General features: G+C 71.3%; 62 protein-coding genes (2 of these 62 only partly in view). 38 read left to right on the forward strand and 24 right to left on the reverse strand.

Going from position 1 to position 53,079, the window contains the following annotated elements; translation table 11 throughout:
• A protein-coding gene (locus ACGF8B_RS17965) for a TetR/AcrR family transcriptional regulator (protein ID WP_392739402.1) crosses the window boundary here: on the reverse strand, window positions 1-319 show its 5' portion. 260 nt of this gene lie to the left of the window's left edge; only the first 319 of its 579 coding nucleotides appear in the window; its start codon is at window positions 317-319; its stop codon lies off the left edge, out of view.
• 90 nt (window positions 320-409) lie between these two features.
• On the opposite strand from ACGF8B_RS17965, the gene ACGF8B_RS17970 reads away from it, so the two are divergent.
• The 3 genes from ACGF8B_RS17970 (at window position 410) to ACGF8B_RS17980 (ending at window position 3,636) form a co-directional block, all read left to right on the forward strand.
• The gene (locus tag ACGF8B_RS17970) at window positions 410-856 is read left to right on the forward strand and encodes an anthrone oxygenase family protein (protein ID WP_392739404.1); all 447 of its coding nucleotides are present in this window, start codon (window positions 410-412) and stop codon (window positions 854-856) included.
• Between the two features lie 178 nt (window positions 857-1,034).
• Window positions 1,035-1,454 (forward strand): DUF4267 domain-containing protein, encoded by a 420-nt coding sequence (locus tag ACGF8B_RS17975; RefSeq protein ID WP_392739406.1) that lies wholly within the window; start codon window positions 1,035-1,037, stop codon window positions 1,452-1,454.
• Between the two features lie 331 nt (window positions 1,455-1,785).
• On the forward strand, window positions 1,786-3,636 hold the full coding sequence (locus ACGF8B_RS17980; RefSeq protein WP_392739408.1) for a bifunctional metallophosphatase/5'-nucleotidase: 1,851 nt from the start codon (window positions 1,786-1,788) through the stop codon (window positions 3,634-3,636).
• A 72-nt stretch (window positions 3,637-3,708) separates the two neighbouring features.
• Here the strand turns inward: ACGF8B_RS17980 and ACGF8B_RS17985 are convergent, their stop codons facing one another.
• Window positions 3,709-4,170 (reverse strand): ATP-binding protein, encoded by a 462-nt coding sequence (locus ACGF8B_RS17985; RefSeq protein ID WP_392739410.1) that lies wholly within the window; start codon window positions 4,168-4,170, stop codon window positions 3,709-3,711.
• Between the two features lie 239 nt (window positions 4,171-4,409).
• Here ACGF8B_RS17985 and ACGF8B_RS17990 point away from each other — a divergent pair, with 239 nt between their 5' ends.
• From ACGF8B_RS17990 to ACGF8B_RS18005, 4 genes are all read left to right on the forward strand, one after another.
• Complete coding sequence (locus ACGF8B_RS17990; RefSeq protein WP_392739412.1) at window positions 4,410-5,261, forward strand: helix-turn-helix domain-containing protein; 852 nt, start codon at window positions 4,410-4,412, stop codon at window positions 5,259-5,261.
• 13 nt (window positions 5,262-5,274) lie between these two features.
• Window positions 5,275-5,469 (forward strand): DUF397 domain-containing protein, encoded by a 195-nt coding sequence (locus tag ACGF8B_RS17995; RefSeq protein ID WP_266793323.1) that lies wholly within the window; start codon window positions 5,275-5,277, stop codon window positions 5,467-5,469.
• A 335-nt stretch (window positions 5,470-5,804) separates the two neighbouring features.
• On the forward strand, window positions 5,805-6,176 hold the full coding sequence (locus ACGF8B_RS18000) for a hypothetical protein (RefSeq protein ID WP_392739414.1): 372 nt from the start codon (window positions 5,805-5,807) through the stop codon (window positions 6,174-6,176).
• Entirely contained in the window at window positions 6,173-6,568 is a 396-nt protein-coding gene (locus ACGF8B_RS18005; RefSeq protein WP_392739416.1) for a GNAT family N-acetyltransferase, read from the forward strand. Before ACGF8B_RS18000 ends, ACGF8B_RS18005 begins: the two co-directional genes overlap by 4 nt.
• Here ACGF8B_RS18005 and ACGF8B_RS18010 read toward each other — a convergent pair whose 3' ends face one another.
• Window positions 6,569-6,763, reverse strand: coding sequence for a hypothetical protein (locus ACGF8B_RS18010; RefSeq protein ID WP_392739418.1), 195 nt, complete (start codon window positions 6,761-6,763; stop codon window positions 6,569-6,571).
• Between ACGF8B_RS18010 and ACGF8B_RS18015 the strand changes: the two genes are divergently transcribed.
• Window positions 6,750-7,364, forward strand: a complete 615-nt coding sequence (locus ACGF8B_RS18015) for a DUF5937 family protein (RefSeq protein WP_392739420.1) — start codon at window positions 6,750-6,752, stop codon at window positions 7,362-7,364. The genes ACGF8B_RS18010 and ACGF8B_RS18015 overlap by 14 nt on opposite strands.
• A gap of 198 nt (window positions 7,365-7,562) precedes the next feature.
• Window positions 7,563-8,456, forward strand: coding sequence for a phosphatidylinositol-specific phospholipase C (locus ACGF8B_RS18020; protein WP_392739422.1), 894 nt, complete (start codon window positions 7,563-7,565; stop codon window positions 8,454-8,456).
• A 36-nt stretch (window positions 8,457-8,492) separates the two neighbouring features.
• Here the strand turns inward: ACGF8B_RS18020 and ACGF8B_RS18025 are convergent, their stop codons facing one another.
• Window positions 8,493-10,418 carry a protein kinase gene (locus ACGF8B_RS18025; protein ID WP_392739424.1) on the reverse strand — a complete coding sequence of 642 codons (1,926 nt, stop codon included), beginning with the start codon at window positions 10,416-10,418 and terminating at the stop codon, window positions 8,493-8,495.
• 223 nt (window positions 10,419-10,641) lie between these two features.
• Here ACGF8B_RS18025 and ACGF8B_RS18030 point away from each other — a divergent pair, with 223 nt between their 5' ends.
• Both ACGF8B_RS18030 and ACGF8B_RS18035 read left to right on the forward strand, forming a co-directional pair.
• Entirely contained in the window at window positions 10,642-11,232 is a 591-nt protein-coding gene (locus tag ACGF8B_RS18030) for a TetR/AcrR family transcriptional regulator (protein ID WP_392739426.1), read from the forward strand.
• A gap of 73 nt (window positions 11,233-11,305) precedes the next feature.
• Window positions 11,306-11,752, forward strand: coding sequence for a helix-turn-helix domain-containing protein (locus ACGF8B_RS18035; RefSeq protein ID WP_392739428.1), 447 nt, complete (start codon window positions 11,306-11,308; stop codon window positions 11,750-11,752).
• Between the two features lie 184 nt (window positions 11,753-11,936).
• On the opposite strand, the gene ACGF8B_RS18040 is transcribed toward ACGF8B_RS18035, so the two are convergent.
• From ACGF8B_RS18040 to ACGF8B_RS18065, 6 genes are all read right to left on the reverse strand, one after another.
• Window positions 11,937-13,364, reverse strand: coding sequence for a sensor histidine kinase (locus tag ACGF8B_RS18040; RefSeq protein ID WP_392739430.1), 1,428 nt, complete (start codon window positions 13,362-13,364; stop codon window positions 11,937-11,939).
• Window positions 13,361-14,092 (reverse strand): response regulator transcription factor, encoded by a 732-nt coding sequence (locus ACGF8B_RS18045; protein WP_392739432.1) that lies wholly within the window; start codon window positions 14,090-14,092, stop codon window positions 13,361-13,363. Before ACGF8B_RS18045 ends, ACGF8B_RS18040 begins: the two co-directional genes overlap by 4 nt.
• Window positions 14,093-14,149: 57 nt before the next feature.
• Entirely contained in the window at window positions 14,150-14,317 is a 168-nt protein-coding gene (locus ACGF8B_RS18050) for a hypothetical protein (RefSeq protein ID WP_392739434.1), read from the reverse strand.
• 30 nt (window positions 14,318-14,347) lie between these two features.
• Window positions 14,348-15,499 carry a S1C family serine protease gene (locus ACGF8B_RS18055; protein WP_392739436.1) on the reverse strand — a complete coding sequence of 384 codons (1,152 nt, stop codon included), beginning with the start codon at window positions 15,497-15,499 and terminating at the stop codon, window positions 14,348-14,350.
• Window positions 15,500-15,735: 236 nt separating this feature from the next.
• Window positions 15,736-16,773: a LacI family DNA-binding transcriptional regulator gene (locus ACGF8B_RS18060; protein ID WP_124717301.1), complete on the reverse strand. Its 1,038-nt coding sequence runs from the start codon at window positions 16,771-16,773 to the stop codon at window positions 15,736-15,738.
• Window positions 16,774-16,797: 24 nt separating this feature from the next.
• Window positions 16,798-17,601: a response regulator transcription factor gene (locus ACGF8B_RS18065; protein WP_392739439.1), complete on the reverse strand. Its 804-nt coding sequence runs from the start codon at window positions 17,599-17,601 to the stop codon at window positions 16,798-16,800.
• Between the two features lie 275 nt (window positions 17,602-17,876).
• Here ACGF8B_RS18065 and ACGF8B_RS18070 point away from each other — a divergent pair, with 275 nt between their 5' ends.
• The 8 genes from ACGF8B_RS18070 to ACGF8B_RS18105 all read left to right on the forward strand — a co-directional run bounded on the left by ACGF8B_RS18070 (window position 17,877) and on the right by ACGF8B_RS18105 (window position 23,544).
• Entirely contained in the window at window positions 17,877-18,782 is a 906-nt protein-coding gene (locus tag ACGF8B_RS18070) for an alpha/beta hydrolase family protein (RefSeq protein ID WP_392739441.1), read from the forward strand.
• 41 nt (window positions 18,783-18,823) lie between these two features.
• Window positions 18,824-19,078: a MoaD/ThiS family protein gene (locus ACGF8B_RS18075; protein WP_124717298.1), complete on the forward strand. Its 255-nt coding sequence runs from the start codon at window positions 18,824-18,826 to the stop codon at window positions 19,076-19,078.
• A 10-nt stretch (window positions 19,079-19,088) separates the two neighbouring features.
• The gene (locus tag ACGF8B_RS18080; protein WP_392739443.1) at window positions 19,089-20,510 is read left to right on the forward strand and encodes a hypothetical protein; all 1,422 of its coding nucleotides are present in this window, start codon (window positions 19,089-19,091) and stop codon (window positions 20,508-20,510) included.
• Between the two features lie 132 nt (window positions 20,511-20,642).
• On the forward strand, window positions 20,643-21,332 hold the full coding sequence (locus ACGF8B_RS18085; protein ID WP_392739445.1) for a DUF2993 domain-containing protein: 690 nt from the start codon (window positions 20,643-20,645) through the stop codon (window positions 21,330-21,332).
• Window positions 21,333-21,689: 357 nt separating this feature from the next.
• A complete protein-coding gene (locus ACGF8B_RS18090) occupies window positions 21,690-21,797 on the forward strand; it encodes a putative leader peptide (RefSeq protein ID WP_350983699.1) in 108 nt (35 codons plus the stop codon).
• A 159-nt stretch (window positions 21,798-21,956) separates the two neighbouring features.
• Window positions 21,957-22,802, forward strand: a complete 846-nt coding sequence (locus ACGF8B_RS18095) for a sulfurtransferase (RefSeq protein ID WP_392739448.1) — start codon at window positions 21,957-21,959, stop codon at window positions 22,800-22,802.
• Between the two features lie 50 nt (window positions 22,803-22,852).
• The gene (locus ACGF8B_RS18100; RefSeq protein ID WP_018490348.1) at window positions 22,853-23,140 is read left to right on the forward strand and encodes a DUF1416 domain-containing protein; all 288 of its coding nucleotides are present in this window, start codon (window positions 22,853-22,855) and stop codon (window positions 23,138-23,140) included.
• A gap of 146 nt (window positions 23,141-23,286) precedes the next feature.
• The gene (locus tag ACGF8B_RS18105; protein WP_392739450.1) at window positions 23,287-23,544 is read left to right on the forward strand and encodes a DUF3099 domain-containing protein; all 258 of its coding nucleotides are present in this window, start codon (window positions 23,287-23,289) and stop codon (window positions 23,542-23,544) included.
• Between the two features lie 20 nt (window positions 23,545-23,564).
• On the opposite strand, the gene ACGF8B_RS18110 is transcribed toward ACGF8B_RS18105, so the two are convergent.
• On the reverse strand, window positions 23,565-23,927 hold the full coding sequence (locus ACGF8B_RS18110) for a DsrE family protein (protein ID WP_124717294.1): 363 nt from the start codon (window positions 23,925-23,927) through the stop codon (window positions 23,565-23,567).
• 106 nt (window positions 23,928-24,033) lie between these two features.
• Between ACGF8B_RS18110 and ACGF8B_RS18115 the strand changes: the two genes are divergently transcribed.
• The 6 genes from ACGF8B_RS18115 (at window position 24,034) to ACGF8B_RS18140 (ending at window position 29,133) form a co-directional block, all read left to right on the forward strand.
• A complete protein-coding gene (locus ACGF8B_RS18115) occupies window positions 24,034-24,978 on the forward strand; it encodes a hypothetical protein (RefSeq protein ID WP_392739453.1) in 945 nt (314 codons plus the stop codon).
• On the forward strand, window positions 24,975-25,796 hold the full coding sequence (locus tag ACGF8B_RS18120) for a hypothetical protein (protein ID WP_392739454.1): 822 nt from the start codon (window positions 24,975-24,977) through the stop codon (window positions 25,794-25,796). Before ACGF8B_RS18115 ends, ACGF8B_RS18120 begins: the two co-directional genes overlap by 4 nt.
• Window positions 25,793-26,653, forward strand: a complete 861-nt coding sequence (locus ACGF8B_RS18125; protein ID WP_392739456.1) for a hypothetical protein — start codon at window positions 25,793-25,795, stop codon at window positions 26,651-26,653. Before ACGF8B_RS18120 ends, ACGF8B_RS18125 begins: the two co-directional genes overlap by 4 nt.
• A 253-nt stretch (window positions 26,654-26,906) precedes the next feature.
• Entirely contained in the window at window positions 26,907-27,479 is a 573-nt protein-coding gene (locus ACGF8B_RS18130) for an FABP family protein (protein ID WP_266913961.1), read from the forward strand.
• A 95-nt stretch (window positions 27,480-27,574) separates the two neighbouring features.
• Window positions 27,575-28,117 (forward strand): Fur family transcriptional regulator, encoded by a 543-nt coding sequence (locus tag ACGF8B_RS18135; protein WP_392739458.1) that lies wholly within the window; start codon window positions 27,575-27,577, stop codon window positions 28,115-28,117.
• A gap of 50 nt (window positions 28,118-28,167) precedes the next feature.
• Window positions 28,168-29,133, forward strand: coding sequence for a YgfZ/GcvT domain-containing protein (locus ACGF8B_RS18140; RefSeq protein ID WP_392739460.1), 966 nt, complete (start codon window positions 28,168-28,170; stop codon window positions 29,131-29,133).
• Window positions 29,134-29,160: 27 nt separating this feature from the next.
• On the opposite strand, the gene dtd is transcribed toward ACGF8B_RS18140, so the two are convergent.
• Window positions 29,161-29,610: a D-aminoacyl-tRNA deacylase gene (gene dtd, locus ACGF8B_RS18145; RefSeq protein WP_392739462.1), complete on the reverse strand. Its 450-nt coding sequence runs from the start codon at window positions 29,608-29,610 to the stop codon at window positions 29,161-29,163.
• Between the two features lie 117 nt (window positions 29,611-29,727).
• On the opposite strand from dtd, the gene ACGF8B_RS18150 reads away from it, so the two are divergent.
• The 5 genes from ACGF8B_RS18150 (at window position 29,728) to ACGF8B_RS18170 (ending at window position 34,349) form a co-directional block, all read left to right on the forward strand.
• Complete coding sequence (locus tag ACGF8B_RS18150; RefSeq protein ID WP_392739464.1) at window positions 29,728-30,342, forward strand: ABC transporter substrate-binding protein; 615 nt, start codon at window positions 29,728-29,730, stop codon at window positions 30,340-30,342.
• 46 nt (window positions 30,343-30,388) lie between these two features.
• The gene (locus ACGF8B_RS18155; protein WP_392739466.1) at window positions 30,389-31,372 is read left to right on the forward strand and encodes an asparaginase; all 984 of its coding nucleotides are present in this window, start codon (window positions 30,389-30,391) and stop codon (window positions 31,370-31,372) included.
• A gap of 114 nt (window positions 31,373-31,486) precedes the next feature.
• The gene (locus ACGF8B_RS18160; RefSeq protein ID WP_392739468.1) at window positions 31,487-32,752 is read left to right on the forward strand and encodes a GNAT family N-acetyltransferase; all 1,266 of its coding nucleotides are present in this window, start codon (window positions 31,487-31,489) and stop codon (window positions 32,750-32,752) included.
• Between the two features lie 120 nt (window positions 32,753-32,872).
• A complete protein-coding gene (locus ACGF8B_RS18165; protein WP_392739470.1) occupies window positions 32,873-33,688 on the forward strand; it encodes a TetR/AcrR family transcriptional regulator in 816 nt (271 codons plus the stop codon).
• Window positions 33,689-33,713: 25 nt separating this feature from the next.
• A complete protein-coding gene (locus ACGF8B_RS18170) occupies window positions 33,714-34,349 on the forward strand; it encodes a TetR family transcriptional regulator (RefSeq protein ID WP_392739471.1) in 636 nt (211 codons plus the stop codon).
• A gap of 1 nt (window position 34,350) precedes the next feature.
• Here the strand turns inward: ACGF8B_RS18170 and ACGF8B_RS18175 are convergent, their stop codons facing one another.
• From ACGF8B_RS18175 to ACGF8B_RS18195, 5 genes are all read right to left on the reverse strand, one after another.
• Entirely contained in the window at window positions 34,351-34,875 is a 525-nt protein-coding gene (locus ACGF8B_RS18175) for a DUF2199 domain-containing protein (protein ID WP_392739473.1), read from the reverse strand.
• 73 nt (window positions 34,876-34,948) lie between these two features.
• Complete coding sequence (galE, locus tag ACGF8B_RS18180; RefSeq protein ID WP_392739475.1) at window positions 34,949-35,965, reverse strand: UDP-glucose 4-epimerase GalE; 1,017 nt, start codon at window positions 35,963-35,965, stop codon at window positions 34,949-34,951.
• Window positions 35,966-36,304: 339 nt separating this feature from the next.
• Window positions 36,305-37,240, reverse strand: a complete 936-nt coding sequence (locus ACGF8B_RS18185; RefSeq protein WP_392739476.1) for an oxidoreductase — start codon at window positions 37,238-37,240, stop codon at window positions 36,305-36,307.
• Window positions 37,241-37,437: 197 nt separating this feature from the next.
• Window positions 37,438-38,439: a HEAT repeat domain-containing protein gene (locus tag ACGF8B_RS18190; protein WP_392739478.1), complete on the reverse strand. Its 1,002-nt coding sequence runs from the start codon at window positions 38,437-38,439 to the stop codon at window positions 37,438-37,440.
• Window positions 38,440-38,442: 3 nt separating this feature from the next.
• Entirely contained in the window at window positions 38,443-39,114 is a 672-nt protein-coding gene (locus tag ACGF8B_RS18195; RefSeq protein ID WP_392739480.1) for a HEAT repeat domain-containing protein, read from the reverse strand.
• Window positions 39,115-39,335: 221 nt separating this feature from the next.
• On the opposite strand from ACGF8B_RS18195, the gene ACGF8B_RS18200 reads away from it, so the two are divergent.
• Window positions 39,336-40,112: an SDR family oxidoreductase gene (locus ACGF8B_RS18200; RefSeq protein ID WP_392739481.1), complete on the forward strand. Its 777-nt coding sequence runs from the start codon at window positions 39,336-39,338 to the stop codon at window positions 40,110-40,112.
• Window positions 40,113-40,210: 98 nt separating this feature from the next.
• Here ACGF8B_RS18200 and ACGF8B_RS18205 read toward each other — a convergent pair whose 3' ends face one another.
• The 3 genes from ACGF8B_RS18205 to ACGF8B_RS18215 form a co-directional block, all read right to left on the reverse strand.
• Window positions 40,211-41,104 carry a LysR family transcriptional regulator gene (locus ACGF8B_RS18205; RefSeq protein ID WP_392739483.1) on the reverse strand — a complete coding sequence of 298 codons (894 nt, stop codon included), beginning with the start codon at window positions 41,102-41,104 and terminating at the stop codon, window positions 40,211-40,213.
• Window positions 41,105-41,302: 198 nt separating this feature from the next.
• The gene (locus ACGF8B_RS18210; protein ID WP_392739485.1) at window positions 41,303-41,926 is read right to left on the reverse strand and encodes a histidine phosphatase family protein; all 624 of its coding nucleotides are present in this window, start codon (window positions 41,924-41,926) and stop codon (window positions 41,303-41,305) included.
• A 232-nt stretch (window positions 41,927-42,158) separates the two neighbouring features.
• Window positions 42,159-42,584 carry a hypothetical protein gene (locus ACGF8B_RS18215; RefSeq protein ID WP_392739487.1) on the reverse strand — a complete coding sequence of 142 codons (426 nt, stop codon included), beginning with the start codon at window positions 42,582-42,584 and terminating at the stop codon, window positions 42,159-42,161.
• 69 nt (window positions 42,585-42,653) lie between these two features.
• On the opposite strand from ACGF8B_RS18215, the gene ACGF8B_RS18220 reads away from it, so the two are divergent.
• The gene (locus ACGF8B_RS18220) at window positions 42,654-43,277 is read left to right on the forward strand and encodes a TetR/AcrR family transcriptional regulator (protein WP_392740114.1); all 624 of its coding nucleotides are present in this window, start codon (window positions 42,654-42,656) and stop codon (window positions 43,275-43,277) included.
• Between the two features lie 45 nt (window positions 43,278-43,322).
• Here the strand turns inward: ACGF8B_RS18220 and ACGF8B_RS18225 are convergent, their stop codons facing one another.
• Window positions 43,323-44,429: a MerR family transcriptional regulator gene (locus ACGF8B_RS18225; protein WP_392739489.1), complete on the reverse strand. Its 1,107-nt coding sequence runs from the start codon at window positions 44,427-44,429 to the stop codon at window positions 43,323-43,325.
• A 225-nt stretch (window positions 44,430-44,654) separates the two neighbouring features.
• Here ACGF8B_RS18225 and ACGF8B_RS18230 point away from each other — a divergent pair, with 225 nt between their 5' ends.
• The 4 genes from ACGF8B_RS18230 to ACGF8B_RS18245 all read left to right on the forward strand — a co-directional run bounded on the left by ACGF8B_RS18230 (window position 44,655) and on the right by ACGF8B_RS18245 (window position 47,459).
• A complete protein-coding gene (locus tag ACGF8B_RS18230; protein ID WP_392739491.1) occupies window positions 44,655-45,515 on the forward strand; it encodes an aminoglycoside phosphotransferase family protein in 861 nt (286 codons plus the stop codon).
• Between the two features lie 116 nt (window positions 45,516-45,631).
• Window positions 45,632-46,177, forward strand: coding sequence for a helix-turn-helix domain-containing protein (locus ACGF8B_RS18235; RefSeq protein WP_392739493.1), 546 nt, complete (start codon window positions 45,632-45,634; stop codon window positions 46,175-46,177).
• Window positions 46,178-46,204: 27 nt separating this feature from the next.
• Window positions 46,205-46,849: a hypothetical protein gene (locus ACGF8B_RS18240; protein WP_392739495.1), complete on the forward strand. Its 645-nt coding sequence runs from the start codon at window positions 46,205-46,207 to the stop codon at window positions 46,847-46,849.
• A gap of 262 nt (window positions 46,850-47,111) precedes the next feature.
• Window positions 47,112-47,459 carry a DUF2516 family protein gene (locus ACGF8B_RS18245; protein ID WP_259931466.1) on the forward strand — a complete coding sequence of 116 codons (348 nt, stop codon included), beginning with the start codon at window positions 47,112-47,114 and terminating at the stop codon, window positions 47,457-47,459.
• Here ACGF8B_RS18245 and ACGF8B_RS18250 read toward each other — a convergent pair.
• The 3 genes from ACGF8B_RS18250 to ACGF8B_RS18260 form a co-directional block, all read right to left on the reverse strand.
• Window positions 47,441-48,790 carry a PP2C family protein-serine/threonine phosphatase gene (locus ACGF8B_RS18250; protein WP_392739496.1) on the reverse strand — a complete coding sequence of 450 codons (1,350 nt, stop codon included), beginning with the start codon at window positions 48,788-48,790 and terminating at the stop codon, window positions 47,441-47,443. The genes ACGF8B_RS18245 and ACGF8B_RS18250 overlap by 19 nt on opposite strands.
• A gap of 482 nt (window positions 48,791-49,272) precedes the next feature.
• Window positions 49,273-50,346 (reverse strand): NlpC/P60 family protein, encoded by a 1,074-nt coding sequence (locus ACGF8B_RS18255; protein ID WP_392739498.1) that lies wholly within the window; start codon window positions 50,344-50,346, stop codon window positions 49,273-49,275.
• A gap of 236 nt (window positions 50,347-50,582) precedes the next feature.
• Window positions 50,583-51,359: a class I SAM-dependent methyltransferase gene (locus tag ACGF8B_RS18260; protein ID WP_392739500.1), complete on the reverse strand. Its 777-nt coding sequence runs from the start codon at window positions 51,357-51,359 to the stop codon at window positions 50,583-50,585.
• 180 nt (window positions 51,360-51,539) lie between these two features.
• On the opposite strand from ACGF8B_RS18260, the gene mshA reads away from it, so the two are divergent.
• Together mshA and ACGF8B_RS18270 are read left to right on the forward strand one after the other, a co-directional pair.
• Window positions 51,540-52,892, forward strand: coding sequence for a D-inositol-3-phosphate glycosyltransferase (gene mshA / locus ACGF8B_RS18265; protein WP_392739502.1), 1,353 nt, complete (start codon window positions 51,540-51,542; stop codon window positions 52,890-52,892).
• Window positions 52,885-53,079, forward strand: the beginning of a protein-coding gene (locus ACGF8B_RS18270; protein ID WP_392739504.1) for a YbjN domain-containing protein. Its footprint extends 372 nt past the window's final position; the window shows 195 of its 567 coding nt (coding positions 1-195); its start codon is at window positions 52,885-52,887; its stop codon lies off the right edge, out of view. The genes mshA and ACGF8B_RS18270 overlap by 8 nt, the downstream gene beginning before the upstream one ends.

The following is a 53,079-nucleotide window of genomic DNA, read 5'->3' on the forward strand; positions in this document are numbered from 1 at the left end:
CCGCCGGGTTGTGTGCGGCGAAGTCGAGGTAGGAGCTGGCGAGGGCGTGCACCCGGGCGCGCGGGCCGTCCGCGGCGGAGGTCGCGGCCCGCATCGCCACGGCCAGCTCGGTGGCGCCCTGGAGGGCGACGGCGCCGATGATCTCGCGTTTGCCGCGGAAGTGGCTGTAGAGGACGGGCTGGCTGTATTCGATGCGTTCGGCGAGCCGACGGGTGGTGACCGCGTCCCAGCCCTGCTGCTCGGCGAGTTCGCGGGCCGTCGCCACGATGAGGCGCTCGCGGACCGCCCGTTCGCGCTGCTTGCGTTCTTGTACCGACATGAGTCGATCCTAGCAGCGCTAGACATGAGAGCGGCAGTAGCGCTAGCGTTGCCTCGTCAGCTAGCTACGCTAGATTTCGGAAGGGCCGTCATGTTCCATGCGCTCCAGGTCGTCACCACCGTGGTCGTCGGCGTGATGGTGGGGGTGGAGTTCTCCGTCGCCTTCGTCATCAACCCGATCCTCAACGCCCTCCCGGAGGACAGCGGCCAACTCGGCCACGCCCACGGGGGCCGGATGCTCGGCGCCGTGATGCCGTTCTGGTACATCGGCTCGCTCGTCCTCGTCGGCATCTGGGCGGCCGCCGGGTGGCACCACCACGGAACCGGCCTCGTCGTCACCGCCGGCGGGCTGCTGCTCCTCAGCGTGGTCATGTCGGTTCTGCTGCTCGTCCCGATCAACAACCGGAACAGGACGTGGACCCCCGAGAACCGGCCCGAGGACTGGAAGGAGCAGATGAACCGCTGGGACCGCTACCACTACGTCCGCGTCGCCGTCATCGTCGCCGCCTTCGTTCTGCTGGTCACCGCCCTCACCTGAGCCCACGGGCCGGCCCTCCCGGTCCCGCGGGGAGGCGGCGGTGCGCGGTCGGCCACGTCGGTGTCCGTTCCGCCCCACCCGCACCGGTCCGTTCCATCCGGCACGTCATCGGCGCCCCGGGCCACGCCGGCCGCCGGCCCCTGCCCCGCACCGGGCTGAACGTCGAAGGAGAAGCACCATGTCGCTGAAGAACGTCAACACCGTCCTGGCCACCGCCTGCGCCCTGTTCGTCCTCTACCTGGGGCTGTCCTTCATCCTGATCCCCGAGACGTCCACTCCAGGCGTAGGCCTGCCGGACTGGCCCGACGGCGACGGCGGCGGCTTCCTCGTCATGAAGGGCATCCGCGAATTCGCGATGGGCCTGGTCATCGGCATCCTGCTGGTGACGGGCCACCGCCGCGCACTGGGCTGGGTCCTGCTGATGGAGGCCGTCGCCCCGTTCGGCGACATGATCAACGTCTTGGCCCACCACGGTTCCGTCGCTGCCGCGTTCGGCATCCACGGCCTGACCTCGGCACTGATCGCGACCACCGGCCTGCTGTTCCTCCGCGAGACCAGGAAGGCCCCCGCCCCGGCGCCCGCCGCGCAGCCCGCCTGACAGCTGCCCGCCCCGAAGGGGTCGCCCGGCCGCAAGGTCGGGCGACCCCTTCGTCCGTCGGCGGCCGCCGGAATGGCCGGACGGCGGCCCTGGATTCCGTTTCGTCGCCCATGGCGTACGGGCTTGCGCCCCATGTGCGTGCCGGGGCACCTCTGCCCGCATATGTGAGCCATGCGCATGACCTGTTCCGGTTTGAAGCCATTCCCACCGCATGGCAACCAGTTCGTAACCGCCGACACCTGTCGCGCTACGCGCGTTGACCCTAGGCTGCGCACGAAGTCTCCAGACTCGTCACCACTTTCGAACCTCCGCTGAACTCACAAGGGGACCGATGTCAGCGACACCGCAGAAGAACCGCGCATCCCGGCGGGTGCTCGCCGCCGCGGCCGGGCTCGCCACCGTCGGCGCGCTCGTCGCCGCGATGCCGGCCGGCGCCCAGGACCGCCACGGCCACGGACACGGACACGGGCACGGCCACCACAAGCCGGGCCGCACCGTCGACGTGCAACTGCTGTCCTTCAACGACCTGCACGGAAACCTGGAGCCGCCGGCCGGCTCGGCCGGCACGGTCACCGAGACGCAGGCCGACGGCACGACCAAGGCGATCCCGGCCGGCGGCGTCGAGTACCTCGCCTCCTCGCTGCGCACCGCGCGCAAGGGGCACCCGTACTCGATCACCGCGGCCGGCGGCGACATGGTGGGCGCGAGCCCGCTGCTGTCCGGTCTCTTCCACGACGAGCCGACCATCGAGGCGCTCAACAAGATCGACCTCGATGTCACGAGCGTCGGCAACCACGAGTTCGACGAGGGCGCCACCGAGCTGGCCCGCCTCCAGAACGGCGGCTGCCACCCGGTCGAGGGGTGCTACGAGAAGGGCAAGAAGTTCAAGGGGGCCGACTTCCCCTACCTCGCCGCCAATGTGACGAGTGAGAAGTCCGGCAAGCCGATCCTCAAGCCCTACACGGTGTGGAAGAAGAACGGCGTCAAGGTCGGCTTCATCGGAGTGACCCTGGAGGGCACGCCGAACATCGTCACGGCCAACGGCGTCAAGGGACTGAAGTTCCACGACGAGATCGAGACGATCAACAAGTACGCCAAGGAACTGGACCGCCAGGGCGTCAAGTCCATCGTCGCGCTGATCCACGAGGGCGGGGCCCCGGCCTCCACCTCGTACAACTACGACTGCGACAGCTCCGGCGCCGGTGACGGCATCTCCGGGCCGATCACCGACATCGCCAAGGGCATCACGCCCAAGGTCGACGCCCTGGTCACGGGCCACACCCACCAGGCGTACGTGTGCACGATCCCGGACCCGGCCGGCAACCCGCGCATGGTCACCTCGGCGTCCTCCTTCGGCAAGCTCTACACCGACACGACGCTCACGTACGACCGCCGCACCAAGGACATCGTCCGTACGTCGGTGAAGTCGGCCGGTGCCAAGAACCCGAAGTCGGCGAACCACGTCGTCAGCCGGGACCAGCCCAAGGCCAATGACATGACGGCCCTGATCGCCCGCTGGAACACCCTCGCGGCGCCCATCTCGAACAAGCCGCAGGGCTACATCACCGCCGACATCAACGGCCGTGGCTCCACGGCCCCCGAGAAGCCGCTCGGCGACCTGATCGCCGACGCCCAGCTGGAGGGCCTGGCCCCGGCGGACAAGGGCGGAGCGGTCGTCGCCTTCATGAACCCGGGCGGTATCCGCGCCGACCTGGTGCACAAGGCGAGCGGCGCCGAGGGCGACGGGGTGGTGACGTACGGGGAGTCCTTCACCGTGCAGCCCTTCACCAACATGATGAACGTCGTCGACCTGACCGGCGCCCAGCTGGTGCAGGCGCTCCAGCAGCAGGTCAGCGGCTCCAACGAGGCCAGCCCGAAGATCCTCCAGGTCTCCAAGGGCCTCACGTACACCCTGGACATGACGAAGACGGGCGCGGCCCGCGTGGTCACCGACACCATCAAGCTCAACGGTGAGGCGATCGACCCGGCCAAGACCTACCGCGTCGCGATGAACGAGTTCCTGGCGGGCGGCGGCGACGGCTTCGCCGCCCTCGGCGAGGGCACGAACAAGCTGGTCGGCGCCTCCGACCTGGACATGTTCAACGCCTACCTGGCGGCCCACTCCACGGCCGAGACCCCGCTGGCCCCGCCGGCGGCGGACCGGATCACGGTCATCCAGTAGTAACTCCCGTACGCGGGTGAGCGGGGCGGTGGGCCGGCGGGCCCACCGCCCTTTCGCGTTTCCATGGCCCGTTCAGGGCGCCGACCCCGCTCGGGCGAGGGTGAACCAGACCGCCTTCCGGTACGGGAAGCAGCCGCCCAGCACGGTCATGCCCCAGGCGAGCGCCAGCCGCTCCACGAGCAACAGCCCGCGTCCGCCCTCCTGTTCACCGCGCAGGTCGCGGAAGGCCGGCGGCTCGGGCAGGGCCCAGTGGTCGTCGTCCGCGACGGAGACGGTGACCAGTTTGCGCTGGATGGTCACGCGGACCCGGATCAGGGGCGTGCGGGTATGCCGGTGGGCGTTGGTGACGACTTCCGTGACACACAGACGCGCGTCGTCGACCAGCCCGCAGTGTCTGCTGACGGTCAGCAGCGACGCGATGAAGTCACGCGAGAGCTTCGCGGCGCTGGACGTGTTCGGCAGGGCGAGCCGGTAGATCTCGCCGCCCCGTGGATCCGGTGGGGCGGAGTATGCGGTGGTGTGGACGTGGGTCATGTCGTTCTCCCAACGCGGTGCGGTGCGAACGGGTGCGCTGCTCGTCGTCCGTGGCGATGGCCGTACGCGGGTCAACATGCATGTGTACGACTGCACTTCGGGTCTGCCGGCGTGCAACGCGGTGGTCTGGGCGACCATAGCCGATGCGCCTCACGCGTTGGACGCATCTGTGTAATGTCATGAACGATGTGCGACTCGATGGGTAACGGGCCACACTGACCCGGGGAGAGGAGAGATCGATGCCATCAAGGAAGGCGCCCACAGCGCGCCAGCGCCGACTGGGTGCCGAGATGCGCAAGATGCGTGAGCGCATGGGACTTTCGCTCACGGAAGCGGGTGCGATGCTCAGTACGGACCGCACCACGGTGAGCAATATCGAATCCGGGCGCTTCGGTGTCAGTACCGAGCGGGTTCGTGCTTGGGCCGAGCACTACGGGTGTTCCGACGAGGCGTACATCGATGCGCTCGCGGAGATGGCGCGAGAGCGCATAAACGGCTGGTGGGAGGACTATCGGGGTGAGCTCACCAGCGATGCTCTCGACCTGGCCGAGTTGGAGCATCACGCTGCGGGGCTGCGCTCGGTCGAGATCATGCATATTCCTGGGCTGCTCCAGACCGAGGACTACGCGAGGGCTGTCTTCGCGGAGGCGGTCCCACCGCTCAGCCCGTCGCATCAACGGCGCTTGCTTTCACATCGGTTGAAGCGCCGGGACGTGCTCGATCGGGTGGATCAGCCCCGTTGTGTGTTCCTGGTCCACGAGGCGGCGCTGCGGATGGTCTATGGCGGTTCGACCATTGCGCGCAGCCAACTCGACTATCTGTTGCGGCAGTCGGAGCGGGAGAACGTCATCATCCGTGCGATCCCCTTCGCGGCGGGCGGTTTCCCGCACGCCAACAGTTCGGCACAATACCTCTACGGTCCCGTGCCGCAGCTCGACACCGCGCAGACGGACACTGCAACCGGATCGGGGTTCCTGGACGCTGAAACAAGCCTTGAGAACTGGCGGGTTGCTCTGAACCGGACCGAAGAGCGCTCCCTCGACCCGGAGAAGACGCGGGACTTCATTCGTACCATCGCACTACAAGTATGAAGGCGTGAGAACAATAGAAATCCAGTGGCGAAAGTCGTCGAAATCATCGAATGCCGATGGCAATAACTGCCTTGAGCTGGCCGAGCACGGGGGCGAGATCCTGATGCGCGAGAGTGACAACCCGAGCGTGGTCATCCGTACGACCCGTGCCAAGCTCCGTGCCTTCCTCGGTGGCGCCAAGGAAGGCGAGTTCGACGATCTGGCCTGATCTCTGACGCTCTCGCTTCGGGCGGCTCCCATCGGCGCAGGTGGGGGCCGCCCTTGGTGTGTCCGGGTGGCTTGTATTAGCTGGTTGGGCTACATACGTAGACTGTCTACACCTCACTCGTTAGACGTCAAACGCTTGAAACGGGCTCGCTTAAAACGCTAGCTTCGGGTGGCGCCCCAGGTGGCCCGACTCCTCGGTGAGTCATGCCTGGGATGCTCAACTCCATTCAATTCTGCGCCAGTTGGATGGAGTTCCGAAGGGTCGTCCCGCGCCTGCCGCTCGTCACGCCGGCCGCAGGCGCGGGGCGGTCCCGATGCGGCGCCAGGAGGAGCTTCGTGCGCGAGCAACAACCCATACCCTCCGCGACGCGCGTGTTCTGGTGCGAGCGGGTCACCTACCGCACGATGGAGGCGGACGAGATCGCCGAGGTGTCCCGGCACACGGCTCTCGACCCCGCCGAGGCGATCCGCTTCATCCGCTCGAACGTACGGGCGCTGGCCATCGAACTGCCGCCGCTCGAACGTCACCGGGCGCTGAGCTGGGTCGACGGCGGTGGCTGCATCGGCGCCATCGCTGCGCTCCATCGCGGCGAACCCTGCGGCCTCTCGCTGAGCCACCGCGACGCCTGGATCGAGTGGACCGTCCGCCCTCAGCTCTCCTGCCCTGCCGACGACGTGGCCGACGCGGCGCCTAAGATCGGGGCGTGACCATCACGTACGAGTGGCGGGGCGACTTCGACAGCGCCTCCCTCGACGCCCTGCACGCCGAGGGCTTCGGCCACCCGGCCGCCGGTAGCGACTGGCGGGCCCGGGTCGAGCGGCACAGCCTGGGCTGGGTCTGCGCGTGGGAGGACGGCGGACTGATCGGCTTCGTCAATGTCGCCTGGGACGGCGGAGCCCATGCCTTCCTCCTGGACACGGTCGTCGCCGGGCACGGACGGGGACGAGGAGTCGGCGCCGCGCTCGTGGCGAAGGGGGCCGAGGGGGCCCGTGCCGCGCGGTGCGAGTGGCTGCACGTCGACTTCGAGGCGCACCTGCGGCCGTTCTACTTCGACGCCTGCGGCTTCGAGGAGACGTCGGCCGGGTTGATCGCCCTCTGATCACAAGGGCGACGGGGCCCGGTCGTACCTGCGCGTCAGGCCGGGGAGCCGTTCGGACTCGGCGGCCTTGCGCGTACGGACCTTCTCCAGTTCGGGGGTGTGGTCTTTGATCGCCGCGTTCTCGTATTCCGCCTCGACGGCGAAATTCGCCCCCAGCAGGTTGACCCGCAGCTTGCAGGAGATGTCGGCTCCCACCGACACCGTCCGCGCGGAACTGGAACGGGTCTGCCGGGCGAGCCGTCCGGTCACCCCGTGGATCCGCGGACTGGCGGACCGGGACAAGGCTGCCTGGCAGGACCTGGAGCAGGCCGTGCGTTCGGCGTACGCGAGCTTCGTGGCGCCGTCGTGGAGCCGAGTCCGGTCGGGGTTCGACGCCGAACGCGCCTGGCGCACCCGGTTTCTCGCCCAGCACGGGATCCGTGCCGCGCTGGGCGGCCTCGTCCCAGGTGGGCACTGGCAGGGAACGACCCTGGTCTTCGACTGCCTGAAGCACGGCGAGGTCAAGCTGACCGGACACGGGCTCGTACTGCTGCCGTCCCTCGTGTGGGACGGTCCGCCCCTGGTGGCCGTGCACGAAGGCGCCGCGAGCATCCTCATCCACCCGGCGCTGACCCCGCTGCCTCTGCTCGGCCCGCGCGACGGCGGCGATCCGCTGAGCGCCCTGCTGGGCCGTACCCGGGCGGCCGTCCTCGGCCTGCTCACCCGGCAGCTCACCACCACGGACATCGCCCGGGAGCTGGACATCAGCAAATCGTCGGCCTCCGAACCACCAAGGCCCTCCGGGACGCGCGCCTGAACGTCACAGAACGCGAGGGCAAGGCGGTCCGGCATTCCTGCACCCCGCTGGGGCTGGACCTGCTGACCGGCACGGCCGCAGCGCCGTGATGTGTGCCGTGCAGCCTGTTCCTGTAGTGACGTGCACCCGTCATACTCTGACGGCTGACCCCTGGGCCCCAGGCCCCAGGCCCCCACGGCAGACGGAGGCACTCCCCGCATGAGCCCGTACACCGCCACTCGCCGGAACTTCCTGGCCGGCGCACTCGCCGCCACCGCCACCGTCCTGGTCGGCGCGGGGCCCGCAGGTGCCGCCGATCGCCAAGTCCGCACCACCCAGGACTGGATGGGCGCCGTCCCCGACACCACCGGGCTCCAACGCCTCACGATCCCCGGCTCGCACGACTCCGGCGCCCGCTACGGCGGACCCTGGACCGAGTGCCAGAGCACCACGATCGCCGAGCAGCTGAACAGCGGGATCCGCTTCCTCGACGTGCGGTGCCGGATCACCGGCGGGTCGTTCGCGATCCACCACGGCGCCTCGTATCAGAACCTGATGTTCGGCGATGTGCTGGGCGCCTGCTGGGACTTCCTGGCGGCCCACCCCACCGAGACCGTGCTGATGCGGGTCAAGCAGGAGTACTCGGAGGAGAGCGACGCGGCGTTCCGCGCGGTCTTCGACGACTACCTCGACAACCGGGGCTGGCGGCCGCTGTTCCGCATCGATTCTGCGCTGCCCTCGCTGGGTGAGGCGCGGGGCAAGGTCGTGCTGCTGGCCGACAACGGCGGGCTGCCCGGTGTCCGGTACGCCGACTCGGCGCTCTTCGACATCCAGGACGACTACATGGCGGAGCCGTTCGCCAAGTACCCCAAGATCGAGGCCCAGTTCCGCAAGGCCGCCCAGCAGCCCGGGAAGCTGTACATGAACTACGTCAGCACCGCCGCCCTGATGCCGCCGCGCTGGAACGCGGACCGGCTCAACCCGCAGGTGCAGTCGTTCCTGGACGGCTCGGAGGCGGCGGGCTGGACCGGGCTCGGAATCGTCCCGCTGGACTTCCCCGCCACCCGGTCCGGTCTGGTGGAGTCGCTCATCCGGCACAATCCGGGGGCCTGAGCTCCTGCGGCCCCCGGATTGTGCCCCCGCCCCGGCTCAGGCCCGTTTGTAGTAGTAGCCGTCGCCGCTGGCGGGCCCGACGTTGTGCCGGATGCCGCTCCCGTTGAGGACGTAGAACGACGGGTCGACAATCGTGTAGCAGTAGCCGGGGTTGGGCCCGACGAGCTTGGAAGCGCTGACGTTGAGGCGGCTCTTGCCGTTCGCCGTGGAGGTCACCTTGGCCTCGTACGGGCAGTTGTTGTACGGGAAGTCGGACATGCGCACCACGCCCGAGCGGGAGATGGTGATGGTGCCCGGCTGCCCGGTGTTGTACGTCTCGCCGAACTTCCAGGTGCCCACGAACGACGAGGGAACGGAACTCCCACCGCCCGAGCCGCCCGAACCGTTCGTGGAGCCCGAGGTGCTGCTCGAACCCCCGCCGCCCGAACTGCTCGTGGAGCCCGAGGTGTTGCTCGAACCGCCGCCACCCGACGACGATCCGCCGCCGGACGAGCCGCTGGTCGAGGACCCGCCCGTGGACGATGTGCCGCCCCCGCCGGACGAGCCCGAGCCTGTGCCCGGGTTGTCGGCGTTCCGGCCGTCCTTTCCGTCCCGGCCGTCCTTTCCGTCGTCGCCTTTCCGGTCCTTCTTCCTGTCCTTGTCGCCGGAGGCGCCGGGACTCTTCTCCCCCCGGGAAGGTGTGCCCTCCGGCGACGACGGTGACGGCGATGCCGGTGTGGTCGGGCCCGCCGCGCCTGCGGACGGTGCGGACGCGTGGTTTCCGCTGTCGCTGCTGAACGGTTGCAGCACCGCCATCGTGCCGCCGCCCCCGGCCAGGACCAGGACCACGGGGACGGACACGATCAACCTCCGGCGCCGCTTCTCCCGCTTGGGCTCCGGTTCGGCCGTCCCGCCGATGAGAACGGCCTCGGGGGTGGCCTCGTCGGCGGCCCCGGGAACGGGCCCCGCCGGCCGGAGGCCGACCGTGCTGCGGTCCACCCGCTCCTGCCGTACCGGCGCCGCCTCCGCGTCCAGCAGCTGCGCCGACTGCCGTGCGAGGTGACCCACCACGTCCGCCGGCAGCCACGACGCCGCTGCCGGAGCGAGGTGTTGCCGGTCGGGCTCGGCCAACAGCTCGTCCACGGACGGTCGTTCGGCGGGCGACTTGGTGAGGAGGCGGGCGATCAGGGCGCGCAGCCCCTCGTCCCGCACCCGGTCGAGCTCGGGGGCGGCCTCGACTATGTGGTACATGACCGCGTGCTGGTTGCTCACTCCGTGGCCGAACGGGAGCGTGCCGGTCGCCGCGTAGGTCAGTACGCAACCGAGCGTGAACACATCGCTCTTCGGGCCCGCGCTCTCGCCGCGTATCTGCTCCGGGGCCATGAAGCCCGGTGACCCGATCACCATCCCCGTGCTGGTGAGCAGCGAGTCGACCGAGGTCTCGACGGCGCGGGCGATACCGAAGTCGATGACCTTGGGGCCCTCGACCGTGAGCATCACGTTCGACGGCTTGAGATCGCGGTGGACGATGCCGGCCGCGTGGATGTCCTTGAGCGCGCGCAGCAGCCCGTCGGCGAGAGCGAGCACGGACTCGGTGGGGAGCGCGCCGTGGCCGCGCACGACCTGTTCGAGGGAGAGCCCCGGTACGTAGCCGGTGGCCACCCAGGGGTACTCCTCGTCGGGGGCCGCGTCCAGCACGGGTGCGGTGTAGCGCTCGCCCACCCGCCTCGCCGCGTCGACCTCGCGGCGGAAGCGGGCCCTGAACTGCGGATCCGCGACGTGCTCCGCGTGCACCACCTTGACCGCGACCGTGCGGCCGCCCTCGGAACGGGCGAGATAGACCCGGCCCATTCCGCCCGCGCCGAGCCTGCCGAGCAGCAGATAGGGCCCGATGCGGGCCGGGTCGTTCGCGGTCAGCGGCTTGATGCCGCCGTCGACGTTGTCGTCGCTGCTCTCGTGATCGTCGTTGTGCACGCTGGCCATGTTCGAGCGCTCCCCCGCGTGTCCCGCGCCGCAGCCCGTGGGACCGCCTCAGTCATCCGAAATCCGTGTGCCCTGCTGCGACTTGGCGAAATCGGTGTTCAGTCTGGGGTACGGCATGCGGCAATTGGAACTACTTCCGGAAAGAATTCCAGAAGCTTCACTACGCTGTTCCCGGAGACACTCCACGAGGAACCTCCGGTTCCGGGAACGAGGACGGCATCCGATGAGCCCGAAGCAGCAACGCGGTGAGGCCACCGCCGCCCAGGTGCTCGACTGCGCACTCGACATCTATGTGTCGGAGGGCGAAGCCGGCCTGACGCTCGGTGCGATCACCTCGGCCAGCGGGGTCAGCGCGGGGAGCATCTACCACCACTTCGGCAGCCTCCAGGGAGTGGCGGTCGCGCTCGCCCAGTCCTGGCTGGGCCGTCTCCTCGACGAGCTGGTCAAGGCGCTGGAGCAGACGGACGACGCCCGTACCGGCGTCCACGCGGTGGTGCGGGCCTACCTGCGCTTCGTGCAGCTGCACCCGGATGCGGCACGGCTCATGCACTCCGTCACCGTGGACCGCGAGCTGGCGGCGAACGCCCGCCAGATCCGGGGCGCCCAGGAGGCCCGGCTGGCCCCGCTCGCGGCCTGGCTGCACGCCCACCAGGAGTCGGGGCAGCTCGTCGACCTGCCCATGCCCGTACTGGAATCACTCATCCTGGGCCCGGTGACGGGCATCGCGCGCCGCTGGCTCTCCGTCGGGGACATCGACATGGACGAAGCGGCGCGGACGGTACCGGACCACATCTGGCGCTCGGTCGGCCGGTGAGCGGGCCCGAATCAGCGCTTTCGTTTCGTTCGAATTGCGCGATGCTGGGTCTACTCTCAAAGGAGACAGAGCTATGCACGGCACTACTGAAGACCGCACTCTCCTGCCCGAGCACCGCGCGGAGATCGCTGAGCTCCGCGCCTTCCTGGACCGGACCCCACAAGCTGTGGAGCCGGTCCTGCTGCGCGGCCCCGACGGCGCCACGCGCACGCTGCCCCCGGAGGTCTACGAGGCGCTCATGGTGGTGGTGCGGGCCCTGTCGAAGGGCAAGGCCGTGACGGTCGCACCGGTGAACACCACCCTGACGACGCAAGAGGCCGCCGACCTCCTGGGCGTCAGTCGGCCGACGTTCGTCAAGATCCTCGATGAGGGCGGAATCCCCTTCTCGCGGCCGGGAAGACACCGCAGGGTGCTGTTGGCGGACGTTCTCGACTACAAGGGGAAGAGGCGCTCGCAGCGTCGCCAAGGACTGGACGAACTGGTCGGACTGACCGAGGACGCCGGTCTCTACGACAACTGATCAGCTGAATCCGCCCGAGTCGACTGGAGTGATGTGCAGCGCGTCGTCCTGGACACCTTGGTCCGGAGGGAACCCCGCGACCTGCACGGGCTGCTGGACAGGCTGGACGCGGGAGGCGCTCCGCAGTTCGCTGCCGAGTTCCGGCGCCGTCTCTGACTCCGCGCGGTACCCGGACCACCCGCGCTCACAGCCCCGGCGGCGGCTGTGATGCCCCCGGCAGGCGGATCGAGGCGATGGTGCCCGGGCCGTCCGTCGCCGGGCTGAGGGTGATCTCGCCGCCCGACTGCTGGACCGTGCGGGCGACGATCGACAGGCCCAGGCCCGAGCCGGGGAGCTGGCGGGCGGACGGGGAGCGCCAGAAGCGTTCGAAGACGTGGGGGAGTTCGTCGGCGGGGATGCCGGGGCCCTGGTCCCGGACGGTCAGTTCGCCGTCGCGCAGGGCGATCTCGATCGTGCCCCGGTCCGGGCTGAACTTGACCGCGTTGTCCAGGACGTTGACCACCGCCCGTTCCAGCGCGGCGGGCTCGGCCCGTACGTACCAAGGGGTCAGGTCGGCCCTGATGGTCAGCTCGGGGCCGCGCAGCCGGGCGCGTTCCAGGGCGGTGTCCGCGATGTCGTGCAGCGCGACGACCTGGAGCGGGCCGGGGGCGGGGGCGTCGGGCCGGGCCAGTTCCTGGAGGTCGCCGATGAGCGAGGCCAGCTCGGTCATCTGGGCCTTGACCGACTTCATCAGGGCCTTGCGGTCGTCGGGCGGGATGGCCCGGCCGGTGTCGTCGCTGCGGGCGAGGAGCTCGACGTTGGTGCGCAGGGAGGTCAGCGGGGTGCGCAGCTCGTGGCCCGCGTCCGCGATCAGCTGGGCCTGACGGTCGCGGGAGCTGGCCAGGGACGCGGTCATCGAGTTGAAGGAGCGGGACAGCCGGGCGATCTCGTCCTCGCCCTCGACCGGGATCCGGACGGTGAGGTCCTCGGTACGGGCGACGTGCTCGACGGTCTCGGTGAGCTCGTCGACGGGGCGCAGCCCGGTGCGGGCGATCCAGAGGCCGGCCGCGCCCGCACCGATGACGCCGATGCCGGAGACGGCCAGGAGCATCCAGGCGAGGGTGGAGAGCGGGTCGGTGATCTCGCTCATCGGGCGGGCGATGGAGACCGCGAAGCTGCCCGGGACCAGGCCGGGCGCCGGGTTGCGGGTCTCGTACGCGTAGGTGTACACGCGCATCCGCTCGCCGCTCTTCGTGCTGGCCGTGTGCAGGACGTTGTCCCGCACACCGGCTGCCACGGCGATGTCGGCGGCCGTCACGTCGATCGGTGAGGCCTCGGCGGAGGTGCAGGTGCTCCCGGACACGGTGACGAGCTGCACGGTGTACGTCCCCCCGATCGGCGGGACGGTCGCCTGGTCGGGGTGGGTGCAGGCGATGAACAGCTTCTGCATGTAGTCGTTGCTGACCGTGACATTGCGCAGCGAGGAGTCCAGCTGGCTCTCCAGCTGCGCCTTCGTCACGAACCAGCAGGCCGCCGCGACCGCCGCCACAGCGACCGCGACCGCCGTCGCCACCAGCAGCGCGAGCCGGGAGCGCAGCGGCAGGGCACGGAGCCGGCGCAGGGCCCCGGTCATCCGTCACCGCCGCCGGAGCGGAGCGCGTAGCCGACACCCCGCACCGTGTGCACGAGGCGCGGCTCGCCGCCCGCCTCCGTCTTGCGGCGCAGGTACATCACGTACACGTCCAGGGAGTTGGAGCTCGGTTCGAAGTCGAAGCCCCACACCGCCTTGAGGATCTGTTCGCGGGTCAGCACCTGGCGCGGGTGGGCCAGGAACATCTCCAGCAGGGTGAACTCGGTGCGGGTCAGCTCGACGCGTCGGTCGCCCCGGGTGACCTCGCGGGTGGCGAGGTTCATCCGCAGGTCCGCGAAGGCGAGCTCGTCGTCGGCGGGGACCGTGCCGCCCGCCGAGGCCGCGTACGAGCTGCGGCGCAGCAGGGCCCGGATGCGGGCGAACAGCTCGTCCAGCTCGAACGGCTTGACCAGGTAGTCGTCGGCGCCCGCGTCGAGACCGGTGACCCGGTCGCCGACGGTGTCGCGGGCGGTGAGCATCAGGATCGGGGTGGTGGTGCCCGCGGAGCGGAGCCGGCGGGCGGCGGTCAGGCCGTCCATCCGGGGCATCTGGATGTCGAGGACGATGAGGTCGGGGGTGTACGAATCCGCCTTGGCGAGGGCGTCGAGGCCGTCGACGGCGACCTCGGTGCCGTAGCCCTCGAACGCGAGGCTGCGCTGCAGGGCCTCGCGCACGGCGGGCTCGTCGTCGACGATCAGGATGCGCTGCGGATCGTCTTCGGCGGGGCTCATCGCTCGTCGTCCTCTTCTCGTGCCGTGCGGTCCCGGGCGTTCCGGGACGTCGTGCTCTCAGCCTCGCACGGCCATGGCGCGTCGTCGTGCGGCCCGGCGCTTGCGGGCGGTGGCGGTACGGACCTCCGGGGCGCGGTCCGTACCGTGTGCGGCCTGTTCGCTCACGAGCGCGAGGGGCAGGGCCAGGTCGGCCGGGCCGGTGGGGGTGTGGTCGGGGTGGTGCATGTGTCGGTCTCCTCGGGAGGTTCAGGAGTCTCAGGAGCCGTTGCCGGCCCGCAGGGTGTCGAGGTCGGCCTTGAGCGTGTTGACCGGGATGGCGAAACCGAGGCCCACGCTGCCGGCGCTCGAACCGCTGGATCCGTTGGACGAACTCGCCGAGTACATCGCGGAGTTGATACCGATGATCTCGCCGTTCATGTTGATCAGGGCGCCGCCGGAGTTGCCGGGGTTGAGCGAGGCGTCGGTCTGGATGGCCTTGTACGTGGTGGTGGACTCGCCGGTGTCGCCGTTGAACTGCCGGCCGCCGAACTCGAACGGCCACTGCTCGCCGCCGCTCTGTCCGCCCTGCCCGCCCCGGCCCTGGCCGCTGCCGTCCTCCTTGGCGACGGTGACATCGCGGTCGAGGGCGGAGACGATGCCGCTGGTGACGGTGCCGGTGAGGCCCTCGGGCGAGCCGATCGCCACGACCTGGTCGCCGACCGCGACGGCCGAGGAGTCGCCCAGGGTGGCCGTCTTCAGCCCGCTCGCGCCCCGGAGCTTGATCAGCGCGAGGTCCTTGTCGGGGTCGGTCCCGACGACATCGGCGGTGTACGTCTCGCCGGTGCTGAGCGTCACCTTGACCGACGAGGCGCCGGAGATGACGTGGTTGTTGGTGACGATCTCGCCGTCGGAGGTGATGACCACGCCGGAGCCGGTGGACTCGCCCGCGGTCGAGGTCGCGTTGATCTCGACGATCATCGGCGAGACGGCCTTGGCGACACCGGAGACGGTGCCCTTGTCGCTCTGCGAGACGGTGGTGCCGGGGACGACGTCGGAGGCCGCACTGTTCGTTCCGCCCCCGGTGAGCTGCTCGACGACGGTGGCGGTGCCGCCGCCGACGATCGCCGCGGCGATCGCCACGGCCGCCAGCAGGGCGACCGGCCGCCTGGCCCGGTGCCGGGGCGCGGCCGGCTCGGGCGGCGTGGGCGGCGGGAAGGCCGGTCCGTTGCCGCCGTTGCCCGCGTCGCCGCCGTGCCCGTCGCCGCCGTGCCCGTCGGCGGCGTTCCCGCCGGGCCACACGGTGGTTCCGGGTCCGGTCGCGATCGGTTCCGCGGGCCGGTATGACGGCGGCGGCGGGTAGGCCGCGTCGCCGTTGCCGTACGAGGGGTACATCGGGTACTCGCCGCTCGGGCGCTGGCTCTCTGTCATGTATATGAGCGTGTCCGGCGAAGATGAGAGAAGCCTGAGCCCCCGCTGAGAAGCCCGGCAGAAGCTCGTATGCCCGATATAAGGACTGGCCCCGGCAGGGCTGGGCACACCGGTCCACCACCCGACCGTCGGCGCCCTGACTGGCACTGTCCGGCGGCCGTTGCCCGACCGGTTTCCACCTGACCGGTCGCTGTCCGACGGCCGTTGCCCGGCCGCCGGCTCCCCGACCGGCCGCGCTACCTGACCGTCGGCTCCCCGCAGCCGCACGAGCGCCGCACCACGAGCGCCGACGGGAACTGCTTCAGCCGTTCCCGCCGCGATCCCGACACCCGCAACGAGTCGTCGAGCACCAGGTCCACCGCGGCCCGTGCCATCGCCGGGCGGTCCGAGAAGACCGTCGTCAGCGGCGGATCGGTCAGCCCGGCTTCCTTCACGTCGTCGAAGCCCGCCACCGCGAGCTCCCCGGGCACATCGATGCGGAGCTCGCGCGCCGCCCGCAGCACACCGATGGCCTGGTCGTCCGTCGAGCAGAAGATGGCCGGCGGCCGGTCCGGCCCGGCGAGCAGCTTCAGCGCCACCTGATAGGCGTCGTAACGGTTGTACGGGGCCTGGAAGAGCCGGCCCTCCGTCGAGCGGCCCGACTCGTGCATCGCCCGGCGCCAGCCCTCGACGTGGTCGGCGACCGGGTCACCGACCGCCGGGGTGGACTCCACGCCGCCGAAGCACGCCACGTACTCGTTGCCGTGCTCCAGCAGGTGCCGGGTGGCGAGCTGGGCACCGCCGACATCGTCGGTGACGACCGCGACGTCCTCGATCGCCTCCGGCCGCTCGTGCAGCAGCACGACCCGCGCGTCCCACGCCTCTATCTCGGCGGCCGCCCGCTCGCTGGGGCCCTGGCTGACCAGGATCAGACCGGAGACCCGCATGCCGAGGAAGGCCCGCAGATAGTGGACCTCGCGCTCGTCGCGATAGTCGGAGTTGCCGACGAGCACCATTTTTCCGCGTTCGGCGGCGGCCTGTTCGACCGCGTGCGCCATCTCCGCGAAGAACGGCTGCCGGGCGTCCGGAACGATCATCCCTATGAGATCGGTCCGCCGCGACGCCATCGCCTGGGCAACCCGGTCGGGCCGGTAGCCCAGCTCCTTGATCGCGGCGAGTACCCGCTCGCGCGTGGCCGGGGCGACCGGCCTCGGTCCGTTGTTGATGACGTAGCTGACGACCGCGGTCGACGTCCCCGCCAGTCTCGCCACATCGTCCCGCGTCACCTTGGCCACGCGCGGCAGTCTACGCGGATATACCTACCGTCCGGCAGGTCGGACCGGGGCTTCTTCCTTCGTCCCGTCAGCCCGCGACTGCTCCGAACGGGTTACGGGTCCGGCGGCCGCCTTCACCGCGGCCCGCTCCTTGGCCTCCTCGGCCGCGCGCTCCACCTTCTCGGGCACGACGAAGCGGTAGCCGACATTGCGGACGGTGCCGATCAGCGACTCGTGCTCGGGGCCGAGCTTGGCGCGCAGCCGCCGCACATGGACATCGACCGTGCGCGTACCGCCGAAGTAGTCGTAGCCCCAGACCTCCTGGAGCAGCTGGGCACGGGTGAAGACCCGACCCGGGTGCTGCGCCAGGTACTTGAGCAGTTCGAATTCCTTGAAGGTCAGGTCCAGGACCCGCCCCTTCAGCTTCGCGCTGTACGTGGCCTCGTCGACCGAGAGGTCGCCGTTGCGGATCTCCATCGGGGAGTCGTCACAGGAGATCTGCTGCCGTCCGGTGGCCAGCCGCAGCCGGGCCTCCACCTCCGCCGGTCCCGCCGTGTCCAGGAGTACGTCGTCGATGCCCCAGTCGGCGGTGACGGCCGCGAGGCCGCCCTCGGTCACGACGAGGATCAGCGGACAGCCCGGTCCGGTGGACCGCAGCAGCTGGCAGAGCGACCGCACCTGCGGAAGGTCGCGGCGGCCGTCGATCAGGATGACGTCGGCACCGGGGGTGTCGACGAGAGCGGGGCCTTCGGCGGGCGCCACCCGCACGCTGTGGAGCAGGAGTCCGAGGGCGGGGAGCACCTCCGTCGACGGTTGAAGGGCATTCGTCAGGAGCAGCAGTGAACTCATCGCCGCCCACCTGCCTGGGTCGTCGGTCGATGATCGTGCACGGTTCGCTCGCCCATTACGTCGGTCCTCCTCGTTCCCTGCGAGAGGGGCACTCCCGGGCCGGGCCCGGGGGAGTATGCGGCACTTCTTCGTACGTATTCGTGCTGGTCCCACGGTGCGGTCCCGCGCCCCGGTACCGCTGAGCTTGTGGAAACGTCGCCGTAACAACGCCTGGAAAGCACAAAAGGACCCGGGGGCTGCTCTGCCCGGATCCTCTTCCCAGCACAATAGCCCACATGAGTTCTGTGTCCGAGGGGCGAATTCGGGGTTCCGCTGTTCCCTTGATCACGCCCGGTTCCCTGCGCACCACATTGCGTACCGGTGACGGGGTGCGGATCGAGGCGGTGTACGAGCCGTGCACGGCAGGTGCCGGGGCCGTTGCGGAATCATCCTTCGACGGTACTGCGATCGTGCTCGCGCACGGTTTCACCGGTTCGGTGGACCGGCCCGCGGTGCGGCGTGCCGCCGGGGTGTTCGCCGGGCGTGCGGCCGTGGTCACCTTCTCGTTCCGGGGGCACGGCGGGTCCGGCGGACGGTCGACGGTGGGCGACCGCGAGGTGCTGGATCTGGCGGCGGCGGTGGCGTGGGCGCGGTCGCTCGGACACCGCAGGGTGGTGACCGTCGGGTTCTCGATGGGCGGCTCCGTGGTGCTGCGGCACGGGGCGCTCCACGCGGCTCGGTCGACGGGCGACACAGGCACCGGTGACGTTGTGGAGCTTACGGAGCGCGAGGGGCGCGCCGGGGCGCGTGCGGAGGCGCACGCGGATGCGGTGGTGGCCGTGAGCGCCCCCGCCCGCTGGTACTACCGGGGCACGGCTCCGATGCGCAGGCTGCACTGGGTGGTCACCCGGCCCCTGGGCCGGCTGGTCGGCCGCTACGGCCTGCACACCCGGATCGACCGCGACGAATGGAACCCGGTGCCGCTCGCGCCGGTCGAGGCGGCCGGGCTGTTCGGCCCGACGCCGCTGCTGATCGTGCACGGCGACCGGGATCCGTACTTCCCGCTGGACCACCCGCGGTCGCTGGCCGAGGCGGCGGGCGACGGCGCCGAGCTGTGGCTGGAGCGCGGCATGGGACACGCGGAGAACGCCGCGGACGAGACCTTGCTCACCCGTATCGCCGACTGGGCGGTGACGCCGTGACCCATCATGGACAGCTGACGAGAGACGAGAGGAGTGGCGCCATGCCTGCGGGAACCATCCGCTACTGGGCCGCCGCCAAGGCCGCGGCCGGGACCGCGGAGGAGCCGTACACGGCTGCGACCCTCGCCGAGGCGCTCGACGCGGTGCGTGAGCGGCACCCCGGAGAGCTCACCCGAGTGCTGCAAAGGTGCTCGTTCCTCATCGACGGTGACCCCGTGGGCACCCGCGGCCATGAGACCGTACGCCTTGCCGAGGGCGGCACGGTCGAGGTGCTCCCGCCGTTCGCAGGAGGGTGAACCGCAGAACATGAGCAGCAACGATCAGCAGCATCCGTACGGACAGGACCCGGGCTACGGGTACGTCCCCGGACCCGACCCGTCGAACGGCCGGCCGCCGCCGCAGCAGCAACAACCGGCACAGCCGCAGCCGCCGCAGTCGTACGGCGATCAGTCGTACGGGGCGCAGTCCTACGGTGACCAGTCCTACGGCGGTCAGGCGTACGGCGGTCAGTCGTACGGCAACCAGGCGTACGGCGACCAGGGCTACGGCCACCAGTCCCACGGTGCGCAGCAGTCGTACGGCGGGCAGGCGCAGGGCCAGTACGACCCGAACCAGGCACCCCAGACACCCCAGGTGGGCCCCGGGCAGGCGTGGCCGGCCGGGTATCCGCAGGATCCCGCCGCGCCCGTGGCGCACGATCCGCAGGACCCCGGCGTCGCGCAGACGTGGGAGGGCCAGACCTGGGACACCCAGTACCAGCCGGTCCTCCACTCCGCCCAGCCCGCGCAGCCCGAGCAGCCCGCGCAGCAGCCCGTTCCGGCCGCCGCCGAGACCGCTTACCTGCCGCCGCAGGGCGCCACGGGCGGGTACCCGCTGCCGCCCGAGGCCCCGGCGGCCGAACCCGCTGCCACCTCCGCCCCCGGGCCCGACGCGGACGGCTACAGCGCCCCCACCACCCTGGGCAACAGCCGTATCACCGACGCCCAGCGGGCCCGCGCCGAGGGCCGCTCGCCGATCATCGCGCCGGGCATGCAGCCCGCCGCGATCACCGCCGGGCTCGGGCTGCTGCTCGCCCTCGGTGCCGCGATCGGGTCGTACGCCCTGGTCGTGCCGCTGGTGCTGCTCCAGGCCGTGACCGCGGCCGGCTGGTTCCGGCTCAATGGCATGTGGCCGGCCCGGCAGGGCATCGCGCTCGCGTTCGCGGGCGGCCTGGTCGCCGACATCGCGCTGCTCGCCGCGGGACGGGAGAACGGCCCGGCCGCCATCCTCGGCACCCTCGGCGTCTGGGTGCTGCTCACCGTGGTCCTCCAACTGCGCAGCCACGCGAGCGCCGACGAGCGGATGCAGGGGCTGATGGCCACCGTCGCCTCGGCGGCGCTCGCGGTCCTGGCCGCCGGGCACCTCGCGGCGGTCCCGGACGCGGTGACCGTGGGCGGGGTGGCCGTCGCGGTCGCCGTGCTGGTCCGCGCGCTGCCGCTGCCCGGACCGGCCTCGGTCGTGGTGGCGCTGCTCGCCGCGACGGGCGGCGGCGCCGTGGCCGGGACGCTCACCGACCTGGGTACGAAGGGCGCGCTGCTCGGCCTCGCGGCGGGCGGCTGCGCACTGATCGGGCTGCGGGTGGCGAGCTACGACTACCCGTCGCGCTTCGTCCACATGACCGCCGGTGTGGCGCTGCCGCTCACTGCCGCGGCGCCCGCCGTGTATCTGATCGGCCGCGCGATCTCGTAGCGCACTGAGCGGGCGCCCCGGGAACCGAAGAGGGGTGCCCGCTCGTCGATCACTCGGGGCGTCGTGCACATTCGGTGGACGTGCGGGGCGCCAGGGGTCGGGCCGGATTGCAGGGTGGGGGAAAGAGCGGGCATGCGTGCACTGCGGATACTGCTGGTCATCGTGGTGGTTCTGGGCGGGATCTTCGTCGCCGTGGACCGGGCGGCGGTGTACTTCGCCGAGTCGGAGGCAGCGGGGCGGGTCAAGGTCACCGGTGCCACGGTCGGTTCGACGGACATCTCCATCAAGGGATTCCCGTTCCTGACGCAGGTCGCCGGGAAACAGCTCGACGAGGTCGACGTGGAGATCACCGGCATCCAGACCGACAGCAACGGCCACCGGCTCCGGATCAGCAGGATGAACGCGGCGCTGCACGACGTGAAGCTGTCCGAGGGCTACTCCAGCGCCACCGCCGCCCGCGCCACGGGTACCGCCGTCATCTCGTACAAGGACCTCACCGAGGCCGCCAGCGAGGACGTCGCCGTCGAGTACGGCGGCAACAACAAGGTGAAGGTGACCGGCACGGTCGACGTCCTCGGCAACCCGATCTCGCGCAGCGTCCTGTCCACCGTCACCCTGGTCGACGGCCACACCCTGCGAGTGCACGCGGACCAGGTGCCCGGCAAGGGCATACCCGGGCTGGAGGGGCTGGTGCGCAAGAAGACCGACTTCGACCGCGAGGTCGGCGGCCTGCCCAGCGGTCTCAAGCTCCAGAAGATCCAGCCCACCGAGGACGGCCTGGAGATCTCGGTCGTCGGCACGGACGTACAGCTCGCCGGCTGAGGCACCCCGCGCACCCCGGCCCCCTGACGCGTCGGGGGCCCATGACCTCCTGCGTTCGCCCCAGGCGCCCACGTACGCCCTCGCACGCCCTCGCACGCCCACGTACGCCCACGAACGCCCACGTACCCAGTGTCACGCGGCGCGCCCTGCAACAGCCACCACACACCGCGCCCTGCAACAGCGCACCACATATTGAGACGGCTGTGTCCGGTCCGTAGATGGCCGGTGCCCGCCCGCGATGCTGGAGTGGCGTGAGGGGCGACTCACCCCCACGTGTGTCCCGCATTGCGGACGATCGTGTCTCATAATGCGACACGACGGTGACATGGCCGCCCGCACCTCCCTACGATCGGTCCCATGCAGTGCTCTATTGGCGGTCTCCCACAGCGGGGACGGGCGGATCTCACGAAGCGGCGGGCAGTGGACCTGTGCCGCGTCGCCGCCATGCTCTGTCGCACTGTCTGAGCGGGAGCCTTCGGCACCCCGCGTTCCCCCGGCCCTTCGACCGAAGTCAGGGCCCATCCCGATCGCCGCTGTACGGGCGCCGCAGGCCGCGCCGACGTACATCCGCATCACGCACCGTCTCGCATCATCTCGCCGCAGACTGCCCCGGAGGAGAACAGAATGAGCCGCAGTGACGTCCTGGTAGACGCCGACTGGGTCGAGGCCCACATCGACGACCCGAAGGTCGCTCTCGTCGAGGTCGACGAGGACACCTCGGCGTACGAGAAGAACCACATCAGGAACGCGATCCGGATCGACTGGACCAAGGACCTCCAGGACCCGGTCCGCCGTGACTTCATCGACCAGGCCGGGTTCGAGAAGCTGCTGTCCGAGAAGGGCATCGGCAACGACACCACGGTCGTCCTGTACGGCGGCAACAACAACTGGTTCGCGTCCTACGCGTTCTGGTACTTCAAGCTCTACGGTCACCAGGACGTCCGCCTGCTCGACGGCGGCCGCAAGAAGTGGGAGCTCGACTCCCGCGACCTGGTCGACGGCGACCAGATCCCGTCCCGCCCGGCCACCGAGTACAAGGCCCAGCCGCAGGACGAGTCGATCCGCGCCTACCGCGACGACGTCGTGAAGGCGATCGGCAGCCAGAACCTGGTCGACGTGCGTTCGCCCGACGAGTTCAGCGGCAAGCTGCTCGCCCCGGCGCACCTCCCGCAGGAGCAGTCCCAGCGCCCCGGCCACGTGCCGAGCGCCCGCAACATCCCGTGGTCGAAGAACGCCAACGACGACGGCACCTTCAAGTCGGACGACGAGCTCAAGGCCCTCTACGAGGCCGAGCAGGTCGACCTGGCGAAGGACACCATCGCGTACTGCCGCATCGGCGAGCGCTCCGCGCTCACCTGGTTCGTGCTGCACGAGCTGCTCGGCCAGGAGAACGTCAAGAACTACGACGGTTCGTGGACCGAGTACGGCTCCCTCGTGGGCGTGCCGATCGAGCTCGGCGCCAGCAAGTAACCCCGCACGACCCGGACCGGCACGACCCCCGACCAGAAGGACAGAACACCATGTGTGGAGCAAAGGCCGGCGGCCCCGACGCTTCGACCATCAAGCCCGGTGAGACCACCATCCAGGGCAGTGTGACCCGCGACGGCGAGCCCGTCACCGGCTACGTCCGCCTGCTGGACTCGACCGGCGAGTTCACCGCCGAGGTCCCGACCTCGGCGACCGGGCAGTTCCGCTTCTACGCGGCCGAGGGCACCTGGACGCTGCGCGCCCTCGTCCCCGGCGGTAGCGCCGACCGCACGGTCGTGGCACAGACCGGCGGCCTCTCCGAGGTGGCGATCGCGGTCTAGCGCGCCGCGCACCGCGACACGGATCGGCCGAAGGGCCGTACCCCAGGGGGTTGGACGCCTTCCTGAACGGGGTACGGCCCTTCGAGCCTTTGTACGGGCGGAAACAGGGCCTACGCCAGGGGCCGGGGCGGGCCTACGCTGGAGGTATGTACGCCCGACGCCGGCGTGGCTATTTCCTGATGATGGGCGGTTGCATCGTCCTGTTCGTATCGGCCTGGGCCTTTGTCAGGCTGTGGTCGATGCCCGCCGCGATAGTGATGTGCCTCGTCGCGATGGTGATCCCGCCCGTCGCGGCCATGGTGGCCAACCGGCGGGGGCCGGACGACCGCTGGTGGGACGATCCGTCCGGCGACCCGAAGTCCGACGAGTGGTGGGACGAACTCGACGGCAAGAAGCGGCGGTAGGGCTGCTCGACGCTCTCGCGTCAGTAGACGAGGGCCTGGACGCCGTCGGCCATGATCTCGCTGACGAAGACCTGGGCACCGGCGATCCGTACGCCCTCCAGGACGTCCTGCTCGGTGATGTCACGACGGGCCGCGCACTGCGTGCACAGGGTGATCCGGCCGCCCGCCTGGATCGACTCGATCAGATCCGGCAGCGGCGCGGCGTGCGGCAGTTCGAATTCGGCGGCGCGCCCCGGCAGTGCGAACCACGAGGACTCCCCGGTCAGCCAGAGCGAGACCTCGACCCCGCTGGCGACGGCGACCGCGGCCACCGTGAACGCCTGCGAACAGCGCTCGGCGGAGTCGGCACCTGCGGTCACCTTGATCACGAGCTTCTTCGGCATATGCCGAACTGTAATCGTCGAGCGGGCAACCTCCTCCTGGAGGTGGCAGTCGGGTAGATGCGCGGATAACGGAATCAGCGCTTCTGGTCTCGTGGGGGGACCCCAATTGGAACCGAAAGACACCATTTCTGACGGGCCGGCACCCGAGGTCGAGCACCTGGCCGAGGCCGAGCGCCCGGCCGAGGCCGACCCCGTGGCCGAGCCCGTGACCGTGGCCGAGCCCGACGCCGCACCGGCCGTCACGCCGCCACCGCCCGCCGCACCACCCGCCGCACCGGCCGCCACGCCGATGGCCGCCCAGCCCGTCGCGAAGCGCCCGCGCGGGCGTACGACGCTGCTCATCGCCGCTGCCGCGGTGCTCGGCATCGCGGGCGGCACCGCCGTGGGCTACGACGTACAGGCCGGACGTGCCCCGACACCGCTGCCCGCCCTGTCGCAGCCCGATCTGGCCTACCCGGCGAAGGCGCTGCCCCCGGGCGAGGGCCCCGACCCGCTGTCCGCGTCCCAGGACCGCCGGGTCGGGACGGACGGCGACCTGCGCAAGCTGATCGTCGACCGGCCCGCGGGCTGGAGCGACGACGACGACTCCGTGCCGGGCCTCGGCGGCGGCTATGTGACCCCGGACATGTACGCCCGCTCCTCGTACAAGGAGGAGGGCTCCATGTACGAGTACTTCCTGGAGTACGACGTGCGCCGGATCGCGGCCGCCGCCTGGAAGCGCGGGCAGTACCGCACCGCCGAGGTCTACCTCGTGCAGTTTGGCTCGGGAACCGTCCAGGGGGCCCAGGACTTCGCCGAGGGCCAGCTCGCGTACATGCCCGATTCCAGGCTCGGCGGCGCGGGCAACAGCGGTGATGCGATCAAGGGCAGCGGCAACGGCCGCTACTACCTCTACGAGGTCGACCGGAAGCCGGGCTACCTGCCGTCCTACCACGCCAGGGCCACCGTGTACCGGGGCGACATCGCGGCCGACATCCACCTCTACGACACGGCACCGATCAGCAAGAAGGACATCCGCACGTTGGCCGAGAGACAGCTGGAGCGCCTGTGAACGACGTGACCACGCAGACGACCGCTCCGGACGCGACCGCCGACGCCGGGACCGCCGGCGCCGGGACCGCTGCCCCGGGCCGTCCGCGCCGGATGATCCTCATGGCGCTTCCCGTGGTGCTGGTGGTCGCCGCGGTCGCGGGTGCGGCCGTGCGCACCGGGAACACGGTGGACGGCGCCGACCGCAGCGCCAAGACCCGCCTCTGGGAGGAGCCCGCGCACAAGCCGGGCAAGGACCCGGCCGGTGACGTGGCCCGGGGCCGGGCCTCCACCGCGCTCAGCAAGCTGCTGCTGCCGGTCCCGGCCGGCTACCGGCTCGGCCCCGACAACGGGGAGCTGGGCAACGACGGCGAGCAGAGCGGCAAGAAGGCGACCGCCGCCATGAAGCAGAACGCCCACGGCCTCGCGGGCAAGGAGCGCCGGGCCTACGAGAAGCGGATCGACAAACTCCGTATCGAGGGCATCGCAGCCCGTTCCTACACCGGGGACGCCAACAACCTGACGATCAGCACCCAGATCGTGCGGATGAAGGACAAGAAGGCCGTCCGGAACCTGCACACCTTCAGGACGGGCCTCTTCGAGGCCATCGGCATCTTCCGCACGGAGCCGAAGATCGAGGGGCACCAGCGGAACGCCAGGTGCTACGTCCTGCGCAAGGGCAGCAAGGACGCCATCGGGTCGATGAACTGTCTGGCGTACGACGGCGAGCTGAGCATCAGCCTCTCGGCCTCCGGCACCAAGCCGTTCGACCGCAAGGCCGTCGCCGAACTCCTGAAGGACCAGCTCAACCACATCGCGTCCCCGGGGGAGTACGTATGACCGAGCAGACGGCAGAGACACCCGACGCGAGCGCGACCGTGCCCGCCCCCGCCCCCGAGGCGCCCGCCGAGGCCACCCCCGTACCGCCGCAGGCGCCGAATCCGCCGCGGCGGGTGCTGCGGGCCGTCGCCCGGTGGACCGCCGCCGCCCTGGTCCTCGGCGGGCTCGGCGCCGGTACGGCCTTCGGGATCACCTCGATGGAGCGCACCGACGTGCCCGGTCTGGCCACCGAGAGCGACGGCCGCTGGGACTACCCCCGGCTCGGCCTGCCCGCGCTCCCGGCGGGCTCGCCCCGGCCGTACAGCGACGGCAACGTCGCCGAGATCCACCACGCGGACCTGCGGCGTCTGCTGCTGCCCGCCCCGGCCGGAGCGGTCGTGGACAAGAAGCTCGACGGCGGCTGGGTGAGCACCGCGCGGTACCTCTCCGAGTACGCGAAGGGCGGGCGGTCCGACCTCGCGCAGACGCTGAAGGACTCGGCCCCGCGGCACGTCGCCGCCCGCGGCTGGACCATGCCGGACGGCACATCGACCCGGATCTATCTCGTCCGGTTCAATTCGACGGCCTTCGCCCAGTTCTTCATGGACTCGATCTCCGGGAGCGGATCCGAGGTGCCGCTCGCCGGGGCGCCCGAGACCGTTCTCGACGAGGGCTGGAGCGGCGGCGGCAAGGTGGCGGGCACCTCGTCCTACGTGTACGAGGAGGCGAAGCCGTACGGCGAGGCGCAGGTGCGCCAGGGCTACCTGGTCGCCGGTGACACGTTCGCCCTCGTCGTCCAGTCCCGCAAGGGCAAGGAGGGCACCCCGAGCGTTCCGTTCCACCAGACGGTGATCCTGCAGAACCAGCTGCTGGGCTGACCCGTCCCCCGGCGGCCCCCGGCAAACCCCGGACCGGCGGGGCCGGTCCCAACCCATTAGGCTGGGGCCGGCCCCGTACTGCTGCCATAACGCTCGTTGCAAGGAGTTCCCGTGCTTGAGGCATTCTTCTCCGCCCTGCTGGTCCTGGTCTGCGTCGGCGTTCTCGCCTTCGCCGGGCTGACCGTGAAGAAGCTGTACCAGGGTCAGCGCTGACACCTCCCCTGTCCCACCTCACAGATCGTCTGAGCCGCTCATGATCGAGATTCCGTCCGACCTCCACCCGGACCTCGTCCCGCTGGCCTTCCTCCTCGGCAACTGGGCGGGTGCCGGCGTCTCCGACTTCCCCGGCGCCGAGCAGTGCAACTTCGGCCAGGAGGTCTCCTTCAGCCAGGACGGCCGTGACTTCCTGGAGTACGTCTCGCACACCTGGGTGCTCGACTCCGAGGGCAAGAAGGTCCGGCCGCTGGAGTCCGAGTCCGGCTACTGGCGCATCGACAAGGACCGCAAGGTCGAGGTCGTCATGGCCCGCGACCAGGGCGTCATCGAGATCTGGTACGGCGAGCTGGCCGATCAGAAGCCGCAGATCGATCTGGTCACCGACGCGGTGGCGCGGACCGCGGCCTCCGGCCCGTACACCGGCGGCAAGCGTCTGTACGGCTACGTGAAGAGCGACCTGATGTGGGTCGGAGAGAAGGCCACCCCCGAGGTGGAGCTGCGCCCGTACATGTCGGCGCACCTGAAGAAGGTCGTCACCCCGGAAGAGGTCGAGGAGATGGCGAAGAGCCTCGGTGACCTCCCGGACGACGGCATCGCCTTCTTCAAGTAGATCGCCTTCTCCGGGCAGTCCGCGGGCCCGCCGGCTCGCGGACCGTCTCGCGCAACGGCTGCGGACGGGTGCTCGCCCGGTCCTACACTGGGCGTGTGGTGAGCACCGACTGGAAGACCGACCTCCGGCAGCGCGGCTATCGGCTGACGCCGCAGCGCCAGCTCGTCCTGGAAGCCGTCGACGCGCTGGAACACGCGACACCCGACGACATCCTCTGCGAGGTGCGCAGGACCGCGTCCGGCGTGAACATCTCCACCGTCTACCGGACGCTCGAACTCCTGGAGGAGCTCGGGCTCGTCAGCCACGCCCATCTGGGGCACGGGGCACCCACGTACCACCTGGCCGACCGTCACCACCACATCCACCTGGTCTGCCGCGACTGCACCGACGTCATCGAGGCCGATGTCTCCGTCGTCGCGGAGTTCACCGCGAAGCTCCGGGACGACTTCGGGTTCGAGACGGACATGAAGCACTTCGCGATCTTCGGCCGCTGTGCCGGGTGCACGGCGAAGGCGGCGGCCGAGAGCCCCGCGAACGCGGCCGACGACCCCGCGAACGCGGCAGAGGACGAGGCGAGCGCCAAGGGCGCCGAGGGCGCCGGGGGCGCGAACGGCGCGAACGGCGCCGGCCGGCCGTAGCGCCCGGCCTCTCCGGTCGTACCGTTCACACCGCGTCGTACGCTGGTCGCATGAAGAGCCCCTTGCTGTCCCTGCCCGGCGCCGTCCCCGCCGAAGGCCGCGACGAAGGCGTCGCCGCGCACTACGGCGACCTGTTCCGCGAGCAGCGCGCCCTCGCCGACGGCTCCGGTCTCGTCGACCTCTCGCACCGCGCCGTCGTCACGGTCACCGGCAGCGACCGGCTGGCCTGGCTGCACCTGCTGATCACCCAGCACGTCAGCGAACTCGCCCCGGGCCAGGCCACCGAGGCCCTGATCCTCACCGCCAACGGGCACATCGAGCACGCGCTCTACCTCGTCGACGACGGCGAGACCGTGTGGATGCACGCCGAACCCGGCACCCAGGGCGACCTGATCGCCTATCTGGAGTCCATGAAGTTCTTCTACCGGGTCGAAGTCGCCGACCGCACCGAGGACTTCGCCGTCGTGTATCTGCCGGCCGGCTCCATCGCGGAGGTCCCGGACGGCGCGACGGTACGGGAGACGGCGTACGGCCGGGACCTGTTCCTGCCCCGCGCCGGCCTGGAGGAGTACGCGGCGGCGAACGGCCCGGTCGCCGGCATCCTGGCGTACGAGGCGCTGCGCGTGGAGGCGCACCGCCCGCGCCTCGGCTTCGAGACCGACCACCGCACCATCCCGCACGAGCTGGGCTGGATCGGCACCGCCGTCCACCTCCAGAAGGGCTGCTACCGGGGCCAGGAGACCGTGGCCCGGGTGCAGAACCTGGGCAAGCCGCCGCGTCGGCTGGTCTTCCTGCACCTCGACGGCAGCGAGGTGCTGCTGCCCGGACACGGCACCCCGGTGCGGCTCGCCGCGGACGGCGCCGAGGGGCGCCAGCTGGGCTTCATCACCACGTCCGCCCGCCACCACGAGCTGGGGCCGATCGCGCTGGCCCTGGTGAAGCGGAATGTCGCGGTGGACGCCGAGCTGCTCGCCGGGGACACGGCCGCCGCCCAGGAGACGGTCGTCGAGCCGTAGGGCCGGTGCGGTCCGGACCGGGCCGGTTCAGATCTCGACGACGACGGTGAACGGGCCGTGGTTCGTGAGCGAGACCCGCATGTCCGCTCCGAACCGGCCCGTCTCCACCCGCGCGCCCAGCGCCCGCAGCTGCTTCACCACCTCGTCGACCAGCGGTTCGGCGACATCGCCGGGCGCCGCCGCGTGCCAGGTGGGCCTGCGGCCCTTCCGCGCGTCCCCGTAGAGAGTGAACTGCGAAATCACCAGAAGCGGTGCATTCACGTCGGAGCAGGACTTCTCGCCCTCCAGGACGCGGAGCGACCAGAGCTTGCGGGCGAGCTGCGCCGCCTTCTCCGGGGTGTCCCCATGAGTGACTCCCACCAGCACGCACAGCCCCTCGCCGACGATTTCGCCGACCACCTCGGGCCCGCCCGCCCCGTCCGCGCCGTCGGCCACCGTGACGCTCGCGCCGTCCACCCTCTGTATCACTGCACGCATACAGACCAACCTATCTTGGGCTGAACGGGTACAGAGCATCCACATAGGCCCCACCCAAGTGGCACCATGCTCGGGAGGCGGTGTGCCGACGCACCGGTCGAGGGGATGGACACAAGCATGAGTACCTATGGAACCGGGCAGTCCCCCGGCGCCGTACCGGCCACGCGAACCGGCGCCAGTACCAGCACCAGCACCATGCGGCCACCCGTGCAGCGAACCGGCCACGGTCTGGAGGACAGCCTGTCCGCCGGCCCGCAGCCCGAACTGGGCACCCTGCGGCTGCCCGAGCTGCGCACGCTGCGCCGCGATGCGCAGCGCGACGAGGCCGACCTCAGTTATGTGCGGCGGCTCGTCCAGGGCCGGATCGACATCCTGCGGGCCGAGCTGGCCCGCCGGCTGGACCCGGAGACACCGGTGGTGGACCGGCTCTCGGAGATCCTCGCCGACACCCCGTCCCAGCACCGCTCCTCCGCCCGGCACGTCACGCTGACCACGCCCCGCAGCGACGAGTACCGCCGGCTGGCCGCCGAGACGCTCGCCGAGGTCGAACTCTCCGACCTCGACGCCCGTACGGACGAAGAGCTGCACACCGCGATGGGGCGCCTGGTCCGCTACGAACAACAGGTCTCCCGCCGCCGTCACCAGCTGCAACGCACCACCGACGATTGCAGCGCGGAGATCGCCCGCAGGTACCGTGACGGTGAAGCACAAGTAGACGACCTGCTCGCCTGAAGCGATCCTTCCGGGGGCGGGTTCCGCCCGTCCCCGGAAGGCCACCATGACCTCCAGCGCCGCCCCCGCCGCACCATCCGTCATACCCCCCGCTCTCCCCGTCCTGGCCGAGGTCGTACGGTCCGGTTTCGTGGAGGGCCACCACCGGGGCTCGCTGGTCGTGCTGGCCGCCGACGGCAGCGTGGAACGGTCCCTGGGCGATCCGGCGGCGCCGGTCTTCCCGCGCTCCTCCAACAAGCCGATGCAGGCCGCGGCCGTGCTGCGGGCCGGGCTCGACCTGTCCGGGGAGCGACTGGCCCTGGCCGCCGCGAGCCACTCCGGCGAGGGCTTCCACCTCGAACTCGTCCGCACGATGCTCGCCGAGCACGGACTGACGCCCGCCGATCTGCAGACCCCGCCCGATCTGCCGCTGGACCCGGTCGAGGCGGAGTCGTATCTCGCCGCGGGCCACGTCCGGGAGCGGATCACCATGAACTGCTCCGGCAAGCACGCGGCGATGCTCGCGGTGTGCGCGGTGAACGGCTGGGACCGGGCGTCCTACCTCGACCCGGCGCACCCGCTCCAGCAGCTGGTCCACCGGGTCGTCGAGGAGGCGGCCGGCGAGCCGGTCACGGCGGTCGGCACGGACGGGTGCGGGGCGCCGCTGATGGCGATCAGCCTGGTGGGCCTGGCACGGGCCTTCCGCACGTTCGTGCTGGCCGAGCCGGGGACGGCGGAGCGCCGGGTCGGTGACGCGATGCGGGCCCACCCCGAGTACGTGGCCGGGACGCGCCGGCCCGACACCTGGCTGATGCGGGAGGTGCCCGGCACGCTCTCCAAGATGGGCGCCGAGGCGGTACAGGCGGTGGCGCTGGCGGACGGCCGCGCGCTGGCCTTCAAGGTCGACGACGGTGCGACGCGGGCGCTCGGTCCGGTGCTGGCCCGCGCGCTGCGGCTGCTCGGCATCGACGCCCCGGTGGTCGCCAGGATCGGGCGCGCCCCGCTGCTGGGCGGCGGCGGCGAGGTCGGCGAGGTCCGGGCGGCCTTCTGACCCGCCCGACCCACGGCGGCGGACGGGGGAAGGCCGCGCAAGGCCGTGCGGGGCCCCGGAAGGCGGCGGAAAACCGGGCGACATCCCGTGATCCGTGTGCCTAGCGTGGCGCGCATGGCTCTCGACATCCGCACGGTCACCACCACCGAATTCCCCGACTGGCTGCGCGCCAAGCACACCGGCTTCCTGCGCCCCCCGACAGGCACCGAGGAAGAGGCGGAACGACGCCTTCCGCACACGGACCTCTCCCGTACGCAGGGCGCGTTCGACGGCGGGCGGTGCGTGGCCACGTTCCGCTCCTTCGCCCAGGAACTCACGGTCGTCGGCGGCGCCGCGGTGCCCGCCGACGCGATCTCCAACGTCACGGTGTCGCCCACGCACCGCCGCCGCGGACTGCTCAACCGGATGATGGCCACGGACCTGGCGGCGGCGAAGGAACGCGGCGAGGTGGTCGCCACGCTGATCGCCGCCGAGTACCCGATCTACGGCCGCTACGGCTTCGGCCCGGCGACCTGGACCACCGAGTGGGAGATCGACGTGCCGAGGGCGGGCCTCGACCCGCGCTGGTCGGGCCCCTCGGAGCAGGACGGCGGCCGGATCGACCTGGTGGGCGGCGCCGACGTACGCAAGCTGGGCCCGGCCCTCCACGAACGGCTGCGCGCCCGGCAGCACGGCGTGATCGACCGCGACGCGCACTGGTGGGCCGTGAACACCGGAGAGGTCCGGCCGGGCCCCGGTGCGCCGGGTTCCGCGGGCTGGACGGAGCCCTTCTACGCGGTCTACAGCAACGCCGCCGGCGAGGTGGAGGGCCTGACCGTCTACCGCGCCGACGGCAGCTGGGGCGATTCCAAGCAGCCGCTGAACCGGGCCACCGTGGTCAGCCAGATCGCCGTCACCCCGGCCGCCGAGCGCGCGCTCTGGCACTTCGTCTGCTCGATCGACTGGATCACCACGGTCCGCTCCGGCCACCGCGCCCCCGACGACCTGCTGCCGCTGCTGCTCCCGGACCCGCGCGCGGCCCGCATCGTCACCCAGGCGGACTGGCTGTGGGTGCGGCTCCTGGACGTCGTACCCGCCCTGGAGGCCCGCAGCTACGCGGTCCCCGGCACGCTCACCCTCGACGTCCACGACACCACGGGCCTGACCGCCGGCCGCTACCGCCTGGAGGCCACCTCCGCCGGCGCGAGCTGCACCCCCACCACGGCCGACGCCGATCTCGCCCTGGACGTACGGGAGTTGGGCACCCTCTACCTGGGCGACGAATCGCCGCTCCGGCTGGCCGCCCTGGGCCGGATCGAGGAGCTCACGCCGGGCGCGGTCGCGACGGCGGAGGGGATGTTCCGGGCGGGGCGGCGGGCCTGGTGCCCGGATGTGTTCTGAGCCGGAGCCGCCCGCGTGAGTGATCCACGAAACTAGGATGGGAGCCGAGGGCGGGACGTCGCACGGGCGGGGGCTCGTGGGCCGGGCGGCGATGGGCACCGCCCGGAAGGTGGGGTTCAGGTGACTGAGGAGAAGGGCTCGTCGGGCGGTACGGGCCTGCCGGCCAGCATCGAGGCCGCCTGGGGGCTGCGGGCGCGGCCGGTCAAGGGCCCGAAGCCGGGGCTGAGTCTGGCCCGCATCGTGGACGCCGCGGTGGCGGTGGCCGCGTCCGAGGGGCTCGGCGGGGTGTCGATGGGGCGGGTCGCCAAGGACCTGGGGGCCTCGACGATGTCGCTCTACCGGTACGTGTCCGCCAAGGGGGAGCTGTACGTCCTGATGCAGGAGGCGGCGATGGGCCCACCGCCCCCGCTGCCCGCGCCGGCCGGCGGCGCCGGCTGGCGGGAGGCGCTCTCCCGCTGGGCGTGGGCGCAGCGCCGGGTGTTCCACCGCAATCTGTGGATGCTCCGCATCCCGGTCTCGGGCCCGCCCGCCAGCCCGAACTCCGTCGCCTGGTGGGAGCAGGGTCTGAGAGCCCTCGAAGGCACCGGTCTGGACGCGCGCGACGAGGTCTCCGTCATCCTGCTCGTCAACGGGTTCGTACGGAACGAGGCGCTGCTGATGGGTGATCTCGCGGCCGCCGTCGAGGCGCGCGGCATTCCGGCGCAGGAGGTGGCGGACGCGCACACCCGAACCCTGGACCGGCTCGTCGACCCCGTGTGCCATCCGTCGCTCTCCCGGGTGCTGGATTCCGGGGTGCTGGGGGCGCCGCGCGGGCCCGACGAGGAGTTCGCCTTCGGGCTGGAGCGGGTGCTGGACGGGATCGAGGCGCTGATGGAGGCGCGGGCCGAGCCGGACGGAAGGCGGGCGCGGCCGCTTCCCGAGGTCAAGTCCGGTTGAGGTCGGGAGCGTACGCTTCGTGGTCATGGACGGAGAGAAGCCCGGCAACGAGCGGATGAGCCTGCGGGAGCGGAAGAAGCGGCTGACGTACCAGGCGGTCTCCGAGGCCGCGATCGCGATGTTCCTGGACCGGGGCTTCGACAAGGTGTCGGTGGCCGAGGTGGCCGCGGCCGCCGACATCTCGAAGCCGACGCTCTTCCGGTACTTCCCGGCCAAGGAGGACCTGGTCCTGCACCGGTTCGCCGACCACGAGGACGAGTCGGCCCGCGTGGTCGCCACCCGGGCGGAGAGCGAATCCCCGCTGGACGCGCTGCGCCGCAACTTCCTGGACGGGCTGGAGCAGGGCGACCCGGTGACCGGGCTCTGCGATGTGCCGCAGGTGCTGGCGTTCCAGCGGCTGCTGTACGGGACGCCGTCCCTGGTGGCCCGCCTGTACGGCTACCAGAGCCGCTCGGAGGCGGCGCTCGCCCGTGCGCTGGGCGACCGGGTGGCGGACCGGCTGGCGGCGGGCCAGATCGTCGCCGTACTGCGCGTCCTCGCCCTGGAGAACTGGCGGCGGATCGACGCGGGGGAGAGCGCGCGGCAGGTGTACGCGGACGCGGTCGAGGCGGCCGAACTCGCCTTCGCGCAACTGCGGTCGGGGCTCGGGGAGCAGTGGTAGCTCAGGAGACCCGGTCGTCCTCGGCGTGCAGCACCGCTTCGGCGATCTCCCGCACCCGGTCCCGGGTGATGCCGGTGCGCTGTTCCACGGCGAGGGGGTGGTCGGTGTGCTCCAGCTCGATGCTGGGGCGGCGGCCGATCGGACGGGTGTGGGCGTTGGTCCGCAGGTTGGTCGTGCGGGGCGAGTACAGCCCCAGCTCGGTGCTCAGCCAGCCGAAGTATGGCTGCTCGGACTCGCGGCCGGGGGTCTCCCACACGTCGAGGGCACGGGCGAAGTTCTCCCGGCTGAGCGAGACCCAGACGCCCCAGGAGAAGGGCTCCTCGCTGCCGGACACGGGTATCTCGATCAGGCCCTTGATGAAGTAGTGCTCGTGTCTGACGATGCACTGGTCGCAGGAGAGCATGCTGTCCGGGTCGCTCTCCAGACTCGCGTCCCAGACGTCGGGTGCCATGGTCGAGTACCCCATCGGGAGTTCCGCGTGGTGTTCGCCGCAGCGGGAGCAGATGTAGCCGGGGTCGATAGCCATGGGCGGGATCCTAACGAGAGGCTCTGGGGCCGTGATCGGGCTGCTGTCCGCTTCCTGCCGTCACCGTTCGCTGTCAGGCCGTTCCCCGGAGTACGTCCTCGCGTACCGAGGCCCATTCCAGGGAGTGGCGGATGCCCTCCTCCAGTGAGTACCGCGGCCGCCATCCCAGCAGCCGCTCCGCCCGGTCGCTCCGGGTGTACGCCCCCGCCGCGTCGCCCGGCCGCGCCGCCGCGTCGACCGCCGGGACGGGGGTGCCGGTCACCTCGTTGAAGGCGTCGAGGAGTTCGCGCACGGTGGTGCCCGTGCCGGTGCCCAGGTTGATGACCATGGAGCCGGGCCCCGGCTCCGCGCCCCGTTCGGGCAGGAGGGTGTCGAAGGCCCGGAGCGCGGCCACGTGTGCGGCGGCCAGGTCCCAGACGTGGACGTAGTCCCGGATCCCGGAGCCGTCGCGCGTCGGGTAGCCGGTCCCGGTGACGTGGAACGGGACGCCCTCCTCCCGGGCCTGGATCATCTTGCCCAGGGCGTGGCTCGGGTGCCGCAGCTGCAGCCCGGTGCGCAGCTTCGGGTCCGCGCCGACCGGGTTGAAGTAGCGCAGGGACACCACCCGGAGCGGCCGGCCGGCGGCGATGTCGGCGAACATCGCCTCGCACACCGCCTTGGTGCGCGCGTACGGGCTCTGCGGGGCGAGCGGGGAGTCCTCGTCGACCGTCAGGTCCGCGCCGGCGGCGTAGATGGAGGCGGAGGAGCTGAAGATCATGCGGGTGCAGCCGTTGCGCAGCAGGTGGTCCGCGAACTCCAGGCTCTTGGCCACGTTCGCCCGGTAGTAGCCGACCGGGTCGGCGACCGATTCCGGGACGACGATCAGCGCCGCGCAGTGGACCACGGCAGCGATGTCCGGATGCTCGGCGAAGACCCGGTCGATCAGGGCACCGTCCGCGATGTCGCCTTCGTGGAAGGACCGGCCCTCGGTGAACTCCCGCCTGCCCGTGGCCAGGTTGTCGAGAACGACGGGAGTGATGCCGGCGTCCGCGCACGCGGACGCGACCGTGCTGCCGATGTACCCCGCGCCTCCGGCGATCAGGACCTTCATGCGGTGTCCGCCTCTCTCAGTGAGCTGGTGAAGGGATCGTAGGCCGAAGCGGTGGACCGGGAATCGCGTCGCCCGTGCGGTGAGCAGGGCGCCCCGGGTCCGACCGGTGCCGCCGGGGGCCTCGTCCGGGAGTTCGACGGCCACCGCCTGGGGACCGCTGTTCCCGGCGGCCTCTTCCGTCGGAACGTGTCCTCCTCGCCGGTCCGTGTCCTCCTCGCCCGTCCGTGCGGTCCGGCCGGGGCGTGCTTCTCCCGCCGGACGTGCCTCTCCCGCCGGACCGTGCCGGGAGGCATGAGTCCGGCACGGTCCGGCGGGAGTGCCGTCGGGGCGGTGCGGTTCTCAGCCGCGACGCCCGAGCAGTGCCATGTCGTCCTCGTCGAGGACCAGGCGTCCGGCGGCCATGTTCTCCTCCAGGTGGGCGGGCGAGGCGGTGCCGGGGATCTGGACGATCGAGGGCGAGCGCGCCAGGCCCCACGCGATGGCCACCTGGTGCACCGTCGCGCCGTGCCGTTCGCCCACCTTCCGGAGGTTCTCCTGGCCGAGGTCGGTGTGCCCGCCGCCGAGCGCGAAGAACGGCATGTACGCGATACCGGCGTCCGCGCACTCGTCGACGAGCGCGGCGTCGCCCTGGTCGAGCACACCGAAGCGGTTCTGCACGGCGGCGACCGGTGCGATCGAACGGGCCTCCGCGAGCTGCCCGCGCGTCACATTGCTGACGCCCAGCTGCCGGATCAGCCCCTCCTCGCGCAGCGCCGCCAGTACGGCGAAGCGTTCACCGAGCGACTCGCCGCCGCTGCCGCTCAGCCGGCCGACCCGCAGATGCACCAGGTCGAGGGTGTCGACCCCCAGGTCCGCCAGATTCCGCTCCACCTCCGCGCGCAGCTGATCGGGGCGGGCCTCGGCGTACATCTCGCCGTTCTCGTCCCGCAGCGGGCCGACCTTGGTGGCGATGGTGATGTCGGGGGCGTACGGGTGAAGGGCCTCGCGGAGCAGGTCGTTGGCCCGGTGGGTGGGGGAGAAGTAGAAGGCGGCGGTGTCGATGTACCGCGCCCCCAGCTCGACGGCGCGCCGCGTCACGGCCACGGCCTTCGCCGTGTCGCCGGCCGGTCCGCTCCACCGCCCCGGCAGCTGCATGGCCCCGAAGCCGAGCCGCGGGACGGTGACGGTGCCGCCCAGTTCGAAGACACCGGGGCCCGATGCACTGGTGGTGCTGGTGGTGTTGGTGGTGGGTGTGGGAATGGAGCCCGGGGCCGGTTCGGCAGATGAGGAGGTCATGGGGGCAGCATCGCGCCCGTGGGGCCGGTTTGCCACATTCATTTCCTCCGCAGCAGCCCGGCGACCCGGTGAACCCGCAGCCGGGGCAACCCCGTTGACCGTCCGCGCCACCGCCGCTCCGGATTCCGCGGACGGTGTCCGGGCACCGGTCCGGCGCCCGGCCGGCACGGATCCCTCCCCCCTGCGGGAGGGGTCCGTCACCGCGCCTCGCGCAGCCGGAGCAGGTACGTCGCGGTCAGCGCGACGGCACGGTCCTCGTCGTGCGACAGCTCCACGAGGGCGCGTGACACCGTCGGTCCCGGGACGCCCGCCAGCGCCTGGGTCAGCCGTCCGCGTGCGGGGGCGCCGGTGTCGTGGGCGAGGCGGTCGACGAGCCCGGTCGCGATCCGGTCCGCCGCCGCGGTGCCGTCCGCCGCCAGCACGCTCAGCGCGTCGGCCGCGTCGGTGTCGTTCCTTCCCGCCGCGATCATGTCGATGAGCGTCGGGACCACATCGGCCGCGCCGCGTGTCCCCAGCGCCAGAGCCGCGTACCCCCGGACCACGGAATCGGGGTGCGTGAGGGCCTCCCGCAGCAGCGTGCCGGCCTCGTCGCCGGGCATCCCGGCGAGCGACCGAACGGCACGTTCCCGCACCGCGGCCACCGGTGAACCGAGTCCCTTCGCGAGCAGCGCCGGGCCGCCGCCCGACCGGGCCAGCGCCCACCGGATGGCTCCGGCGACGTTCGGCTCCGTCTCGCTCAACGCCGCCTCGACCAGGGCCTCCACCGGAACCGGGACCTCGTCGACCGAGGAGAGGGCCGCGCGCTGGCGCGCGTCGGGGCTCTTCGACGCCAGTGCCTGGAGGAGCGCGACGACCTGGAGGACGTCCTCCCAGCCGTCCGGGTCCACGGCATCGATCCGGCAAAGCCGCGTGAGCAGTTCGGTCTCGGCCGCGATCCGCTCGCGTGTCTGACGGATGAGGTCACCGACGAGCGCCGAGGGCACGAAGCCGGGGTCGTCGAGCGCGCGCCCGATCTCACGGAGCGTCAGCCCCAGCGACCGCAGGCTCTCGACATGGAAGATCCGCCGGATGTCCTCCTCGGAGTACTCCCGGTAGCCGGAGCCGGTACGGCCCGAAGGCCGCACCAGGCCGAGCGACTCGTAATGCCTGAGCATGCGGGCACTGACCCCGGACCGTCGCGCCACCTCACCGATCAACACGCCTCATCGTCCCTCCCGGCCGGACCCGCCGAGGGCCACGACGCGCTTCGCCTCCTCGATGGCGAACCCGAACCCGGTGTCCGGGTCGCGCAGCAGCCGTTGGGTGGCGAGCGCGTGCGCGTGCGCGCCGGGGTCGGGGGACGACGTCGCCGCGTGCAGGGCCGGTGCGACCACCTCGCCGAGCGCGACCAGCGCCCGGCTGAGACTCAGCTGCGTCTCCCGTCCACCGCGCCCGAGCTGTGTCGCCAGCACGACGGCCAGGGCGGACTCCTCGCCTTCCGGTACGAGTACGACCGCGGTCCGCCAGGCGCTCCGCGCCACCTCGTCGTCGGCGTCGGTCAGCAGCGCCCGGGTGATCGCCGGCCACGCCCGCCGGTCCCCGATCTTCGACAGCGTGTGCAGCGCCTGGCTCCGCGCCTGCGCGTGCTCCGAGCGGACCTCGCGGACCACCGGAGGGAGCGTCAGGGACACCGGGTGGCGGGTGAGCGCCCAGGTCAGCATGTCGCGGACGAAGAACTCGGGCTCGATCGCGCATCGCTCGACGAGCTTGTCGACGAAACGAGGGTCGGGCGCCGTACCGACCGCCATGGCGGCCCGCAGCCGCACGGACGCACGACCGTCCTCCAGCGCCCCGAGCGCCCTCGCCACATCCGTGTCCTGTCCCGTGACCGTCATCGAGACCACCTCCTCGGCAAGCAGTGAAGGCCTTGTCACAGTGACAAGGTCAAGCGGCGTCCGCCGTGCCCGGCACGCCCATAGGAATTCCCTATGGCGCCCGCTGGTATTTCGTCTTTGCCTCTCGCTCTTCTCCGTACGTACCGTGAAACAGCTCGGCGAGGCGGTCACTTTCCTCATTCCGCCGGGCGGACAATTACGCGATCGAGAGGACCGGTGGCATGCCCACAATCGGCAACGGATCGGGAACACGGGAATTCGCGGGAAAGCGGGCCCTGGTCACAGGTGGTTCCCGCGGTATCGGAGCGGCCGTCGTGCGCCAACTGCTGGACGCGGGCGCCGAGGTGCTCACGACTGCCAGGTCGGCGGCGAGCACGGTGCCCGAGGGGGCCTCCTTCGTGGCGGCCGACGTGCGGACGCGGGCCGGGGCGGAGACGGTCGCCGCGGCCGTGCGGAAGGAGCTCGGCGGGGTGGACATCCTGGTCCACAACGCGGGCGGGGCGCGGCCCCACACAGGCGCCCTGGCCATCCCCGACGAGGAGTGGCAGGACGCGCTGGACCTGAACTACCTGGCGTCGGTACGGCTGGACTCGCTGCTGGCCCCGGGGATGCGGGAGCGGCGTTCGGGGGCGATCGTGCATGTCTCCTCGGCCGCGGTCCTCACCCCCGTGGGGCCGTTCCTGCACTATGTGGCGGCGAAGGCGGCGCTGGAGACGTACAGCCGGGGGCTGTCCCTGGAACTGGCCCCGTCCGGGATCCGGGTCAACACCGTGACTCCCGGCAGGGTCGCCACCCCCGGAGGCGAGGAGACGCGGGAGCGGTGGGCGCGCCTGGACACGGCGCCGGGCCAGACCGGCGCCGACGCCACCGCCCCGCTGGGACGCGACGGCCGGCCCGACGACATCGCGGACGCGGTGCTGTTCCTCGTGTCCGACCGGGCGGGCTGGCTGACCGGGAGCAATCTCGTCGTGGACGGCGGTGAATTCCCGAGAGGGTGACGTAATTACCGCGCAATTATCAGGGGTCGACGAAATTCCGGAAAGTGGGTGAGGGGATTTTCCGGGGGGATTCGGTGGCGCCCGCCCCTGTCCGGGCCTCAGGGGGCCGGAGAGGGGAAATCGGAACCGGACCAGGTCTCCTTGCGCAGAAGGTCGAGCAGGGCCGCCTCCGCCGGGCCCGCGCCGGGCCGGACCACGGCGATGACCGGCTGGGACACGGCCGGGAGCACCGGACGCACCAGGTGCTCGTGACCGTGGGGCACCGCGGAGGCCGGGACGAGCGTCACCCCAAGCCCGTGGGCGGCCCAGCGTACGGCCGTCGCCGTCTGGGACGCGCGGGCGGCCGTGACCGGGGTCAGACCGTTCTCCCGCAGTACGTTCAGCAGTACGCCGTCGAGCGCGCTGTCGCGGTCGAACCGCACCCACGGCTCCCCGTCCAGTTCGCGCAGCTCGACCCGGTCCGCGGCGGGCTGCCGGTGTCCGGCGCCCACCACGACGAACTCCTCGTCGCCGAGGTGGTGGGCGTCGGCGGGGCTCCGCTCGCACGCCGCCATCAGGGCGAGGCCCAGTACGCCCCGGCGGCACAGCCGCTCCAGCTCGGCCGAGCTCGGCTCCTCGAAGACGGTGACCTCCAGCCGCGGGAAGCGGCGACGCAACGCGCCGAGCGCGCCCGGCAGTTGCCGCGTACCGAAGCCCATCTGGACGGCGACCACCAGCTCGCCCACCAGCTCTTCGGCGCCGGCCCGCGCCGTGGCCCTCGCCCGCCGTGCCGCGCTCACCGCGGCCTCGGCCTCCCGGAGGAACGCGCGGCCGACCACGGTGGGCACCAGCCCGGTCGGCGTGCGGGCGAACAGTTCCACGCCCAGCTCCCGCTCCAGGCCGCGGATCTGCTGGGACACCGATGGCTGAGCGACGTGCAGCAGCTCCGCGGCCGCCGTCACCGAGCCCTCCTCGGCAACGGCCAGGGCGTACTCGAACTGACGAAGGCTCATCGGCTTCCGCTCCCTCGTCCCCTCGTAGTCACCGCTGTAACAGCAAGCAACTCGGTACCGCCGCCGAAGATTCCTGACGCCCCGACGATCTGGCGCCCTTGAGCCCTTGCGCCCTTGCGCCCTTGCGCCCTTGCGCCCCTGTGCCCCTACGCCCCGACGCCCCGACGGCCTGGCGGCCAGGCGGCCGGGGCGGCCGGGTCAGGCTTGGAATTCGGGCGGGAAGCCGGTCCAGCGCAGTTCCGCCGGCAGGTGTCCCATGTCGTTGTGGAACAGCACGGAGGACGGCCTGCCGGGTGCGTAACGGATGACCGTCAGAGCCGCGTTGCAGTGGTTGAGGCCCAGCCAGCGCCATTCGGGCGCGTCGAGAGCGGCCCGGACCAGCCAGCCGATGAGGAAGTTGTGCGTGACGACCAGTTCATGGCGCGGACGGTCCCCGTCGACCGGGCCGGTGAATTCCGCGAGCGCCTTCCGGGCCAGCGCCGGACCGGGAGCGCGCTCCTCCTCCGGGACCTGAGCCAGGAAGCCGAGCAGGGAGTCGGCCGCATCCGGCGGCAGCTCCTCCTTCGCCGGCAGGTGGGGGACGTAGTCGCCGGCCGTCTCCGAGCGGTGCAGCGGTACGCCGTCGAGCTGCGCCCCGATCAGCTGGGCCGTCTCCTGCGCCCGGGGCAGCGGCCCGTGGTGGATCGCCGAGAGCGGGGTGCTCCGGAGCCGTTCACCGAGCAGAACGGCCTGACGCCGGCCGTTCTCCGTCAGGGTCGTCTCATCTGCCGACGCCTCCCCGTGCCGGGCGAGATAGAGGTACCGAGAGGCTGTGTCCGTCATGTCGTGTTTCTCCGTCGCCATCCGTGATCTCGTATGTCAGAGATGGACGCGGAGCTCTCCGCACACAGTTCCGTCGCGGCTGTCTCTGACCTGGGGTGTCTCAGTCTGGGCGGGATGCGGGCGAGACGGCTGTCTCCCCCGGTCCGAGGTGCCGTGCTTCCGGGAGCACGGGCCGGGCCGAAGGCTGAAGGATCTTTCCCTCGGTCCGGACGGCGGACGGTCGACCCCGTTGTCATCGGGCAGCGTTCTCTGCGCGGGTGTCCGGGGTCGTCCGCGCTGGGGCGGCGGCGATCAGCAGTGCGGCGAACAGGACGGGAGCGGCGGTCTGGTAGCCGATCCAGACTTCTCCTCCCGCGCCGCTGCCCTGCCGCGCCATCAGGAAACCGGCCAGGGCCGCCAGCGCCCAGCCGCTGTCGTAGGCGATCATGAGCCGCGTGTAGGTGCGCATCGGCCGGCTCCGCGTGTACCCGATCTCGATGCCGCCGCCGATCAGCAGGGCCGCGCCTGAGACGGCCATCAGCCAAGCAGGCGTGCCGAGTAACCGGCCGAGCGGGGCGGCGCCCACGATGCCTGCGGCGCCGAGCAGCACCTTGAAGGCGCCATCGGCGACGGCGCCCACCGTCTGACGGGTCACCCGCGGTGCCACGACCTGGGCCATGAGCGTCCTCCTCGAAACTCGTCCCGACTGGTTCCGTAACAAGATTACGGTAATAATGGGATTATGAGAATGACGAGAGCGGAGGCCAAGGAGCGCAACCGCCGCGCCTTGCTGGACGCTGCGTTCGAGGTCGTCTCCCGGGACGGGTACCGCGCCAGGCTTGAGGAGATCGCTGCGCGCGCGGATGTGACCACCGGCGCCATCTACTCACTGTTCGGGAGCAAGAACGGCCTGGTGGTCGCGGTGGTCGCCGACCACCTGCGGCCGTACTACGAAGAGATCGAGCAGGCGGTTCCCGCCGGACTCGACCTGTTGGCGGCGGTGGACGCCTTCGCCCGGTACTACCGGCGCAGCTGTGACGCCCCGGACGCGCTGCCCCGACTGTCCCTCCAGATCACCCTGCTGGACATGGCCCTGCACGACCCGGACCTGGGGTCCCGGCTCGCCGTGTCCGTCCGGGAACAGGAGAACCATCTGATCGCGCTGTTCACCGGAAGGCCGCACGACGGAGGCATCGTGACGCCCCAACAGGCACAACGCCTGACCATGGCGCTCAGGGCACTGTTCGTCGGTCTCGGCCAGGGCATCCCCCTCGGCCTCGCCCCCGGTGCCGACGAGCAGTACTTCGCCGACACCGCCCGCGCCCTGGCATCCGGGATGCCCCTCGTCGACCAGGACGCGGACGCATCGTGACGGCCGGTCGAGCGGAGCCGTTCGCGGTGTGCCGGTCGCCGTGGCTCAACTCGAAGCGCGTACCGCTCGTTCCCGCTGCTGGAGCTCGATGACGTCGGCGACCACGCAACTGGTGTTGTCGGGACCGCCGGAGCCGTTGGCGAGGGAGATGAGTTCGCGGACGGCCTGCTCGGGCTCCCCGGCGCCGGTGAGCACCCGGTGGATCTCCTCCCTCGGCACGACGGCCGACAGGCCGTCGGAGCAGAGCAGGTAGCGGTCCCCCTGCCGGGCGTCGTGGAGGCGTACGTCGGGGGTGCCGTCGGCTCCGGGGCCCAGGGCCCGTACCAGCAGCGACCGTTGGGGGTGCGAGGCGGCCTCCTCCGGGCTGAGACGTCCTTCGTCGACCATCGACTGCACCATGGTGTGGTCCTGCGTGATCTGGAACAGCTCTCCGTCGCGCAGGAGGTGGGCGCGGGAGTCGCCGATGTGGACGAGGGCCAGCTGCGATCCGGTCCAGAGCATCGCGGTGAGCGTCGTGCCGGCCTCTTGGGGAGAGGGGACGGTCCCGGCGACGCCGTGCACGGCTTGCTTGGCCCGGTCGATCGCGTCTTCGAGGACGTTGAGGAGATCGCCTGCCGGGACGCCGTCTGTTTCGAGGTGCTTGAGCGCGTCGACGGCGGCCGCGCCGGCGGGGGCTCCCTGAGGGCCGAAGCCGTCGGCGACGGCGAGCAGGCGGGAGCCGGCGTAGGCGGTGTCCTGGTTGCTCTCACGGACCAGGCCCTTGTCGGACAGAGCGGCGTAACGGATGCCCAGCGGCTTGGCGGTCGGGGACATGGCGGGGTCCTTCCAGGTCAGATGGCCGATGAGGAAGGAGGCGAGATCCCGCCGTGCGGCGGTGTCGGCCTCGACCTGGGCCCAGAACGCGCGGACCTCCCGGGCCGCCTCGGCGGCCTCCAGCCCGCAGACGCCCTGGATGCGCGCCAGCGGCATTCCCAGGCGGCGGAGCCAGGCGACGAGCCGGGCCTGCTCCAGTTGTTCCGGGGCGTAGAAGCGGTAGCCGGTCGTCGGGTCGACACGGGCGGGGGCCAGCAGGCCGAGTTCGTCGTAGAGACGCAGCGCCTTCGGCGACAGCCGGGACGCCTTCGCGAACGCCCCGATGGTCAGCAACCCCATGCCCGCTCCTCCTCATGCCGAGCACATCGCCCGGCCCCACCGATGCTGTGGCTTCCCCCAGGGTGAAGGTCAACCGAGGCCGACCATCGGCGGAGACCTGTTCGCACCGGGCGTGGCTTTCCGCGTTGGTCGTCAGCACCGCCCTCGCTCAGCATTGCCCTCGCTCAGCATTGCCCTCGCTCAGCACCGCCCCTCGCTCATCCATGCCAGTATTCGAGGGTGGACATGACCGACGTCTCGCGTGCGGTCGCGGCTGTGACTTCGGTCGCCGCGTCGCTCGACCTGGAAGCCAACGATGCAATCGTTCTCCACAACTCGAACAAGCTGGCACTGCGGCTGACGCCCTGCGACGTCTTCGCCAGGGTCGCCCTTGTGGGGCAGGAGGTCGCACAGTTCGAAGTCGATCTCGCTCAGCGGCTCACCGAGGTCGGATCCCCGATGTGCCCCTTGGAGCCTCGGGCGGACCCGCGTGTGTACACGCGCGACGGCTTCGCCGTGACGCTGTGGACCTACTACGAGCCCGTGACACCTCACACCTCACCGGTCGACTACGCCAAGGCACTGGAGCAGCTGCACGCCGGCCTGCGCAAGGTCGATGTGCCGAGCCCCAGGTTCACGGACCGGATCACGGAGGCGGAGGAGGTCGTCGCCGACCCGGAACGCTCGCCGGAGCTGGCCGACGCGGACCGCGTGTTCCTCAGCGGCAGGCTGGCGAGCCTGCGACGGGCGATCGACGAGCGCGGCGCCGTGGAGCAGCTGCTCCACGGCGAGCCGCATCCGGGCAATGTGCTCAGCACGAAGAACGGACCGTTGTTCATCGACCTTGAGACGTGCTGCCGTGGGCCCGTCGAGTTCGATCTCGCCCATGTTCCCGAGGCGGTCTGCGAGTACTACCCGAGCGTTGACCAGGGGCTGCTGGACGAGTGCAGGCAGCTCGTCATCGCGATGGTCGCCGCGTGGCGTTGGGAGCTTGGCGACCAGTTTCCGAACGGGAGGCGATTCGGAGAGGAATTCCTGCGCCTGCTGCGCCAGGGTCCTCCATGGCCGACACTCGACACCGTGACCAGGCGACTGGGTGGTCTGTAGAAGTCGCCGAAGGCCATGTGAGAGCGGCAAGGGACCAAGCGGCCGTGCGAGTGGCGTGGCGCACTTTTGCAAGCGCCTGCTTGCAAAAGTTAGCAAGGGTGGCGCACCATCGGGGTATGGCATCCCTCAACGTCGGCAATCTCGGTGAGTACCTGCGCGAGCAGCGGCGCAACGCGCAGCTGTCGCTGCGGCAGCTCGCCGATGCCGCCGGGGTGTCCAATCCCTACCTCAGCCAGATCGAGCGCGGGCTGCGCAAGCCGAGCGCCGAGGTGCTGCAGCAGGTCGCCAAGGCGCTGCGGATCTCCGCCGAGACCCTTTACGTAAGGGCCGGGATTCTGGACGAGCGGGAGCGGGAGCGGGAGGAGCTGGAGACGCGGGCGGTGATTCTGGCCGATCCGTCCATCAACGAGCGGCAGAAGAGCGTGCTGCTGCAGATCTACGACTCCTTCCGCAAGGAGAACGGGTTCGAGCCCGGACCGGAATCCGGCGTCGTCGCCGGATCGGAGACCGGCGACGAGTCAGGGCCCGCTGCCGGTGCGGACGGCGGCGGTGCCGACGCGGCTTCGGAGCCCCCGACGCGTTCGGAGCGTTCGGCGTCTTCCATACCCTCCGAGCCCTCAACACCCTCCGCGCCTTCAAAGCCTGAGAAACCCTCAAACTGAGTCTGATGATCCGGGAGGACCACAGTCATGGCCATCACCGATGACCTGCGTAAGACCCTCACCGACCCGACCCCCCTCTACTTCGCCGCCGGTACGGCCGACCTGGCCGTCGAGCAGGCGCGCAAGGTCCCGGCGCTGATCGAGCAACTGCGTACCGAGGCGCCGGAGCGCATCGAGGCCGTACGCAACACCGACCCCAAGGCCGTGCAGGAGAAGGTGACCTCGCAGGCCAAGGAGGCGCAGGCCACCGTGCAGGCCAAGGTCACCGAGGTGATCGGGTCGTTCGACAGCGATCTGCGGAAGCTGGGCGAGAACGCGCAGGACCTGGCGCTGCGGAGCCTGGGCATGGCCGCGGAGTACGCGGTGCGGGCCCGGGAGACGTACGAGAAGGTCGCCGAGCGCGGCGAGCAGACCGTGAAGCACTGGCGGGGCGAGACGGCTGAGGAGATCGTCGAGATCGCCGTCGTCGTGGAGCCGCGCAAGGAGTCGAAGCCGACCGGTACCGCGAGGACCGCGCCGGCCGCCAAGCCCGGTCCGGCGAAGGCCGCACCGGCGCCGAAGCCCGCGCCCAAGGCCGCCAAGCCGGAGAGCAAGGCCCCGGCCGCGCCCGCCAGGAAGGCGCCCGCGCGCAAGCCCGTCGCGAAGAAGACCACTCCGCCGAGCACGAAGTAGAAGTAGAAGTAGAAGTAGAAGTAGGAGCAGGAGCAGGAGCAGGAGCAGGAGAGACAGACGCCTGTCGGCGCCACGGCATCCCATGTCGGAGCTGTGGTGCCGGCAGGCGTCCGGCAGGCGTCCGGTCGGCGCGCGGAAGGCGCGTGACAGGCCTGCGGCAGGCGTGCGGCGGGGCGGGGCCGGGCACCATCCGGGGTGCCCGGAGCGTTGTCCCGGTACCTTGGCCGCGAGGCGCTCATCCATTTATTAGGCGGTGCACACCATGTTGCTCACAGGATTCAGCACATTCATCACGCTGCTCTACGTGGCCATGATGGTGCTGGCGGTGGTCGCGCTGGTCATGGCCGCGGTGGCCCGCGAGGACGCCTACCGGGCCGCGGACAAGCAGAAGAAGTCCTTCTGGCTGCTCATCCTCGGCCTCGCCGTCGGCGTGAACGTACTGAGCCTCTACATGTCGGTGCTGTTCCTGCAGATCGCGGGCGTGGTCGCGTCCATCGTCTTCCTGGTGGACGTGCGGCCCGCGCTGCGGGCGGTCTCGGGCGGCGGCAGCGGCCGGCGCGGCGGCTCCAGCAGCGACGGGCCGTACGGGCCCTACAACGGCGGGCGCTGAGCCTTCGCGGAGTACGCGGTGCGGGGCCGGGGGACTCCCCGGCCCCGTTCGCCGTCCGGGGGCCGGCGGCGGACGGCGTTCTGGTCGCGGTCGAGCAGGAGGACCGCGACGTCGTCGGTCAGTTCGCCGCCGTTCAGCTCCCGTACCTGGGCGACCGCGGCCTCCAGGAGATCCTCGCCGGCCAGCCCCTCCGCCAGCTGCCGGTTGATCATCGCGACCATGCCGTCCTGGCCCAGCCGCTGGGTGCCGACCGGGCCGACGCGCCCCTCGATCAGTCCGTCCGTGTACATCATCAGGCTCCAGGTGCCGCCGAGATCCACCTGCCGGCGCGGCCACCGGGCGCGTGGCAGCAGGCCGAGGGCCGGGCCGCCGTCCTCGTACGGGAGCAGGTGCGCGGCCCGTCCCTGCCGGGCGATCAGCGGGGCGGGGTGGCCCGCCAGACAGAGCCCTGCGCGCCGGCCGTCGGGGGCGATGTCGACGGTGCAGAGCGTCGCGAAGATCTCCTCGCTCTCCCGTTCGTGCTCCAGGACCTGCTGGAGGGTGGAGAGCAGTTCGTCGCCGCAGAGCCCGGCCAGGGTGAGCGCCCGCCACGCGATGCGCAGTTCCACGCCGAGCGCCGCCTCGTCGGGGCCGTGCCCGCAGACGTCGCCGATCATCGCGTGGACGGTGCCGTCGGGCGTACGGACCGTGTCGTAGAAGTCCCCGCCGAGCAGCGCGCGGCTGCGGCCGGGGCGGTAGCGGGCCGCGAAGCGCAGATCGGAGCCTTCGAGCAGCGGCGTCGGCAGCAGTCCGCGTTCGAGGCGGGCGTTCTCCTGGGCGCGCAGGGTGGACTCGGTGAGCCGGCGCTGGGCCGCGTCGGCGCGCTTTCGCTCGACGGCGTACCGGATGGCGCGGCTGAGCAGCCGGCCGTCGAGCTCGTCGCGGAAGAGGTAGTCCTGGGCTCCGACCCGTACCGCCTCGGCGGCCAGTGCGGTGTCGTCCTCCGCCGTGAGGGCGAGGACGGCGTGGCCCGGGGCGATCCGCAGGACGTGTTGGAGGGTGGCGAGCCCGTCGGGTGCGGCCGCGTCCCCGGCTCCGGAGGCGCGGGTCTCGCTGCCGGTGGGCAGGGCCAGGTCCAGCAGTATGCAGTCGACGTCGTCCGTGAGGAGCCGGCCCGCCTCGGTGAGATTGCGGGCGGTGCGGATGCGCACTCTCGTGCCGGCCGCGGCCGGCAGCTCGGGGACGGTGAAGGTGCCCGCCGGGTCGTCCTCGATCACCAGGAGGGTGAGGTCGGCGCCGTGGGAGGCCTCCGCAGCGGCTTCGGCGCGTTGCTGCGGTACGGGTACGGGCATCGGTTCGGGTTTCCTTCCCTCCCCCCGAGGGCGCGGCGGACCGACGATCGACGATCCGCCAGACGGGGACGATAGCGGTCCGTGGCGGTGGAACGGAATGGCGTTCCGTGATTGGCCTCCGGCATATGCACAGTCATAAGCCGCGTCAGGTCACGGATCCGGCGAGATGTGCCCGGCCCGGGGGCTGATATCGGACATGACAAAGGTCACGCGGGTGGTGTACGGCGGGTGGCGCGGATCACGCCCGTTGCGGGTACGGGGCGTCCGGAGCTGCTCGCGCGGCGGCGCGGAGCGCCTCCGGGGGCACCCTCGGCTGCCCCGGGAGCCTGCGCCGGTCATCGCACGCACCGCACGTACCCCCCGCACCGCACGTACCCCCGTGCACGACACGTACGACGCACGCACCCTGCGCACGCCGCGCGCACCCCCTGCGCCTCGCACGCCCCACACGCCCGGCGCGCACTGCACCCCACGACCGGCGTCTACTTGTCCGGGCGGACGACCCCGAGTATCTGCATCGAGCCCGCGCCCGCCAGCGTGACGTTGCGGCCGGGGCGCGGCGAGTGGATGATCGCGCCGTCGCCGATGTACATGCCCACGTGACTGGCGTCACTGTGGTAGATGATCAGGTCGCCGGGGCGCATGTCCTTGATCGCGATGTGCGGCAGCAGCCGCCACTGTTCCTGCGAGGTGCGGGGGATCGGCCGGCCCGCCGCCAGCCAGGCCTGGGACGTGAGGCCCGAGCAGTCGTACGACTTGGGGCCCTCGGCGCCCCAGACGTACGGCTTGCCGATCTGCTCGGTCGCGAAGGCCACCGCCTTCTTGCCGCGGGCGCTCGCCTCGCGGTTGATGTCCTTCAGGGCGCCGGAGCTGAGCCAGGCGGTCTGCTGCCTGTACTCCGCCTCCTGCTCCATCTTGAGGAGCCGGGCCCGCTCCTCCTTCTTCAACCGGGACTCCAGCTTCTTCGCCGCGGCGATCTGCGCGTTGATCTTCTTCTTGGCCTTGGCCTGCTTGACCCGGTTGGCTTCGAGCTTCTTCCAGTTGGTGCTCGCGTCCTCGGTGTACGTCTCCAGGTCCTGCTGGGTCCTGGTCAGTTCGCCGAGTACGCCCTGGGCGGCCTGCTGGCCCTCCCGGACCCGGTTCACCCCGTCCAGGAACAGCTGCGGGTCGTCGCTGAGCATCAACTGGGCGCCGGGCGGCAGCCCGCCCGTGCGGTACTGCTCGCGGGCCTGGGCGCCCGCCTGGCTCTTGAGCTCGGCGATCTTCGACTGGCCCACGACTATCGAGCGGGCCAGCTTCACGATCTCGCCGGACTGCTTCTCGGCCTTCTCCTCGGCGAGGTTGTACGCGTCGGTGGCCGCCCCTGCCTTGCGGTAGAGGTCGTCGATCTCCTTGCGCACCTCTTCGAGGCTCTTCTTCGGCGCCTTGGAGGCGGTGGCCTTCGCGTCGGCGGGGGATGGCGGTGCGGGCTCGGCGAAGGCCTGGACCGGCGTGATGAGCACGGTCAGCGCGCAGACCAGAGTGATCGCGGCCGAGGCACAGTGACGTCGGTTCACGAGATTCCCCCCGAATGAATCTGATTTACCGTCAGTAACTTTTCGCCGATGTCGAGATCGTGCCATGCCGTACCGAAAAGCAACAGGGGCGCACGGCCGTCGTCCTGACGTTCGCACACACGGATCGGCGGCCTCGCCTCCCCGGCTTCCCTCTCTCAGGACGAACGATGCCCCGCCCGCGTTCCCGTCCGCCTTCCCCGGGCAGGTCGCCCCGCGTCTGTTCAGCGCGAGTCGGGCTACGGGTTGGGCTGGAGGGCCGCCCATTTCACCGTGACTTCGCCCTGGCGCCACCGCCGTACCCCGTCGGCCAGCGGCCAGTCGCCCGACAGTGCCCGTACCGCCGTGATCCAGCGCTGCCGGGCGCCCAGTGAGGCGTACGGAGCCGCCGCGGCCCACGCCCGGTCGAAGTCCCGCAGGAACGCGTGGATCGGTTCGCCCGGAACATTGCGGTGGATCAGCGCCTTGGGCAGGCGTTCCGCGAGGTCGGAGGGGCGGTCCAGGGAGGCGAGCCGGGTCGCGAAGGTGACCGTGCGCGGACCCTCGGGCCCGAGCGCCACCCAGACGTGCCGGCGCCCGATCTCGTCGCAGGTGCCCTCCACCAGGAGCCCGCCCGGCGCGAGGCGGGCGCACAGCCGCCGCCAGACCGCCGCGACCTCGCCCTCGTCGTACTGGCGCAGCACGTTCGCCGCCCGGATCAGGTCGGGGCGCCCGGGGAGCGGGATCTCGAACCCGCCGTGCCGAAAGGTCAGGCCCTCGCACTCGTACGGCTTCGCCGCCGCGACCCGCTCCGGGTCGATCTCGATGCCGACCACGGCCGTGCGGGGCTCGGCCGTGCGCAGCCGGCGCAGCAGTTCGACGGCGGTCCAGGGCGCGGCGCCGTACCCGAGGTCGACGGCTACGGGACGGTCGGCGCGGCGCAGGGCCGGGCCGTGGGTGGCGGCGATCCAGCGGTCCATGCGGCGCAGCCGGTTCGGGTTGGTGGTCCCGCGGGTCGCGGTGCCGATGGGGCGCATGACAGTGAGCGTAACGATCTCGCGGCGGGGCCCGGCGTGCGCCCGGGGTCCCGGAATGCGCCGCCCGCACCGTAATGATTTGGTAAAGCGGAAATGAAAGGGGAAATTCCGCTGTTGCAGCCGTTCGCAGGGGCTCAGGTCCCTCAGCCGTCATGCCCTGAGTGAGGAGGACCGGACGACGTGAGTCAGTACGTCTCCCGGCTCGGCAGCAGCCGGGTCGCACCGCGCCTCAGATTCCCCGCCGCGTTCCCCGGCGGCCACCGCAAACCCCGACGCATCGCGATGCTCTCCGTGCACACCTCCCCGCTGCACCAGCCGGGCACCGGGGACGCGGGCGGCATGAACGTCTACATCGTGGAGCTGGCCAGGCGGCTCGCCGCGATCAACATCGAGGTCGAGATCTTCACCCGGTCCACCGCCGGCGGGCTGCCCCCGGCGGTCGAACTGGCCCCCGGCGTCCTGGTCCGGCACGTCGACGCGGGGCCGTACGAGGGACTGGCCAAGGAGGAGCTGCCCGCCCAGCTCTGCGCCTTCACACACGGCGTGATGCAGGCGTGGGCCGGCCAGCGCCCCGGCTACTACGACCTCGTCCACTCCCACTACTGGCTCTCCGGCCACGTCGGCTGGCTCGCCGCCCAGCGCTGGGGCGTCCCGCTCGTCCACGCCATGCACACCATGGCGAAGGTCAAGAACGCGGCCCTCGCGGAGGGCGACACCCCCGAGCCGGCGGCCCGCGTCATCGGCGAGACCCAGATCGTCAGCGCGGCGGACCGGCTGATCGCCAACACCACCGGGGAGGCGGACGAGCTGATCCGCTTCTACGAGGCCGATCCCGGGTCCGTCGCCGTCGTCCACCCCGGGGTCAACCTGGACCGCTTCAGCCCCGCCGACGGGCGGGCCGCGGCGCGGGCGCGCCTCGGGCTGCCGAAGGACGCCCTGATCCCGCTCTTCGCGGGCCGCATCCAGCCGCTGAAGGCCCCGGACGTGCTGCTGCGGGCGGTCGCCGTCCTGCTGGACCGCGACCCCACGCTGCGCTCCCGGATGGTCGTACCGGTCGTCGGAGGTCCCAGCGGCAGCGGGCTCGCCAAGCCGGAGGGGCTGCAGAAGCTGGCGGCGCGGCTGGGCATCGCCGACGTCGTACGGTTCCAGCCGCCGGTCGGGCAGGAGCAGCTCGCCGACTGGTTCCGGGCCGCCTCGGTGCTGGTCATGCCCTCGCACAGCGAGTCCTTCGGTCTGGTCGCCATAGAGGCGCAGGCGGCGGGCACCCCCGTCGTCGCGGCGGCCGTGGGCGGCCTGCCGGTGGCGGTGCGGGACGGGGTCAGCGGCTTCCTGATACCCGGGCACGACCCGCAGGCGTACGCACAGGCGCTGGCCCGGTTCGCCGACGCGCCGGAGCTGGTCGCCCGGATGGGTGCGGCGGCCGCCGCACACGCCCAGGGCTTCGGCTGGGACACCGCGGCGGCGGCGACGGCCGACGTGTACACGGCCGCGATGCACGAACACCGCCGTCGCGTACGCTCGCACCATGGCTGACGTACCCGATGGCGTACCCGATGACGTACCCGGTGGAGCGGCACCGGCCGAAGCCGCCGCGGCACGGGCCGCGCGGGTCATCGAGGCGACCCTGAAGGACGCCGGGCTCGAATGGGAGAGCCCCGGGCCGGGCGATTACGTCGTCAAGCTGCCCGGTACGCGCAAGCTGTCCACCACCTGCTCGCTG

The sequence above is a fragment of the Streptomyces sp. NPDC047917 genome (assembly GCF_043204345.1).
GTDB classification, from domain to species: Bacteria; Actinomycetota; Actinomycetes; order Streptomycetales; family Streptomycetaceae; genus Streptomyces; species Streptomyces sanglieri.

Excerpts from the sequence above, each read along its gene's own strand:
- ACGF8B_RS17970 (WP_392739404.1), top strand. The coding sequence starts at position 410 with ATGTTCCATGCGCTCCAGGTCGTCACCACCGTGGTCGTCGGCGTGATG.
- ACGF8B_RS17975 (WP_392739406.1), top strand. The coding sequence starts at position 1,035 with ATGTCGCTGAAGAACGTCAACACCGTCCTGGCCACCGCCTGCGCCCTG.
- ACGF8B_RS17980 (WP_392739408.1), top strand. The coding sequence starts at position 1,786 with ATGTCAGCGACACCGCAGAAGAACCGCGCATCCCGGCGGGTGCTCGCC.
- ACGF8B_RS17985 (WP_392739410.1), bottom strand. The coding sequence starts at position 4,170 with ATGACCCACGTCCACACCACCGCATACTCCGCCCCACCGGATCCACGG.
- ACGF8B_RS17990 (WP_392739412.1), top strand. The coding sequence starts at position 4,410 with ATGCCATCAAGGAAGGCGCCCACAGCGCGCCAGCGCCGACTGGGTGCC.
- ACGF8B_RS18015 (WP_392739420.1), top strand. The coding sequence starts at position 6,750 with ATGTCGGCTCCCACCGACACCGTCCGCGCGGAACTGGAACGGGTCTGC.
- ACGF8B_RS18020 (WP_392739422.1), top strand. The coding sequence starts at position 7,563 with ATGAGCCCGTACACCGCCACTCGCCGGAACTTCCTGGCCGGCGCACTC.
- ACGF8B_RS18025 (WP_392739424.1), bottom strand. The coding sequence starts at position 10,418 with ATGGCCAGCGTGCACAACGACGATCACGAGAGCAGCGACGACAACGTC.
- ACGF8B_RS18030 (WP_392739426.1), top strand. The coding sequence starts at position 10,642 with ATGAGCCCGAAGCAGCAACGCGGTGAGGCCACCGCCGCCCAGGTGCTC.
- ACGF8B_RS18035 (WP_392739428.1), top strand. The coding sequence starts at position 11,306 with ATGCACGGCACTACTGAAGACCGCACTCTCCTGCCCGAGCACCGCGCG.
- ACGF8B_RS18040 (WP_392739430.1), bottom strand. The coding sequence starts at position 13,364 with ATGACCGGGGCCCTGCGCCGGCTCCGTGCCCTGCCGCTGCGCTCCCGG.
- ACGF8B_RS18045 (WP_392739432.1), bottom strand. The coding sequence starts at position 14,092 with ATGAGCCCCGCCGAAGACGATCCGCAGCGCATCCTGATCGTCGACGAC.
- ACGF8B_RS18050 (WP_392739434.1), bottom strand. The coding sequence starts at position 14,317 with ATGCACCACCCCGACCACACCCCCACCGGCCCGGCCGACCTGGCCCTG.
- ACGF8B_RS18055 (WP_392739436.1), bottom strand. The coding sequence starts at position 15,499 with ATGACAGAGAGCCAGCGCCCGAGCGGCGAGTACCCGATGTACCCCTCG.
- ACGF8B_RS18065 (WP_392739439.1), bottom strand. The coding sequence starts at position 17,601 with ATGAGTTCACTGCTGCTCCTGACGAATGCCCTTCAACCGTCGACGGAG.
- ACGF8B_RS18070 (WP_392739441.1), top strand. The coding sequence starts at position 17,877 with ATGAGTTCTGTGTCCGAGGGGCGAATTCGGGGTTCCGCTGTTCCCTTG.
- ACGF8B_RS18075 (WP_124717298.1), top strand. The coding sequence starts at position 18,824 with ATGCCTGCGGGAACCATCCGCTACTGGGCCGCCGCCAAGGCCGCGGCC.
- ACGF8B_RS18080 (WP_392739443.1), top strand. The coding sequence starts at position 19,089 with ATGAGCAGCAACGATCAGCAGCATCCGTACGGACAGGACCCGGGCTAC.
- ACGF8B_RS18085 (WP_392739445.1), top strand. The coding sequence starts at position 20,643 with ATGCGTGCACTGCGGATACTGCTGGTCATCGTGGTGGTTCTGGGCGGG.
- ACGF8B_RS18090 (WP_350983699.1), top strand. The coding sequence starts at position 21,690 with ATGCAGTGCTCTATTGGCGGTCTCCCACAGCGGGGACGGGCGGATCTC.
- ACGF8B_RS18095 (WP_392739448.1), top strand. The coding sequence starts at position 21,957 with ATGAGCCGCAGTGACGTCCTGGTAGACGCCGACTGGGTCGAGGCCCAC.
- ACGF8B_RS18100 (WP_018490348.1), top strand. The coding sequence starts at position 22,853 with ATGTGTGGAGCAAAGGCCGGCGGCCCCGACGCTTCGACCATCAAGCCC.
- ACGF8B_RS18105 (WP_392739450.1), top strand. The coding sequence starts at position 23,287 with ATGTACGCCCGACGCCGGCGTGGCTATTTCCTGATGATGGGCGGTTGC.
- ACGF8B_RS18110 (WP_124717294.1), bottom strand. The coding sequence starts at position 23,927 with ATGCCGAAGAAGCTCGTGATCAAGGTGACCGCAGGTGCCGACTCCGCC.
- ACGF8B_RS18125 (WP_392739456.1), top strand. The coding sequence starts at position 25,793 with ATGACCGAGCAGACGGCAGAGACACCCGACGCGAGCGCGACCGTGCCC.
- ACGF8B_RS18130 (WP_266913961.1), top strand. The coding sequence starts at position 26,907 with ATGATCGAGATTCCGTCCGACCTCCACCCGGACCTCGTCCCGCTGGCC.
- ACGF8B_RS18140 (WP_392739460.1), top strand. The coding sequence starts at position 28,168 with ATGAAGAGCCCCTTGCTGTCCCTGCCCGGCGCCGTCCCCGCCGAAGGC.
- dtd (WP_392739462.1), bottom strand. The coding sequence starts at position 29,610 with ATGCGTGCAGTGATACAGAGGGTGGACGGCGCGAGCGTCACGGTGGCC.
- ACGF8B_RS18150 (WP_392739464.1), top strand. The coding sequence starts at position 29,728 with ATGAGTACCTATGGAACCGGGCAGTCCCCCGGCGCCGTACCGGCCACG.
- ACGF8B_RS18155 (WP_392739466.1), top strand. The coding sequence starts at position 30,389 with ATGACCTCCAGCGCCGCCCCCGCCGCACCATCCGTCATACCCCCCGCT.
- ACGF8B_RS18160 (WP_392739468.1), top strand. The coding sequence starts at position 31,487 with ATGGCTCTCGACATCCGCACGGTCACCACCACCGAATTCCCCGACTGG.
- ACGF8B_RS18170 (WP_392739471.1), top strand. The coding sequence starts at position 33,714 with ATGGACGGAGAGAAGCCCGGCAACGAGCGGATGAGCCTGCGGGAGCGG.
- ACGF8B_RS18175 (WP_392739473.1), bottom strand. The coding sequence starts at position 34,875 with ATGGCTATCGACCCCGGCTACATCTGCTCCCGCTGCGGCGAACACCAC.
- galE (WP_392739475.1), bottom strand. The coding sequence starts at position 35,965 with ATGAAGGTCCTGATCGCCGGAGGCGCGGGGTACATCGGCAGCACGGTC.
- ACGF8B_RS18185 (WP_392739476.1), bottom strand. The coding sequence starts at position 37,240 with ATGACCTCCTCATCTGCCGAACCGGCCCCGGGCTCCATTCCCACACCC.
- ACGF8B_RS18195 (WP_392739480.1), bottom strand. The coding sequence starts at position 39,114 with ATGACGGTCACGGGACAGGACACGGATGTGGCGAGGGCGCTCGGGGCG.
- ACGF8B_RS18200 (WP_392739481.1), top strand. The coding sequence starts at position 39,336 with ATGCCCACAATCGGCAACGGATCGGGAACACGGGAATTCGCGGGAAAG.
- ACGF8B_RS18205 (WP_392739483.1), bottom strand. The coding sequence starts at position 41,104 with ATGAGCCTTCGTCAGTTCGAGTACGCCCTGGCCGTTGCCGAGGAGGGC.
- ACGF8B_RS18210 (WP_392739485.1), bottom strand. The coding sequence starts at position 41,926 with ATGACGGACACAGCCTCTCGGTACCTCTATCTCGCCCGGCACGGGGAG.
- ACGF8B_RS18215 (WP_392739487.1), bottom strand. The coding sequence starts at position 42,584 with ATGGCCCAGGTCGTGGCACCGCGGGTGACCCGTCAGACGGTGGGCGCC.
- ACGF8B_RS18220 (WP_392740114.1), top strand. The coding sequence starts at position 42,654 with ATGACGAGAGCGGAGGCCAAGGAGCGCAACCGCCGCGCCTTGCTGGAC.
- ACGF8B_RS18225 (WP_392739489.1), bottom strand. The coding sequence starts at position 44,429 with ATGGGGTTGCTGACCATCGGGGCGTTCGCGAAGGCGTCCCGGCTGTCG.
- ACGF8B_RS18230 (WP_392739491.1), top strand. The coding sequence starts at position 44,655 with ATGACCGACGTCTCGCGTGCGGTCGCGGCTGTGACTTCGGTCGCCGCG.
- ACGF8B_RS18235 (WP_392739493.1), top strand. The coding sequence starts at position 45,632 with ATGGCATCCCTCAACGTCGGCAATCTCGGTGAGTACCTGCGCGAGCAG.
- ACGF8B_RS18240 (WP_392739495.1), top strand. The coding sequence starts at position 46,205 with ATGGCCATCACCGATGACCTGCGTAAGACCCTCACCGACCCGACCCCC.
- ACGF8B_RS18245 (WP_259931466.1), top strand. The coding sequence starts at position 47,112 with ATGTTGCTCACAGGATTCAGCACATTCATCACGCTGCTCTACGTGGCC.
- ACGF8B_RS18250 (WP_392739496.1), bottom strand. The coding sequence starts at position 48,790 with ATGCCCGTACCCGTACCGCAGCAACGCGCCGAAGCCGCTGCGGAGGCC.
- ACGF8B_RS18260 (WP_392739500.1), bottom strand. The coding sequence starts at position 51,359 with ATGCGCCCCATCGGCACCGCGACCCGCGGGACCACCAACCCGAACCGG.